This window comes from Nocardia xishanensis NBRC 101358 (genome assembly GCF_001613365.1).
GTDB classification, from domain to species: Bacteria; Actinomycetota; Actinomycetes; order Mycobacteriales; family Mycobacteriaceae; genus Nocardia; species Nocardia xishanensis.
On the sequence record NZ_BDCF01000021.1, the window covers coordinates 1 to 57,671 of the forward strand.

The window sequence follows — 57,671 nt, forward strand, 5'->3', positions numbered from 1 at the left end:
GAACGGCCCCGCCACCGGTGAGCGCCGCGCCCAGTCCGGCCAGCCGCCTTCGGGTCCACCGCCGCGCCGCGACGGCGGCGGTGACGGTGGTTCCGGCGGCGCGGGCAAGCGGCCCGGTGCGAAGAGGGTGCCTTGGAAGATGATCCGCAGGACGCTCTACGTGCTCATCGCCCTCGCCATCGTGGTGCCGAGCGCCGTCTTCCTGGTCGCCTACTCCACGGTGTCGGTGCCGCAGCCGGGCGACCTGAAGAGCAATCAGGTCGCGATGATCTACGCCGCCGACGGCAGCACGGTGCTGAGCAAAGTGGTCCCGCCGCAGGGCAATCGCACCGACGTGACGATCGAGCAGATCCCGCCGCACGTGCGCAACGCCGTGATCGCGGCCGAGGACCGGGATTTCTACACCAACCCCGGCTTCTCCATCTCCGGCTTCGTGCGCGCGGCCCGGGACAACGTGCTCGGCAAGGAGAGCGCGGGTGGTGGCTCGACGATCACCCAGCAGTACGTGAAGAACGCGCTGGTCGGTGACGAACGCTCGCTCACCCGAAAGATGCACGAGCTGGTCATCTCCGCGAAGATGGCGCGGCAGTGGAGCAAGGACGAGATCCTCGCCGCCTATCTGAACACCATCTACTTCGGTCGCGGCGCCTACGGTATCGACGCGGCGTCCAAGGCCTACTTCAGCAAGCCGGTGCAGGATCTGACCGTCGCCGAGGGCGCGGTGCTGGCCGCCACCATCCAGTTGCCCTCGCTGCTGGATCCGGAGAAGAACCCGGAGGGCGCCAAGACGCGCTGGAACTACGTGCTCGACGGCATGGTCGACGGCGGCAACCTGAAGTCCACCGACCGGCAGGGCATGCAGTACCCGAAGGTGACCCCGCTCGCGCAGACCCAGGACAAGACGCTGGACTCCGGACCGGAGGGCCTGATCAAGAGCCAGGTGCTCGAGGAGCTCGCCTCGGCGGGCATCAGCGAACAGCAGCTCAACACCGCGGGCCTGCAGATCACCACGACCATCGATCCGAAGGCCCAGCAGGCCGCGGTCGACGCCGCGACGAGCAAGATGCAGGGCGAGCCCGAGCAGCTGCGGACCGCGGTCGTGTCGATCGATCCGCGCACCGGCGCGGTGAAGGCCTACTACGGCGGCAACGACGGTCAGGGCTACGACTTCGCCAACGCGCCGCTGCAGACCGGCTCCTCGTTCAAGGTGGTCGGCTTGGCCGCCAACCTCGAACAGGGCATTCCGCTGTCGCAGATGTACGACAGCTCGCCGCTGACGGTGAACGGCATCAAGATCACCAACGTCGAGGGCGAGTCCTGCGGCATGTGCACCATCGCCGAGTCGCTCAAGCGTTCGCTGAACACCAGCTTCTACCGTATGCAGCTGGACATGGGCAACGGTCCGCAGAAGATCGCGGACATGGGCCACAAGCTCGGCATTCCCGAGGAGCTGCCCGGGGTCGGCAAGACGCTGTCCGAGTCGGACGGCTCCGGCCCGAACAACGGCATCGTGCTCGGCCAGTACCAGGCCCGCGCGATCGATATGGCCTCCGCCTACGCCACGCTGGCGGCCTCCGGCATGTACCACGCGCCGCACTTCGTGCAGCGGGTGGTGACCGGCGACGGCCAGGTGCTGCTCGACCGCGGCGACGTCGCGGGCGAACAGCGCGTCTCGGCGGCCGTCGCCGACAACGTGACCGCGGCGATGAAGCCGATCGCGGGCTACTCGCGCAACCACAACCTGGCAGGTGGTCGCGAATCGGCGGCCAAGACGGGCACCGCCCAGCTCGGCGACACCGGCGAGAACAAGGACACCTGGATGGTCGGTTACACGCCGTCGCTGTCCACCGCCGTGTGGGTCGGCAGCGTGGACAACTCGCCGCTGCGCAACTACGCCGGCGGCATGATCTACGGTTCCGGCCTGGCGTCGGACATCTGGAAGGCGACCATGGACGGCGCGCTGCAAGGCACCCCGACCGAGACCTTCCCGAAGCCCGCGCCGATCAAGGGCCAGGCGGGCGTTCCCGAGTGGACCGCGCCCTACACCCCGCCGTCGACGGTCGACGCCCCCGCGCCGCCGGTCGTCATCGCGCCGACCCAGGTGGAGATCCTGCCCGGTATCACCATCCCGGTCCCCGGCGTGCAGCCCAACCCACGCCCGCAGCAGCAGCAACGTGAGCAGGATCCGGGCCCGCTGCCCGGCCAGCCGGTCGCGCCGACCGGCGGCGGCTCGCCGACCCAAACGGGTTCGCCGCGTCCTGGCGGAACCGGAAACGGCGGCGGCAACGGAAACAGCGGCCAGGACGAGGGCTCGAACAGCACACAGCCGACGCGCAGCCGCTAGTCCGCGCAGCGGTCGACGTTCGTCGCGTAGTCCACATCCCGCCCCGGGTGGTGCGAACCGCCCGGGGCGGGCCTGTGTTCGGGGGCCGTTCGGCCGAACCTATTAGGCTCGGGTTCCGTGACCGATCAGCAAGTGGTGGACGTGCGGACTGGCCAGGCCGTGCGCTCCGGCGGGGGCTCGGGCGGCGGGACACACTACGCGGCGCCCGCGCCGTTGGCGCCCGACCTCCGCTCGGCCGACGCGCGGGATCGCCCGAGCCGCAACGATTCCCTCGCCGCGCAGCTGAGCACCGTCGTCGGCGGGCCGGTCGGCGATCACGCGCTGATCGGCAGGGTCGGCTTCTGGACGCCGCTGCGGGTGATCCTCGCCTTCACCGTGGTGTTCCTCGCGCTGGGCTGGGCTACCAAGGCGGGCTGCATCCAGCAGACCGAAGCGGGCAACGGCTCGCTGACGCTGGACTGGAACAACGGCCGCCAGTACGTCGCGATGTGCTACTCGGACACGGTGCCGCTGTACGGCGCCGAACGCCTCGACGAAGGCGCGTTCCCGTACAAAAAGGCCTGGGTCGAGCAGACCCCGGACGGCGGTCGCGAGACCAGGTACATGGAATACCCGGTGCTTTCCGGCCTGTACCAGTACGTGTCCATGCAGCTCGCCAAGACGTGGGACGCGCTGCCGCTGCCCGGCGCGCTCCAGGTGGTCATCTACTTCAATGTCGTCGCGTTCGGTCTCGCCATGGCCTGGCTGGTGACCGTGTGGGCCTCGGCGCTGCTCGCGGGGCGCCGGATCTGGGACGCGGCGCTCGTCGCGTGCTCGCCGCTGGTGATCGTGCACGCGTTCACCAATTTCGACGCGCTGGCGACCGCTCTCGCCGCCACCGGACTGCTCGCCTGGGCGCGGCGCAAGCCGGTGCTGGCCGGCGTGCTGCTCGGGCTCGGCGGCGCGGCGAAACTCTATCCGCTACTGCTGCTCGGCCCGATCGTGGTGCTGTGCCTGCGGGTCGATCCGATGCACCGGGTGCCGAGCACGCGGATCGGGCTGCGCATCCGCGATATCGACAGCGGCCGCGCTGCGCTGACCTGGCTGCGCGAAACGCCTTACCGCATTCAGTTCTTCGGCTTCCGTCCGCTTGGCGCGGCCGTCATCGCGGTGGTGGCCGCGGCGGGCACCTGGCTGACGGTGAACCTGCCGATCGCGCTGCTGTACCCGAACGGCTGGCAGGAGTTCTTCCGGCTCAACACCACCAGGCACGCCGACCCGGATTCCATCTACAACGTGATCACCTCGTTCACCGGCTGGCCCGGTTTCGACGGCGAACTGAACCACGGTGAGCCGCCGTCCATTCTGAACGCGGTCTCGCTGCTGCTGTTCGTATTGGCCTGCGCCGCGATCGCCTACATCGCGCTGACCGCGCCGCGCCGCCCGCGTCTCGCCCAGCTGTGCTTCCTGGTCGTCGCGGCGTTCCTGCTCACCAACAAGGTGTGGAGCCCGCAGTATTCGCTGTGGCTGGTGCCGCTGGCGGTGCTCGCGCTGCCTCACCGCCGAATCCTGTTGGCGTGGATGACGATCGACGCACTGGTCTGGGTGCCGCGCATGTTCTACTACCTCGGCATCGACCGCAAAGGCTTGCCCGAGCAGTGGTTCACGGGCACCGTCGTACTGCGCGACCTCGCGGTGATCGGACTGTGCGCGCTGATCGTGCGCCAGATCTACCGACCGGGCGAAGACCTGGTGCGCCGCGATTTCGTGGACGACCCCGCGGGCGGCGTATTCGACCGCACCGCCGACCCGCTGCTGCCCTGGCTACCGGAACCATTGCGCCCCAAGGCGACTCTGGCCCGCACCAGCTGACGCGTTATCGCAGCGGCTCGGCCACGTGCCGCGAGCGCGCACACGCCGCGAGCGGACGCGAAACGCGACCGGCGAACGCGACTACGGCGCGCAACTACTCCGACCGCAACAGCTTCGCCGCCCGCTGCGGATCCCGCGGCAGCAGATCGAGTTCCAGCTGCCAGGCGCTGCCGGTCCACGGATCGAACAGCGGCGTGTCCTCGACGGTCGGCAGATGACGGCAGGCCTGCGAGAGCGCCGCCACGGTCCCGTCCGGAGATTCGGATTCGTCGCTGCCGACGATCACGATGGACAGTCCGATCAGGTCGCCGCGCAGGGTCAGCGCGGAAATGCGTTGGGCGTCGGAGGCCTGGTACCCGTGCGGGAAGTCGGCGGCCAGCAGCACCCGGTGCTCGGTCGGCGGGGTGAAAGCACCGCTGGAGTAAGCCATTTCGGCCAGCTCCGCGGCGTCTACCAGGGCTTGCAGGCGCGGTGAGATGTCGCCGTGCTCGGTGATCGGCGGACCGTCCAGCACCGGCCCGAGCGGCGCGAGCAGTCCGCTGAACGCGCCGGTCAGGTCGATGACATCGATGCGGGTGCGCCTGCCTGGATCGGACGCGAGCAACCGGGCCAGTAGCGCGCCGACCACCGGAGCCACCGCCGCCGACCGCTCGGTGTCGATCCACAGCGGCCTGGTCAGCGGCACCGGAACACAGTACGGAATCCGCAGCGGACCGCGTTCGATCGCGTACAGCTCGCCGAGGCGGATGCCGTCACTGGCCTTCGCACGGCCCTCCCATGCCGGTGACGACCAGGAGGCCAGCGCGGGCGGCAGCAACCGGTCGGCCTCGGCGAGCTCGCGCATCAGATGCTCGCTGTCGCGCCGGTGATTGCCTTCGGCGACGGCGACGAGTTCGTCGCTGCGCTGTTGCGCCTCCCTGCGTTTCGCCTCGGCGACCGGCGTGTTCCTCGTCGCCGGGTCCGAGACCGCGGCCGAGAGCTCCTCGTCCAGCCGTTTGGCGGCGTAGTCGCGTGCCGAGACCAGCGCGGCGGCCGAGCGCGCCGCGTCCTCGAAGATCATCCACAGCCGTTCCAGCCCGTGCGAGACCTCGAGAACGGGAGCATCGGCCGGAGGGTGAGGACCGGCGATGCCCGCGCGGTCGGCCTGCGGATGCGATGCGGGCGCGCTCGTGTCGGCTCCGCCGGACACCTCCACGCCGTGCGCTGGCAACAACACCGGCAGCCCGCCCGCGTAGCCCTGACCGACGGCGCGGACCTTCCACGCGTCGCCGCGCCGATAGACCTCCAGACAGATCAGGGCCACCTCGCCCGCGGCGGGCATGATCGCGAATTCGGTGGTGATCGTGCCGTTCTCGGCCAGCGACGTGGTCACGGGACCGAGCTCGCCGGCGCCGGGCGCGGCGGCATCGGCGCTGACCACCAGCAGCACCGCCTTGGCGTCGGCGCGCACCTCGGCCAGGGTGATGGTCACCTCGTCACCGGTCAGCGCGACGCCGCCGGTGCTCGGCTGGTTGTAGAAGACGAAGTCCGCCGCGTCGAGAACACGCAGGTTCTCTGCCACCACCAGCGCGGAAACATCGAGCGCCGCATCGGCTTCGACGCCGAACCGGAGCACATCGCCGGAGAGCGGGATGTTCTGTCCTGCCTTCAGCTGAATCACGTTGTCTACCATGCTCTTCGCGCGTTCCCCCGACGAACCTTCCTCAGAGGAAACGGCCCAGCTGGGGAATCGCCTCGCCGGGATGCTTGGCTTGGAAGCCCTCGCCGAGCGCCTGCATCTTCCAGTCGCCGCCGACCCGGAACACCTTGGCCATCGCCATCGCGGTGAACCGCATGCCGCCCGCCATGGTGTACCTGGCGAGCTCGGCGTTGTTGGAACCGTCGACCAGACGGCAGAACGCGTTGCGCACCTGCTCGAAAGTGTGGCCCTTGTAGGAGGTCACGATGAACAGCAACGAGCTGATGTGCGCCGGAATCCTGGTCAGATCCACCAGGATGACCTCGTCGTCGCCCTCGCCCTCGCCGGTGAGATTGTCACCCTGGTGCCGCACCGAGCCGTCCTTGGAGGACAGCTGGCCGTAATAGGCGTAGTCGGCCGGGTTGGCGTCGGCGAACATGATCACCGAGGCGTCGAGATCGATGTCGACCGTGCGGTTGCCGAACATCCCGCGGCTCTGCACCGGATCCCAGCCGAGACCCATCTTCACGAAGGTGAGCGCCTGCCCGCCCTCCTTGCGCAGCGTGACGCGCTGACCCTTCTGCAAGCTGACCGGGCGGTCCTTGCTCAGGCTCACCTCGCCGGTGGGCTGCGCGGCCTGCTGCGGCGCCGCACTTTGCTGCGTGGCCGGTCCCGGCGGCGGGTAGCCACCACCGGGCGGGGGCGCGTACCCGGTGCCGGGCGGCGGCGGGTAGGAGCCGGTGGCCGCGTACTGCGGCGACTGCTGAGTCTGGGAGGTCGGCGGCGGGTAGTGCGTCGGCTGCGCGGCCTGGGTCGGCTGCGGCGGCGCCGCGGGCGCCTCGTCGACGGTGACGCCGTGGTCGGTGACGAGCGCGGCGAAACCGCCCGCGTAGCCCTGACCGACCGCGCGCACCTTCCAGGCGCCCTGGCGGCGGTACAGCTCGAGGGCGATCACGATGGACTCGGAGTCGAGCCCCTCGATCCGGTACTCGTACAACTGATTACCGCTGGAATCCGAGACGACGGCGATCGGCGGCGCGGACCTGCCGAAGTTGCTGGAGGCGTCGTCGAGGGTGATCACCGCGCGAATCTGGTCGATGTCGGCGGGCACCGCGTTCAGCGACACGGCCAGCGAGGCGGGCTGGCCCGCGGGCGCGGGCTGCAGGTTCACACCGGGGCCGGACGGCTGGTTGAAGAAGACGAAGTCCGCGTCCGAGCGGACCTTGCCACGCTCGGTCACCAGTAGCGCGGACAGATCCGCCGGTGCCGACAACTGGACGGAGATCACCACGTCGTTGGTGGCCAGTGGACCGTTCTGGCCCTTGGCGAGTGTTGCGGACAAGGTCGACCCTTCGCTTGTCGGTGCGTACGTTTGCCACTCTACGAGAAACGGCCCGGCCACCGCCGGAGTAAACGCCGCGCACGGCGTTGCGAACCGTGTGTGTCCGTTACAGTGACCGCTGGCAGCGGAACGTGACGACGACCCATGTTCCCGAACGAGACAGCAGGGCAAACCCCAAGATGGCACAACTTTTCGAACAGTCGAAGAAGGTGGTCGAGGCTCATCTCGCCGGAACGAGTGTCCGCGCGATAGCCGGTTCGATGATCGCCTACGAGGGAAACGTGCAGTTCAAGGCCGCCGGATTCGGCGGAGGCGACGGCGTGCTCGCCGGCCTCAAGCGGCGCGCCACCGGCGAGAAGCTGTCGCTGATGGAATGCGGCGGGCACGGCAGGGTCTTCTTCGCGGTGAACGGCCAGCACGTGTCGGTGGTGAACCTGAACGGTGAAACGCTACAGGTCGAATCGCAGCAGTTGCTCGCCTTCGCCGGGAACCTGCGCACCGACGTGCGTTTCGCGGGTTTGCGCGGCGCCTCGACCGGCGCCGGATTGTTCACCACCACAGTCACCGGGCAGGGGCAGGTCGCGTTGCTCTCGGCGGGCGGACCGCTGATCCACCTGGAGGTGTCGCCGCAGTACCCGCTGGTGGTCGATCCGGACGCGTTCGTCGCGGCGCAGGGCAACCTGAACCAGTCCTTCGTCACCGACGTCTCCTGGCGGACCATGATCGGTCAGGATGCGGGCGAGGCTTTCTCGCTGCGCTGGGAAGGCCAGGGCGTCGTGTTGATCCAGCCCGCGGAACGGTAAGGGGCAGGGGATGTTCGAGAAAGTCAACGGCAAGGTCGTCAAGGTCGACGTCGGCATGGCGGGCGGCGTGGTCGCCCGCAGCGGCGCGATGCTCTTCTACTCCGGCGACATTTCTTTTGCGCCGCATCAGATTCCGGGCGCACAGGGCATGGGCGGCGGCGGCCTGATGGGAATGGCGGGCCGGATGATGGCGGGCGAGCACGAGCGCACCATGCTCGCGCAAGGCAACGGCCAAGTGCACTACGGCTTCGCGGGGCTGGAGGTGCACGTCGTGCAGATGCAGCCCGGCGCGTCGCTGCGGGTGGAAGCCTCACGGCTGCTTGCCAATACGGCAGGACTGCAAAGCTCGATCGTCTCCGTCGCGAGCTCCGGCGGCGGCGGTGGCGGCGGTCTGATGGGCGCGCTGCGTGGCGCGGCCTCCGGTGCGCTGACCGGCCAGGGCATGTTCACCACGCAGCTGTCCGGGCACGGCGCGGCAGTGCTGCTCGCGCACGGCGGATTCCTCGAACTCCAAGTGGGCGGGCCGAATCCGGTCGTGGTCGACCCGCAGGCTTTCGTCGCCGCGTACGGCAATGTGCAGACCGAATTGAAGACCGCGCTGAGCTGGCGTGACGCGGTCGGGCGCGGCTCCGGCGAGGCGATGCAACTGCATTGCGTCGGACAGGGAGTCGTCTACGTGCAGGCCTCAGAAGAGAAGTTGTGACCATGGCCCAGATCCACAACCCGATGACGCTCGGCGAGAGCGACAACATCCCGGGAAACAGCTACGCCTACTGCATCGACCTGAACAAGCCGTGGTTCATGCGCAAGGGCGCGATGATCGCCTACTACGGCCAGATGAACTTCCAGCTGCTCACCCACGGCCTGCACGGCGGGCTGATGCACATGGTGTCGCAGCAGTTCTCGGCGCCACTGTTCACCAACGACTACGTGGTGGCCGAGGGCCACGGCAAGCTGATCATCGGCGACCGCGGCTACGACATCAATTCCTTCGATCTCGACGACGGCAACCTCACCATCCGCGCGGCCAACCTGCTCGCCTTCGAGCCGGGTCTCGCGCTGAAGCAGTCGATCGTGCCCGGCTTCCTGACGCTGATCGGCACCGGCAAGTTCCTCGCCTCCTCCAACGGTCCGGTGATATTCGCCGAGCCGCCGCTGCGGGTCGACCCGGAGTCGCTGGTCGGCTGGGCCGACTGCCCCTCCCCCAGTCACCACTACGACCACCAATGGGTCTCCAGCTTCCTGGCGGCGGGCGCCGCGCGCTTCGGCGTGAACTCCGGCGAAGAGCGGCAGTTCGACTTCACCGGCGCGGGAACGGTGCTCATCCAGTCCAGCGAGAAGGTCATGAGCGACTCGGTGCTGGTGCGCACGATCGAGGGCCAGCTCCAGAGCGGCGTCACCGTCGGCGGCCTGCAACGCCTCCAGGCCGTCATCGCCCAGCAGCTCGCGGGTCAGCAGCAGCACTACTGAGAACCGAAGACCGGCGCGACGCCCGCGCCGCGCCGGTCGAGTCCTTCGGTGGATCCCTCGGACCTGAATTGGCTGACGAAACGACCCACGATCGCCGCGGCCGTCATAAGCGCTACTTCTGACCCTCGCCCGATCGAACAGCGGCAGAGGGCAACCCGCGGACTTGTCAGCCTGTGGCCGACAGGTAGTCCCGCGTCGAAGGTTTACGCTGGGGATTGCTTGCGTGGCCGTTCTACTGACGGGGCCGGATGATGATCGCCGCGCGCCTGTACCAGAAACTGGCGGTGTTTCCTTCATTGCCCGTGTAACCCTCGATTTCCGACGCGAACGGCTCCAGCGTGGATTCCGATGCGCCCTTACACAATTCCTCATCCAGGACCGCGCGCACAGCGGGCTCACCGGCCGCCCCCGATCGGTCGATCAGCCACGTCAATGTGATGGTCGACCAGCGCAGCTCGCCGACATCTTCCGATCCCGGGACCAAAGGAAGGCTGGAGAGCACCGGAAGGCTCGCGGGGTCAGCGGGCTCGGGCTCCACCATTTCCCCATCTTCATCGAACTCCATGTCAGCGCTTTCGACGCATTTCCACTCGTCCGCGACGCGCTCCCAACGCTGACGATAGATCATCATCCACGAGGTGTAGTCCTCGTCGTAGGAGTCCACGACCTCCGCGAGCGCCAGCGAAATGTCGTATCCCGCGGTGTCGGCCGCCGCGAGCATCAGCCCAGCACGGGCAGCATCGCCACCCTTGAGCTGATCCCACCCCAGTCCGTGCTGGGAATACTGATGATCCAGCAGGTAGACGAGTTGATGAGGTGGGCGTTTCGCCGGCTGGCCGTGGGAAGACCACGCCGACGATTCCGTTGGTGTGGTGAAATGCGCGCGTAACTGCTCGGCCAGTAACGCGACCGCCGGATGCATCGCGAAAACGGCGGCCTCCGGGCCGGTACGCCCCTTCGCCATCAAGTTGTAGGTCAGCGTGATCCGGTAACCGTTGGTGACCGGCAGCACCTCGTGCTGGCAGTCGCCATAGAACGCGACGAAGGACAGCTCCTCCGGCGAACCCTGGTCGGTGACCTTCGTCCCCTGCTGCTCGATCACAAGCTCGCCACCGGTGAACGCCGAAGGCAGCGTCACCACCAACGTGCCGATCATGCCGTCGGCCTTCTCCGAATCCTGATGGCGGTGAAAGAATTGTCCCGGCTCGTACACCAGCATCGAATGCAGCTGCGCCGACAACTCGCAGTCCGGCCCCAGACCTAGCTCGGCCCGCAATATGTCCAGCATCGGCAGCAGCGTCTCGCGCCACTGCCGCTCATCGACCGTTACCCGGTCCCGCGGAACTTCCCATGTGTCACGCACATTCGCGTCCAAAAGGGTCTGCTCGCGCAGACCATACCGCGCCGGCCGCGCGATCTCGCACAGTCGCCGCGCCTGAGCCGGCGTCACCGGAAACCGGATTGGCCCCACCCCGTCTACCTCGATCACCAGGTTCTCCGCCGAGCCCGTCCGACGCGCAGCGAATGAACCCGCCAGCGGCACCGAACCCATGAGCTCGCCGATCACCCGTAAAGTCTTGTCCGTCATGCGCTTCTCCCGCGTTCGACAACGTTCGCGGGCATCCTCGCAGGGCCCACCGACGATCCAGCCCCGATGCCGAACCTTCGGAACATCGGGGACTGTGAGTCGGCCGGGCCCCTGGCCGGTCCAGCCACTACCGCACTACAAAGGGCAAACGTCGGATCCCGCCCCGCACGCCCGGGGATCGAAGCCGCAGCTACGACTGATCGGCAGCGGGCGCCGATTTGATGAACCAGTTGATGATTTCCTCGCCCGCGAGAATGCCACTGGCGCGGGTGATGGTGAGGTTCGGGCTGGTCCAGTTGAGTTGTTCGAGCTCGCCGTGCCGAGGCCGGATGGCGGAGTCGGCGGCGCGCAGCATTTCGGCGTCCAGCGCGCCGTCGCCCGCGGCGAAGGTCTTCGCCGCGTCGGCGAGCTCGCCGGATTCCATCAGTCGTCGGCGCACCTCGGCCACCGCGATGCTCTTGCACACCGTCTGCGGCATCGTGTAGATCTTGCGGCCCTGCTGGGAGGCCGACCAGCCGCGCTCGCGGCACCAGTCGTCCCATTCGGCGAGGAACCCGTCGGGCACCGCCTTGGATTTGACCACCAGATAGCAGAAGAGATGGTCGGCGACGCGGAACTTGGTGACCCAGGAATCATCGATCCTGGCGCGTAGTTCCGCGCTCACCTCGGAGAGGGTGGCGCCGCTCTGGCGGACCTTCACGTCGATGTCGATGCGCCAGCGCATGTCGGGGACGCCGTCGACCAGGATGTTGCCGCCGTTGCTCGTGATGGCGTAGCGCCACGGCGCGCCGGGCAGCTGAATCCGGTTGAACTGCTTGATGGTCCGCGTTGTCGTCGGGATGACGGCCGCGGGTTCGGTGAGCGTCTGCATGCGCAGCGCCGCCGCCGTCGTCATGAACGACAGCGGCGCGCCCTCCAGATGCTCGACGCACACGGTCGGCACCTCAGCGGCGGTGCTGAAAGCGTTGCGCGAGTAGATCATCGTGCGGTCGAGATCGGTGGCGACTAGCGCTTGTCTTCGCGGTCTTACCAAGAGCATCTACTTCGGTACTTCCTTGATCAGTCCCATGCACGAGTACGCCAGATCGGGGACGACCTCGACGGGTACACCGCGCGCGGCGGCGAGCATCCGGATGTGCGCGTGCTCGGGGGCGTCGGCCTCGCGGACCAGCACCCGCCACGGCACGCGCCGCAGCAGCACCCGGGTGGTCTCGCCGACCCCCGGCTTCACGAAATTCACACTGGTGATGCCGTATTCGGCACGCACCTGCTCCACCGAGGACCAGCCGGTCCAGGTGGGCGTCCGGTCGGAGCCGAGCACCGCGGCCAGCTCGGTGGGCACCAGGGGACGCACGACGTCGAAAGCTCCTTCGACGGCGTCGAGCAGCCGGTTCGAGACGTCGTCGCCCGCGAGTTCGCGGTAGAACTTCGCACCGTGGAAGTCGCCTGGCCCGATGAGCGTGTCGTTCAGCACGGTCCGCGAAATGAGGCCCGACACAGTGGAATTCAGGCACGCTGAGGCGATGAGGAAATCGTCGCGAGTGCCGTAGGTCCGCACGCAGTGACCCGGGTCGGCGAGCACGGCCAGCCGGTCGTCGAACCGCGCGCCGCCCGCCGCGTGGTAGGCGTCGAGCGCCTCGGTCAGCTCCTTGGCGATCGCTCCCTTACCCGTCCAGCCGTCGACGAACACGATGGAGGACGGATCGTGGTGCTCCGCGAGGTAATCGAGCGCGACGGCGTCGATGCCGCGGTCGCGCACGATGGACACCGCGTAGTGCGGCACGTCCAGACTCGGCAGATGCGCGCCGCGACCCGAGCGCAACCAGCGCTTCATCAGGATCCCGACCGGCGTGCCAGCACGCGCGAGCGACACGAGCACGATGTCCTCGCCGCGCTCGGCGACCACCAGCTCGGAGACGGTGGCCACGGCGAGCGCCAGCCGTTCGGCGCTCTCGGCGAGCACCTGGTCGAAGAGACTGCGATAAGCGGCGTCGGGCTGGTACTCGATCGGCAGCGATTCCGCGTAGTGCGCGACGCCCGCTTGGATGCGGCGCTCCCGCTCGGCCACGTCGGCCTCGAGATCGGCGTCGGACAGATCCTTGAGCAGCCAGCGGACCTCGTCGGCCGCGTACGACCCGAACTCCGGGCCGTACAGGGGGGCGGGGAACGGCCCGGAGAGCCGGTCCCATGTCGCTTCCGTCATCGTCTCCAATCCCACGACGCTGTTCGTCTCGACCTCCCTGCCGACGGCGGCGACCTGCGCTTTCGCACGTCGCTCGACGTCCAACTTACGCGGATCGGCCCCCGGCACGAGCGCGACGAGCACATCCGCACCCGAAGCGGTGAGCACGTCGACCAGGCCGCCCTCGGCGATCAGCTCCGGCGTGTCGGCGGGCGGGTCGAGCACCACGATCAGGATCGGCTCGGGGGAGCGACCCGCCGAAGCGCGCTCCTCGTCGCCATCGAACGAGCCATCGACCGCATTCTCGGAGGTGAGCTCGCGCAGCTCCGCGTCGAGATCCTCCGGCCAGCAGGCGTTGTAGAGGTAGCGGGGCGCCTCGGCGTCGGGTTCCGGTGCGATGAAACGGAATCCGCGCCGCAGCGGGTACCCGGGCTCGTCCAGCACGTAGGCGGGCGAACGGGTGGTGGTCTGGAACCGGGTCGCTATGCCCGACTCGGACAGCGCCGCCGCCAACCGCAGCGGCAGATACATCAGCTCCTCGTGGCCGAGCACGATGACCGGCCGGTCCGGCGCGTCGATCGCCAGGCGCGCGGTCAGCACGGCGGCCGCCGCGGCGACGGCCGATTCGAAGGCCGCCGTCTCCGCGTGCAGGATGCCGTGCCGCCCGCCCTCCGGCACCGAATCGGGCCAGGGCAATTCGATCCGCCCGAACGAACCGCGCTGCGCCGCTACGAGATTCAACGCCGGATCGGGCATGGAGGTGACGGCTTCGACCAGGCCGTCGGGCAGCTTGGTCAAACCCGAAGCCAAGCAGACCGTGTCGATGCGGGCGCCGAGCTCGGCCGCCGCGTACTCGAATCGGGCGCGGTCCTCGTCGGTGCGCATGTCCACCAGCGAGGCGAGCACGTAGTGCGAGCGCGGGGAGAAGTCGTGCAGCGCGCGCACGGCGTCGATCGCCGTCGCGCCGGTGGAGATCTCGTCGTCGACCAGGACCAGCGGCAGCTCGTTGCGGAAGATCTCGGCGGGCGCGGGTTGCAGCAGGTGCGAGGTGGCGTGCGAGTGCCCCTCCTCGAAACCGGCCAGTGTGTCGGCCTCCGGCACGTCGCGGCGCGTCGAATGCAGATAGCAGTTCGCGCCGATCCGCGCCGCCACCGTATGGCCGAGACCCGTTGCGGTCTCGGCGAATCCGAGCACGACGGCGTCGGTCCGCGCCCCATCGGCGCGCTCGTCGAGGACGGCGCGCACCAGATCACCGAGCCGGTTGCCCGCGTCGAGCACCACCCTCGGGTCGGTGGGCAGGTGCTTGCCGAGCACCGTCGAGACCAGCAGGTGCGCCCGGCGCGGATTGCGCCGCAGGCCGGGCTCGATCAGCATCTCGATCGACAGCTCCGCGGGCAGCACGCCATCGGAACTCGTGCCGTGGCAGGACAGGTGATGCAGTTCGATGCCGAGTGTTCGGGTAGCCCAGGGTCCACTCATACCTTCACCAACGCCGTGAGCAGATCCACGAACGACACTCCCTTGTTCGCCACGCCGAACACCCTGGCCCGCAACAGCGTCTGGCGGGCCCAACTGCGGTGCGGGCGCATTTCGTTCATCTTGTTGCGGTAGCCCGAGGCGGCGACGCCGCCCACGTCGACCTGGAGGATGTCCAGCGCGTCGGAGTACTCCTCGTGCGTCACCACCGACAGCGCGTGCACCGCCGCGACGTGCGAGGGGTGGATCACCGTCTTGCCCTGGATGCCGTTGGCGCGGTCGAGGGTGATCTCACGGAGCAGGCCGTCCAGGTCCCGGCTGACCAGGTACTGCCGGAACGGCACCGCGTCGGACTCCTCGAACGGCGCCGTGCGCAGCAGCGGCCGGAACATCCGCTCGTGATCGGCGAAGTACTCCCACACCGGCCCGGTGATGACGAATCCGGTTCCGTCGGCGCGGCCGAGATAGTTCACGATGTCGGCGATGACGTCGGCGACCACGCGCACGTCGTAGATGGTCAGGTCGCGGTCGCGGCGGATGCCGAAGGTCGAGCACATGTCGGTGGCGCCGACCCGCACCGCGAGCACCCGCTCCCGGTGTTCGGCCAGCATCGCCGCGATGTGCGTCAGCTCCTGATCGCGGGTCTGGCGGTGCACCAGCGCCGCCGACTCCAGCACCGGCATGCCGTAGAGCGGCCGCCCCAAGCGTTCGACCGCGGACTCGAGCGCCTCGAGGTAGGCCAGTCCGGTACGGCTGTCGAACTTCGGGAAGACGAACCCGGTGAGCGCGGGCGCGCCCGCCCCGAGCCGATCGACGATCTCACCGATCGCACCGGCCTCGCGCACGCGAATGAACAGCAGCGGGTTGGGTTCCTGACTCGCCGCCAGTTCCGCCAGCGCGGCCACCGCCTGGCTCTTGGCCAATTCCACCTCGTGATCGGCGACGGCGTCTTCCAGATCGATCACCATCGAGCAGACGCCGCGCTCGGCGCGGCGTCTGATGGTTTCGGCGAGGTCGGGTCTGGTGGCGGGCGCGTACAGGGTGGCGCCCAGCCCGTACGCGAGCAGATCCCGGTCGGTGTTGTCACCGAACGGCTCGGGCTGCCGGTGGAAGAGATGTCTGGCGTCGGGGCCTTGCAGCTGCCGAAAGTGGCGCAGCGGCAGTCGCTTCCGCAGGGATACTTCCTGCTGGATGGCGACGGGAGCGGTCATCGGTGCTCCGTCCTCATTCTCGTCGTGGTCCTGCTTGCTTTCTCATTCGATCCACTACCCCGGCTATGAATTCGGTGACGGCATCGAGTTCCGCCACATAGGCCCAGTAATCGGGGTGCCGCCCCGACAGTGTTTCGGTGATTCTTTCGATTCGCTCGGCCTGTGCGTCCAGCACAGACCCCCATTCGCCCGCGAGCCCCCGGCTCACCGCGAGCATCTGTGCGTCCCGCAATCTGAATCGTACGGCTTTGGCCTTGTCTTGCGGGTCCTCGCGAACCGAGCGCAACAGCTCGAGCCGCTTGGTGACGGCGTCGATCAGTTGCTCGGCCCTGGCGAGGTTCCCCCGCGCGGTAGCGGTCAATTCAAGGGCTGACTCCGGGTTGTTCGCGACCGATGCGGCGCGCGCGCCGGCGAGAGCGTCGGCGGCGGCATCGATGGCTTGCTGGCATTCCCGCCCATTGTTGGCCAGATCCGCCGAACTCGCAGCATTGAATTCCCGCAGCAACGCCGAGTAGGCGGGTCCGACCCCCTCGGCCCGGTTACGCACGGCGGACAATCTGGTATCCACCGAGGTGAGCGCCGTATTCGCCGCTCCGAGCCGAGATGGGGCCTGCGCCAAGGCTTCTGCCAATTCCTTGGTCGCCGCGTCCAACCGATTCGCCGCGGCGCGCACCGCGCCGGACCCGGATCCGGCGCCGCTGCCTGCCGATTCCAATGTGACCAGCGCCTCATCCACGGCGGCCGCGCGAAGGCGCACCGAGGGGTAGTCGGCGTACTCGGAGTCGGCGGCCTGGCCGCGCACCGCGGCGGCCGCGACCTTGACCTGCTGCGCCAGCTGCGGCACCGACCGCACGATCGCGACGGCGTGCTCGAGCCCAGCCTGATCGGCGCGATAGAACTCGTCCACCGCGCGGGCCGCGTCGACCAGCTGCCTGGTGACCGTATCGGTCCGCCGCTGACCGTCGGCGATATCGGTGCCGTCGCGCTGCGCCGCCTCGAGCTCCTCCGTCAGCGCGAGGTACGCGCCCGCCGCGTCGTAGCAGCGCGCGCGCACCGGTTCCCACACGGCCGGCAACCCGCGCTCGGGGAAGACTTCCCCCGACGCGTGCACCGCCGCCTCCGCCGCGCTCTGGCGCCGGTCCATGTCGAGGAACGCGTCCGCGAGTCCAGCCCGCGCGCGCTCGATCCATTCGCTGTTCCCGGAGGACCGGAACCAGCTCCGCCTGCGCCCTGCCACGCCCCGATGGTAGGAGATCTTCCTGTTCGCCGGGGGTTCCCCCAGTTCCTACGCAAGTTCGCCGAAACCTACTACTGTCGTAGGTCGTACCCGGCGATTCGGACATGCTGGGAACCACAGACGGACTAATGAAAGGGATCCCGCATGGGTGTCAGTTTGTCCAAGGGCGGCAACGTCTCGCTGACCAAGGAGGCGCCTAACCTGACTGCTGTTTCCGTCGGCCTGGGGTGGGATATTCGGACCACTACCGGTACCGACTTCGACTTGGACGCCAGCGCGATCGCGACCGGTGGCGACAAGAAGGTGCTGAGCGACCAGCACTTCGTGTTCTTCAACAACCTCCGTTCGCCCGAAGGTGCCATCGAGCACGCGGGCGACAACCGCACCGGTGAGGGCGAGGGCGACGACGAGGTCATCAACGTCGACCTGGCCAACACCCCGCCGACCATCGAGAGCATCTTCTTCCCGGTCTCGATCTACGACGCCGACACCCGTCAGCAGTCGTTCGGTCAGGTGCGCAACGCCTACATCCGCGTCGTCGACCGCAGCAACGGCACCGAGCTGGCCCGCTACGACCTGAGCGAGGACGCCTCGACCGAGACCGCCATGGTCTTCGGTGAGCTCTACCGCAACGGCGCCGAGTGGAAGTTCCGCGCCATCGGCCAGGGCTACGCCTCCGGCCTCGCCGGTATCGCCCGCGACTACGGCGTGAACGTCTAAAGAAGACACGCGCAACACGAGGGGGCTCGGCGGACGAGCCCCCTCGTCGTGCGCCCGGGGCAGCTATCGCGCCGGGCGCATTCGTTGGACATCCGGCGGTTCAACGGCCACGCTGGTATCAATCTCGCCGTTTCAGTTCCCAGTCACGAAAGGTCCACGCGTGGTCCTGCGCATCTTCGGCCTGTCAGGCCTCGTCACCGTGGTGTCCCTGGTGGTGGCGTTCTTGTACGGTGGCCCCACTGCCCTGGCGCTCTGTGCGATCCTCGGCATCCTCGAGGTCTCCCTATCGTTCGACAACGCTGTCATCAACGCGACTGTCCTGCAACGGATGAGCGATTTCTGGCAGCGCATCTTCCTCACCGTCGGCGTGCTGATCGCGGTCTTCGGCATGCGCCTGGTTTTCCCGCTGGCGATCGTGTGGATCACCGCGGGCCTCGACCCGGTGCGCGCGCTCGACCTGGCGCTCAACCCGCCCGAAGGCGACGCGCCCTACTTCCCCGACGGCAGCCCGAGCTATGAGACGTTGCTCACCGACGCGCATCCGCAGATCGCGGCGTTCGGCGGCATGTTCCTGGCGCTGCTGTTCCTGAACTTCATCTTCGAGGAGCGCGAGATCACCTGGCTCGGCTGGCTGGAACGGCCGCTGGCGCAGGCGGGCAAGCTGGACATGCTCTCGGTCGTCGTCGCAGGCATCGGCCTGGTGCTGACCGCGGAGTTCGTCGCCCCCGACGACAAGCGCGCCACCGTGATGGTCGCGGGCGTTCTCGGCATGATCGTCTACATCGCGGTGGACGGGCTCGGCTCGATGTTCCACACCGAGGAACACGAGGGCGGACCGTCGGAGCTGGTCAAGGCCACCGGTAAGGCGGGCTTCTTCTTGTTCCTCTACCTGGAAGTGCTGGACGCCTCGTTCTCCTTCGACGGCGTGATCGGCGCGTTCGCCATCACCTCCGACCCGATCGTCATCGCGCTCGGCCTCGGCCTGATCGGCGCCATGTTCGTCCGGTCCATCACGGTGTACCTGGTGCGCAAGGGCACCCTCTCGGAGTACGTGTACCTGGAGCACGGCGCGCACTGGGCGATCGGCGCGCTCGCGGCGATCCTGCTCGTCTCGATCGGCGTGCACATCAACGAGCTCTTCACCGGCCTGGTCGGCGTGGCCTTCATCGGCGCGGCGTTCATCAGCAGCGTGATTCGCAACAAGCGCGAAGGTGGCGACGAGGAAGAACTCGAGAGCGAGCGAGCGGTCACCCCGGTAGGCTGATTTCCGGCAGGCAGCCGACGAACTCGAAGCGGCAGCGGCCCCTCCCCGCGGAGGAAAGCCGTTGCCGCTTCTCTTTTTCGAGGGGGATCGCATGGCGTCCGAGCAGCAGTCCGGCGGTGTGAATCTGCCGAAGGTGACGTTGTCCAAGGCCACTCCGAGCATCAACCTCACCAAACCCGGTGAGCAGCAAGGGGTGTTGCGGGTCAATCTGAACTGGTCGCGCGGCGCCAAGGGATTCTTCCGCAGATCCAAGCCGGTCGATCTCGACCTCGGTTGCCTCTACGAACTGGCCAACGGCGCCAAGGGCGTCGTGCAGGCGGTGGGCGAGAACTTCGGATCCCTGCGGGGCGAGCCGTATATCCAGCTCGACGGCGACGATCGCAGCGGCGCCATCGCGGCGGGCGAGAACATGCACATCGATCTCGCGCGGCCCGAATTGTTCAAGCGCATCCTGATTTTCGCCTTCATCTACGAGGGCGTGCCGAACTGGGCCGCCGCCGACGGCGTTGTCAGCCTCTTCCCCAGCAACGGACCGCAGGTGGAGGTGCGCCTCGATTCCCCGGTGAGCGGCGCCCGTTCCTGCGCCGTCGCGCTGCTCCAGAACAACGGCCGCGGTATCACGGTGCACCGAGAAGTGCAGTACATCAACGGAACCCAGCGCCATATCGACGAGGCGTATCGCTGGGGCATGCAATGGAACAGCGCGAGCAAATGATCCGTCGCGTGGTCATCGGACGGCCACGGGCTGCGGGTGCCGCGGCGCGGCGGCCGGCCTGCGAGAGGCGAACACCAGGCCGATGAGGCCGATCGCGAGTCCGGCGACTGTCAACGGGCGCAACGGTTCACCGATCAACGCCCAGGCCAGCAACGCCGTCACCGCGGGCGTCGCGAAGAACAGCCTGCCGACCCTGGTGGCGTCCCAGCGGCGCAGCATCGCGTTCAACAGCAGGAACGCCGCCATCGAATTCACCAGCACCATCCAGGTGAGCGAACCGGCGAACCGGACCGGGTCCGAGACGGTCAGCTGACCGCCCGCCACCGCGAGCAGCCCGGCCACCGGCGCACTGGCCGTCACGTGCACGGCGGTCGCCGCGCGCGAATCCACCTGCGGCACGAAGCGTTTCTGGTAGACGGTGCCGATGCTGAGGCCGAGCAACCCGACGATGCACAGGATCAGGCCGACGAGCGAGAAGTGCGACTGGTCGATCACCGCCACGGCCACGCCGACGCCGCCGATGCCGAAACCGAACCACTGCCTGGCCGAGACCGTCTCGCCGATGAAACCGGCGCAGAGCGCGATCACCACCGGATTGAGTCCCTGCACCAGCGCGATCACGGCGGCCGAGACATGCTCGCTCATCGCCGTATAGAACGCGCCGAACTGGACGATCTGCATCAGCAGACCGGCGACGACCACGTGCCACAGCTGCGCGCCGCGTGGCCACTCGGCGCCGACGGCGCGCGCGTACAGCGCGAGCAGCAGTCCCGCGATGGTGAAGCGCGCGAAGAGCACGAGCAGCGGCGGCGCGGCCCCGACGCCGATGATCCCGGCGATGAAGGCGCTGCTCCACATCAGCACGAACAGCGGCTGGGCGGCGAGCAGCATGCGGTCCGTCACGATTCCTCCCGAACTAACCATCCAAGGTGGTTATTACCGTGACATCCGGCGAAACAACCTGTCAAGGCGGTTACTATCGAGCACATGTTCGCCTTCGTGAGCGGAAACCTCGCACTCGACTTCGTCGGGACGGTCAAGGCGCGCAGGGCCGACCGCGTCGACCTGCTCGAATCGCCCGCCGCCCTCGGCGAGTGGGCGGTCGCCGCCGACCTGCTCGACACCGCGCCCGGCTGCGACGCCGACGACCTCGCCCACGCGATCCGGTTGCGCGAGGCCGTCTACCGGCTGGTCATCGCGGCCGTCGAAGGCGAGCCGCCCGGCGACGCCGACCGCAGGTTCGTCAACTCGCGGGCGCGCGGCGAATTGCCCCGCGTCGCATTGCGATCCGATGGAACCATCGCGCGCGACGGCGGCGCCGACGCCGCGCTGACAGCCGTCGCGCGCTCGGCCGTCGAACTGCTCGGCGGCGCCGAACGCGCACTGGTCAAGGAATGCGGCCGAGCCGAGTGCACCCGGCTGTACGTCGACACCTCCCGCGGCGGGTCACGGCGCTGGTGCGATATGACGCTGTGCGGAAATCGCGCGAAGAGCGCGGCCTTTCGCGCGCGGCACGCGTCGAACTGATCCCGGCCTGCGGAAAGCGCGGGCCTACAGCATCCGGTACGGCCTGCTCATCGCCTTTGCCCGGCGCACGGCGACGCGCGACCACACGGCCTGCTGGAGCGCCAGGGTCGCCCATCCCGCGAGCGCCATACCCGACAGATTCAGCGCGAGCTGCAAGGTGCTCCCCCAGATCGCATCGCCGACACCGAAAGCCACACCGAGCGCGATGTTCCCGGCGGCGGGCACCGTGGTCACCGAGATGAAGACACCGGCGAGCCCGGCCGCCTTCGCCGAGGTCAGCGCGAGCACGCCCGCGGCGGCCGCGATCACCGCGACGATGAACGACCACTTGTCCGGCGTGTAGATGAACGCCGTGCTCGGTCGCGGTCCCGTCACGTCGTCAAGGGTGATCCAGCCGAGCCCGCGTCCGACCAGTACCAGCAGGAACGTCACGACGATGGCCGCCGCGAAACCGAGCAGCAGAGTGCGCGCCGCGTGGCCGAGCAGCACGAAACGGCGGCGCACCAAGGCGACGCCGAGCGCGGCGATGGCGCCGAACTCAGGGCCGAGCACCATCGCGCCGATGACCAAGATCTGCGAATCGAGCACGATCGCGATGGCGGCGATCATCGTCGCCATCGTCATGAAACTCAGGTAGGTCCAGTTCAGCTCGGTTTCCTCGTAGGAGCGCTGCGCGACCTCGGCCCACACCACCGCGTCCGCGCTGCTGCCCGGCGTGCGCAGTTCGGCGTCGAAACCACTGCGCGACATCCAGGTTCGCACCTGATCGAGTTCGATGCTGCCTTCCCGGTGCACGCCGAGCGCGCGCAGCTTGTCGATGACGTCGTTGGCCGCTTCTCGGGCGACGTCCGCGAGCACCAGATCGCCGCGCGGCTTCAGCGAGGAACCGCGCACCACGGCCAGTCCGCTCACCCCGGTATCCCGGTCGAGGATCTCGATCACGTCGTCGGTCATCGCCGCGGGAGACAGGATCCGCATGTGCAGCATGGGCCAAGTGTGCCCTGCGCCAAGGCTTCCAGCGCGGCGACCAGCCCGATCAGGCGGCCACCAGGTTCCCTCGGTCGGTGGTCGTCGGTTCCGCCCGCACGCCCGACCCGCGCAGATCGGCTCTGATGAACAAGAAGAACAACGCGACGAGCAAGATCGCGCGACCCCACACGCCGAACTGCACGATGGCCTCCTGCACCTCGAACGGCGCACCCGAACCCATGGCGTAGAAGTAGCGGAACACGCCGATCCCGATCGCCGCGTCGGCGAGCAGATACGCGCCGATCACCTGCCACGGCACCGCGAGCAACACCAGGAACGGGATCAGCCACAGGGTGTACTGGGGCGAATGCACCTTGTGGAAAACCAGGAATCCACACAGCATCGCTCCGCTCACGCCGATCCACGGGAAGACCCCGGTCGCGCGATAGCGCTTCCACCCCAACCAGACCGCCAGCGCGAAGGCCAGCAGAATCAGCGTCGGCGACGCGATGGCGACACCCCCGTGCCAGGTGGCGCTGGTCTCGGCCGCCCGCCCGTACAGCAGGTGATGTCCCCAGTACCAGATGGAGTTCGTGGTGATGTCGGCCTGACGCAGCTGCTGGAAGGTGATCGACGCCCGCCAGCCCTCGTAACCGGCCAGCGCGAACGGCAGGTTCACCGCGACGACCGTGCCGATGGCCGCGCCCGCGGTCAGCAGGGCGCCGCGCGCGTCGAGGCCGCGCGCGTCGTCCGGATCGCGCTCGGCCCCGCCGGTGAGCACGTAGATCATCAGCGGCAGCACGAAGATGCCCGGGTACAGCTTCAAACAGAAACCGAGGCCGAGCAGCACGGCGGCCAGCACGCCGCGGGTCCGCAAGGAATACCGCGTCGGCACGGTCATCACATAGATCGCCGCCACCGCCGCGCAGACCACCGGCAGTTCCCAGTTGTGGAAGGCATAGAGCACCAGCGGAGGACCGATCGCCCACAGCAGCGCCGCACGACCGGCGAGCCGGGCCAGGAACCAAGCCGTGAGCAGCGCGAAGGGCGCGAGCAGCAGCGCGGAGAGGCGCAGGAAGTCGGCGTCGGTGTGCGCGCCGATCGCGCCGACCCAGATGAGGGTGCCGCTGAGCACCGGGTATTCGACCGCGCCGCCGGTCAGCATGCCGTCGTCGGTGATACCGCCGTCCACGTAGGGGAAGACGTGCCGATCGATGTCGCGGCCGATCCAGAGGAACTGGATGTCGGAGTAGCAGACGTCCGAATCCTTGATCACGTCGAAGACCACGCTGCGGCCGTCCTCGTAGAACGGCGCACCCGCGCAGCGCGCCTTGTTCGCATATGCGAGCGCCAACGTCAGTCCGCACAGCAGTACGACCACCACGGCAACCGCTGTGTGGCGGGACACGCGCCGCGCCTGCACCGCGCTGGCGGCGGGTACGGTCGACATGAAGACCACCTTATGTGCCGCGGCGGCCACAGTGCGCAGCCGTCGGAAAATACGGGCGACACGGGGTGGCGGGGGTGGATTTCGCAGGTCAGCAGGCGCTCATGTAGCCTTACCGGGTTGCTGACGCAACGAACCCTCCTGCCACGGACCGTCCGTGGCCGTTTCCTAGTCCACAGGAGGTGATTGGTCCGTGCGTCATTACGAAGTGATGGTCATCCTCGACCCGAGCCTGGACGAGCGCATTGTCGGTCCGTCGCTGGACAACATGCTCAGCGTCGTGAAGACCGAAGGCGGCAAGATCGACAAGGTCGACATCTGGGGCCGTCGTCGTCTCGCCTACGAGATCCGCAAGCAGGCCGAGGGCATCTACGCGGTGGTCGATCTGACCGCAACCCCGGCCACCGTGAGCGAGCTCGACCGCCAGCTGGGGCTCAACGAGTCGGTGCTGCGCACCAAGGTTCTGCGCCACGACAAGTAGTTCCACCGCACTCGTCAGCGTCGGTGCCTGTCTCTAGGCTCTAGCGCAACAGCGAGTGCGCTGCGCATCGCGGCCGAGCGGCACGCCGGAAGGTGGTGGCCCATGCGGCCACGCAGGGCTCGCGAGAACGCAGAATTGGCACTGCACACCGAGCAGGAGGAACCCATGGCAGCAGGCGACACGGTCATCACCGTCATCGGAAACTTGACGGCTGACCCCGAACTGCGATTCACGCCCGCGGGGCAGGCGGTTGCGAACTTCACCGTCGCGTCCACCCCCCGCGTGTTCGACCGTAATACCAATGAATGGAAAGACGGCGAAGCGCTCTTCTTGCGCTGCAACATCTGGCGCGAAGCCGCGGAAAATGTCGCCGAAAGCCTGACCCGAGGCGCTCGCGTCATCGTGAGCGGACGGCTCAAGCAGCGCTCCTACGAAACCCGCGAGGGTGAGAAGCGCACGGTCGTCGAGCTCGAGGTCGACGAGGTCGGCCCCTCGCTCCGCTACGCAACCGCGAAGGTCAACAAGGCCAGCCGCGGCGGCGGTGGGGGCGGCGGCTTCGGTGGTGGCGGTGGCGGCTACGCCTCCTCCGGTGCGTCAAGTGGTGGTGGCGGCGGTCGTTCCGGCGGCGCCGAGGACGACCCATGGGGCAGCGCGCCCGCGGCAGGCTCCTTCGGGGGCGGCAGCCGCATGGATGACGAACCGCCGTTCTGATACGGCTTCATAGGCCCGGATCACTTGGGCCACAATAAATTTGGAGTAAAAGACCATGCCTAAGGCGCCCGCGCGCGAAAAGGTGCTGAAGAAGAAGGCTTGCGCCTTCTGCAAGGAAGCCAAGTCCGGCACCGTTTCGATCGATTACAAGGACACGACGCTGCTGCGCAAGTACGTCAGCGACCGCGGCAAGATCCGCGCCCGCCGGGTGACCGGCAACTGCGTGCAGCACCAGCGCGACATCGCCGTTGCCGTGAAGAACTCGCGTGAGGTGGCCCTGCTGCCCTACGTGTCGACGGCTCGCTGAGTAAGGGAGGCACGCAAATGAAGTTGATTCTGACCGCTGATGTGGACAACCTCGGTGCCCCTGGTGACACCGTCGAGGTGAAGGACGGCTACGGCCGCAACTACCTGCTGCCGCGCGGCCTGGCCATCGTCGCCAGCCGTGGTGCGCAGAAGCAGGTCGAGGGCATCCGCCGGGCGCAGGACGCCCGCCGGGTCCGCGACCTCGATCACGCCAACGAGCTGAAGCAGGCCATCGAGGGCCTGGAGTCGGTCTCGCTGAGCGTGAAGACCGCAGGCACCGGCAAGCTGTTCGGCTCGGTGACCCAGGCGGACGTCGCCGCGGCCGTCAAGACCGCCGGTGGCCCCGTGGTCGACAAGCGCAGCATCGAGCTGCCGAAGGCGCACATCAAGTCGACCGGCAAGCACGGCATCGTGGTGCACCTGCACCCGGACGTGGCCGCCAAGTTCGACCTGCAGGTCGTCGCCGCGAGCTGAGTCCGCGCCGCCCCGAGGCGGTTCGGATCACGCGCACGTTCGAAGACCACCCCCGTGATCGCACGGGGGTGGTCTTCGGCCTGCCCTGTCGTGCTACACCAACGCATTAGCTAGGCATTCGCCATTCCGAGATGCGGTGAGCTGGAACACCATGGGTCGCGTCGGCTATGGCGTCCCACCTCCGGTTATTCAACCTGTGGATTACTGCCCAAACCGACCGACCGCCATGTGACGCAGCTCATAGCGGGTGTGCACACTGTTTACCCAACACGCCCGGCCGTTCATCTTGGGCGACACGCCGAGACCAGATCTATCCACACGTGCACAGATGCGGAAACACGCATCCATCAGCGCATTTGGGCGATGTGATCTGGGTTTTCCCCAAGTTGTACACAGGGGGTGCACACGGTTTGGTAAACAGTCCCCAACTTATCCACAGTTGTGCGCACAGCTCGGTTTGGCGACGCCCCATCGGGTCGCCTAGGTTCGTCGCATTGTCCGGAACGGGCCGCCCGTACGGACGCGATCCAGCGCTGCCGCGATGGTTGCTGCAACCGGTCGCAACGGGCGAGGCGAACGTGTTCGTTGCTGTGTCGAAACGTGTCACAGCCCCGGAGTAGAACGAGTCATCGATACGGTGAGAATCCGGTCGTGGGGTAGAGAGGACGGTCGAGTCTGGTGACAACCACCGATGACCGCGGGCACACGGACTTTCCGCCCGAACCTCCCGGCGAAGACTTCGGACGCCAACCGCCGCACGACATGGCGGCCGAGCAGTCCGTCCTCGGCGGCATGCTGCTGAGCAAGGACGCCATCGCCGACGTCGTCGAGGTCATCCGGCCGGGCGACTTCTATCGACCTGCGCACCAAGCGATCTACGACACCGTGCTCGACCTGTACGGCCGCGGCGAACCCGCCGACCCCGTCACCGTCGCCGCGGGCCTCGACCGCCGCGGCGAGCTCAAGCGCATCGGCGGCGCCCCCTATCTGGTCACGCTCACTCAAACCGTCCCCACCGCGGCGAACGCAGGCTACTACGCCGAAATCGTCGCGGAGAAGGCCATTTTGCGCCGCCTCGTCGAGGCGGGCACCCGCATTGTCCAATACGGCTACGCTGGCGCCGACGGCCAGGACATCGCCGAGGTCGTCGACCGCGCCCAAGCCGAGGTCTACGAGGTCACCGAACGCCGCACCACCGAAGACTTCCTCCCCCTCGAGGAACTCCTCCAGCCAACGATGGACGAAATCGACTCCATCGCCTCCCGCGGCGGCATCTCCCTCGGCGTCCCCACGGGATTCACCGAACTCGACGAAATCACCAACGGCCTGCACCCGGGTCAGATGATCATCGTCGCCGCCCGCCCAGGCGTCGGCAAGGCGCTCGCCCTTGACACCCCCCTGCCGACCCCCACCGGCTGGACCACCATGGGCGAAGTCCAGGTCGGCGACGAACTCATCGACGCCGCCGGCCGCCCAACCCGCGTCCTCGCCGCCACCGAAGTCCTCACCGACCGCCCCTGCTACGAGGTAGAATTCTCGGACGGGACCGTTCTCCTGGCGGATGAGCTGCATCAGTGGCTTACTGAGACAAGGGCATCCCGACGCTCGGCGCAGCAGGCAGCCGCTGGTCTCAACCGGTATCGCAACCAGCGCACCTTCGCGGCGGTCCGCACCACCGCCGAGATCGCGGAGACGCTCCGCTGCGCGACGGCCGACCGCAGGCTAAATCACTCGGTGACCAACGCGCGGCCACTGCAGTTGCCCGACCGCGAGCTGCTTGTTCCTCCGTACACACTGGGTGCTTGGCTTGGCGACGGCACCGCGGCCGCGGCGCAGATCACCACGGCGGACCCAGAGATCATCGCCCGCATCGAAGGCGAAGGAATCGTCGCGGTTCCGTCACGCTCCGCCTCACTTCGCTATCAACTGCGGCTGCCCGATGCCGAACCTGTTGTGGTCCGCGAATGTGTCGTGTGCGGAGCGGGATTCGTCCCGCAAACCAGCGAAGTACGCACTTGTGGTCGGTCCTGCGGCGGAAAGGCCCGCTTCGTTTCGGCGCCGGTCGCCCCACCCACCTGTGCACACTGCGGCGGCCCGTCGATCGGGCTGCGGCTGTGTCAGACCTGCCGCAACAGCGTCGGCAGCGTTCAGGCGCGACTGCGGACAATCGGCGTGCTGGGAGACAAGCACGTTCCGACCGAATACCTGCGATCGTCGGAAGCGCAGCGCCGAGCGCTCCTCGCCGGCCTGCTCGACACCGACGGCACAGTGACTCACGGTGGCTCCGTGCAGTTCTCGGTCACCAACGAGAGACTGTTCCGGGATGTACAAGAACTGATAGTGAGCCTCGGCTACCGCTGCGGCGTGTCGACGAAGGGCGTGCCCGGCCGCTCAGCGGAGTCGTCGATCGCGTACACCGTGACGTTCTCCACTGACGATGAGGTGTTCGGTTTGCACCGGAAGGCGCTGGTGCACAAAGAGCGTCGCGCAAGTCGCAACACCGCGCGGTCCGGTTCGCGGTACATCGTAGACGTCCGCCGAACAGAGAGCGTCCCGGTTCGCTGCGTCGAGGTCGACAACGCCGACCACCTGTATCTCGCCGGGCGCTCGATGATCCCGACGCACAATTCCACGCTCGGCATGGATTTCATGCGGAGTTGCTCGATCAAGCACGGTCTGGCCAGTGTCATCTTCTCGCTCGAGATGAGCCGGACCGAGATCGTCATGCGTCTGCTCTCCGCGGAGGCGAAGATCAAGCTCGGCGACATGCGGTCGGGTCGGATGAGCGACGACGACTGGACCAAGCTGGCTCGGCGCATGAGCGAGATCAGCGAGGCACCGCTGTTCGTCGACGACTCACCCAACCTCACCATGATGGAAATTCGCGCGAAGGCGCGTCGTCTCAAGCAGCGCCACGATCTCAAACTCGTTGTGGTCGACTACCTTCAGCTGATGACCTCCGGCAAGAAGGTCGAATCCCGCCAGCAGGAAGTCTCGGACTTCTCCCGAAACCTGAAGCTGCTGGCCAAGGAACTCGAAGTCCCGGTGGTCGCGATCAGTCAGCTGAACCGCGGTCCGGAACAGCGAACCGACAAGCGCCCCATGGTGTCCGATTTGCGCGAATCGGGCTCGCTCGAACAGGACGCCGATATGGTCATCCTGCTGCACCGCCCCGACGCGTTCGAACGCGACGACCCGCGCGGCGGCGAGGCAGACCTGATCCTCGGCAAGCACCGTAACGGCCCCACCGCCACCATCACCGTCGCCCACCAGCTGCACCTGAGCCGGTTCGTGGACATGGCCCGCGGCTGATCGAACGGCGATACCAGTACCGCGTCGGCCCGGCCAACAACCACGTGACTGCACCGGTTGCCGGAATAGGTGGCGGCACAGAGCATTACCGTTCGTGCGGTGGCAGCTTCACTTGCCGGTGACGGACCGTCTCTTCGATCCCGAGTTCTTCGGCGAAGGCGGCCAAACCGGTGGCGAGCGTCGCGATACCGGGCTCACCGAGCCGTTCGGCAAGGGCCGTCTGCCATTCCGCGCGTGCCCGGCGCGCGGCCGTGACGCAGGCGGTTCCGCGTTCGGTGAGGAGGACGCGCCGAACCCTGTGGTCGGCGGGGTCGCTGTTGCGGCTGACGTAGCCGAGTGATTCCAGTTCGACTACGAGTTTCGATGCTCCCTGCTGTGTCATGCCCAGTTGCTCGGCGAGCTGACCGACGGTGGGACTGCGGTCGATCAGGTGCTGGAAGACGTACCCGTGCGCCGGGCGGATATCCGCGAAACCCGCAGCCTGCATCTGCTCGGTCACCCGGGCGCGCACCGCCTCGCCGGTGAGCATGACCAAGGTCGGGATATCGAGATCTTCCAGTGCCACATCGCCCATTTACACAACTATAGTTGAACAACTACCGTTGTTCATATGACTTGCTTCACCGACAAAGCCCGTGACCTGCTGACAGCTCTGGAAAGCGGGGTCACCGGTGATCAACTGCGTCGGTTCTTTCATCCCGGGGCAGTCCAAGTCGAACACCCCAGCCGGGTGCTACCGACTGGGCGGACCCGCGCCCTGAACGCGATGCTCGAGGCATCCATCGCCGGAGCGCGTGCGTTCGAATCACAGCGCTACGACATCCAGAACACGCTCGCCGTGGAAAACCGCGTCGCCGTGCAACTTCGGTGGTCGGGCGTACTGGCGCAACGGCTGGGTGACCTCGAGGCAGGCGATGTCATGCAGGCCGATGTGGCCATGTTCCTCACCTACGACGACGCGGGCCGCATTCTGCGGCAGGAGAGCTACGACTGCTATCCGGCCTGATCAGCCTGCCGAGCTCGACGCAACCCTGGACCTCAACGAGACGAAGCCCGCTGGGAGACCCCGACAGTTGCTATAGGGTCAGCGGGCTCTCGCCTGCTCAAAGGGTTTCAGGTGGTGATGGTGGCGACGGGTTCGAGGCCGTAGGTTCGGGCATAGCCGTTGTCGGTGCCGACGAGGAGGTCGATGACCTCGAAATAGCGGTCCCAGAATGGGGTTTCGCGGAGTGCGTCGATGAGGAGTTGGTAGGCGTGGTGGTCTGCCGCTTCCCATACCCAGACGTCGGTGATGCGTGCGGAGTAGAACTCGGTGTCGTAGAAGCGTGACCGTACGCCGGTGGTCTTGGCCTCGATGGCGGGCAGGACCTGGGTGGTGAAGGCGTCCATGCGTTCCTGCACGGTCAGAGCGAGCCACTCGGGTGTGGTCTTGACGAGCATGAACGCCGTGATGGGTGGTTGGGTCTTTTCGGCGGGCATCAGGATGTCTCCAAAGGTGTAGGTGGTCTGGGCGCCATGGGTTCCGGACGCCGGGGGGTGGGCTTCAGGAGCGGACAGCAGGCGCGAGGGTCTGGGCGCACCACTGTTCGAAGGTGGTGGGGGAAGCGGTATCCGGGGTGCGGGCGACTCCGGCGTCGAGGCCCTGGTCCTTGGCCCGCTTCATGTCGACGACACCCTGGACGAACTCCTCGTCGAGGCCATAGCCGACGAGGGTGGTGTGCAGCTCGTCGAGCGGCTGGCGTTCGTAGCGGATGGGTCGGCCGAGCTGTTCGGTCATGATGCGGGCCAGGTCGTTGGGGGACAGATCCTGCGGCCCGAGGACTGGGACGCTGTCGGTGCCGGTCCACGAGCGGTCCAGCAGCAGGCCTGCGGCGACGGCCGCGATGTCGGCGACAGCGACGAGGGGGGCTTTGCGGTCGGCGTCGACGACGTCGGTGAACACGCCCTTGTCGCGAATCGAGTCGGCCTCCTCCAAGAGGTTCTCGAAGAAGGACGGGTTGGCCAGGGCCCGGTAGGCGACGCCACTGCTTGCGATGAGGTCGTCCATGACGAGGGAGGCGGTGACCAGGCCGGCGCTGTCGGCGACCGGAGTGCCGCGGCCGAGCGCGGAGACCCCGACGACATGGCCGACGCCGTGGGCGGCGAGCGCCTGCACGGCGGGGCGGGTGAAGCCGCTGTAGCCGTCGTGCGGCGGCCGCGAGGCGTCCGGCGGGACGAGCCAGAAGACGGCGTCGGCGCCCTCGAAGGCCCGGTCGAGGACCTTGGCGTCAGCGTGCGAGCCGGTGATCACCTCGACACGTCCGCGCGCCGCGTCCGGGAGCCGTGCGGGATCCCGCGCGATCACCCGCAGTTCCTCGCCCGCCGCGGGGGCGGATTCCAGGAGCTGGGCAAGCAGGGGACGGCCGATGTTCCCGGTAGGAGCAGTAATAACGATCATGAAAGCCTCGCGGGTCGTGTGGATCGGTACACCCGTCATCCTGCGAAGGAGAAAGCGTTGCCACAATGGGAACTTCAGCACTTAATTATTGACTGAAATGGAATAACGCTGGTGAACAGCCCGGATCCGGTCATCGACGCCAATCTCGCCATCGCGCTGGACGCCCTGCTGGCCGAGCACAGCGTCACCCGCGCCGCCGCCCGCCTGCACACGTCGCCCGCCGCCATGAGCCGCACCCTCGCCCGCCTGCGCCGCATCCTCCAAGACCCCCTCCTGGTCCGGGCCGGACAGACCATGGTCCCCACCCCTCGTGCCGAGGCCCTGCGAGACGAAGCCGCCGCGGTGGTACGCAGCCTCGGAGCCCTGCTCAGTCCGGGCATGGGTGTCGACCCCGCCAGCCTCAGCAGCACCTTCACCCTCCAGGCCGCCGATCTGGTCGGCGCGGCGCTGGCCCCCCGACTGCTGCACCTGGCCCAGCAGGAGGCGCCGGGAGTCTCGTTCCGGTTCCGGGCCGAAGAGCTGGAGGCCGGATCCGCACTCCGCGACGGCCGGATCGACCTGGAGATCGGATCCATCGACCACGTAGACCCCGAAACCCAGGTCGAAGAACTGGTCAGGCTGCGCCTGGTGGCGGCCGTCCGGCGCGGCCACCATCTCACCGAAGAACCCTTGACTCCGGCCCGCCTCGCTGCCGCGCAACATGTCGCGGTCAGCCGTCGTGGCCGGTTCACCGGCCCCCTCGACACCGCGCTGGCCGAGCAGAAGCTTCAAAGGCGGGTCAGCGTCGTCCTGCCCAGCCACCTGGCCGCAATGACTCTCGCCGCGCGCAGCGACGTCGTCTGCCTCGTGCCCGCCGCACTCCCCGGCGCCGACCCGTCGCCCCTCACCGACGACGCGACCGCCCTCGGACTGCACCTACTCGACATCCCCCTGGCATTGCCGCCACTGACCATCGGCATGGCCTGGCACCCCCGGCACACAGCCGACGGAGCCCACCGCTGGCTCCGCGATGCCGTCCGCCGGACCCTTCGCACGCCCAAGAGCCCAACCACATCGTCTGACACGCGAAAGCCCTGACCCTGCTCGCGAATCCGATCCAGTGCCTGGACCGCAAGGCCCGCGAGGGAGCCGTCGGGTGATGGCTCTCCAGTCCACGCCACCCCGGATGTGGCGCTGGTGGTTCCGACCATCATGGTGCAGTTCGTCGCCATGCTCGGCCGAGCCGGTCAAGCTGCCCGAAGGGGTGCGGCGTCACGCGGTGAGGGCGCGGTTCGGCTCGGCTGTGGTGATGTGGCGGCGGCTGGACGGGAGCATCGATGTCGGGTGCGAGATACTCCAGGCCGCGCTCTTGCAGATGAACTCCTTGAGTCGCGCGGCCGCTCGGCCGGTGAGAGCGGAGGGCTTGGGCTGATCGTCGGGGGTGACCCACTGGACGACGGCGTCGCGGCGGCCGAGGCTGATGCACTGGGCGGTGTAGCCGATCGAGTTGCCGGGGATTTTTCGGCCGGTCAGGCGCGCGGCGATGGCGTCGGCAGCCTGGTAGGCCGTCGGGACTCCCGAGGCGCAGGACATACGCAGCGGATCGCCGTTAGCTCCGGGGGCGAGCGCGGCGTCGCCGACGGCGTAGACGTCGGGATGCGAGACCGACCGCATTGTCTCGTCGACGACGATCCGCCCGGTCTCCGACACCCGCAGGGTGGTGGCAGCGGCGATGGGGTGGACGTCGAAACCCGCTGTCCACACGGTTATTTGGGCCGGAATCGTGCGCCCCTCGGCGGTAACGGCACCGGCCCGCTGGACGCGGGCGATGTCGGTGTGCTCGCGCACGGTGATGCCGAGCCGGTCGAACGCTTTGCGCAGATGTTGCTGGGCCTTCTCGCTCAGCCAGTCCCCGAGGCCGCCGCGAGCAGCGAGGGTGACCTCGAGATCCGGTCGGGCTTCGGCGATTTCGGTGGCGGCTTCGATACCGGTGAGGCCGCCACCGACGACCAATACGGTCGCCCCCGCGCCCAGGCTCGCCAGACGCTCGCGCAGCCGCAGCGCCGACTGCTTACCGGCGATGTCGTAGGCGTGCTCGGCCACACCGGGCACACCGCAGTCGGCGGCGGCGCTGCCGAGGGCGTAAACCAGAGTGTCGTAAGCGATCTCGCGTGTGCCATCGGCGGCGACGATGTCGACCGTCTTGCGGTCGGCATCGACCGCGATCACCCGCGCCAGCTGCACCCGCACGCCCGTGTTCGCGAAGACGTCGGTCAGCGCCCGGCTCTTCAGCTCCTGTCCTGTCGCCAGCTGGTGCATGCGCACCCGCTCGACGAATTCGGGATCGGCGTTGACGAGGGTGATTTCGACATCGGCGGGGTGCAGCCGCTTGGCGAGGCGACCGGCGGCGTTGGCTCCGGCGTATCCGGCGCCGAGAACGACGATGCGGTGGGTCATGGTCTCACTCCTGTCTGGGTGGTGTTCGCTTCCTGAACCGGACAGCGGCGGGAAACCTGACAGGAGTGCACTGTGAGCTAAGTCACCATCCCTCGAAAAGGGGTTCTGCCTGCTCGGATGCGGGCCAGTGGCGTGCGGCGCGTTCGAGCTTGCTCGGGTTGGCTTGGGTGTGGACGGCCGCGATGCCGTCGGTGGTCACCTCCAAGGCGATGACGCCGACGACCCGATCGCCGACCGTAATCACCAGTGCGGGCATCCCGTTGACCACCGCGGCGAACAGGTCGGCACGGCCGCCGATCGTCGCCCACTTGTCCGCGGTGGGCTCGAACAGGCGGCGGAGGAATCTCGCCACCCGGAGCGCGCCGGTGATCGGCTCCGGCAAAGAGAAGACCACGCCGCCGCCGTCACCCGCGCTGATCACATCGTCGGTCAGCAGCCGCACCAGCGAGTCGGTCTTGCCGCTGAGCGCGGCGGCGAGGAACTCTTCGACGATCTTGCGGGCACTTGCCTCATCGACTTCCACGCGGGCGCGGTCACTGGCCATGTGTTGTTTGGCGCGCCGGTAGATCTGATAGCAGTTGGACTCGGTGAGATCGAGTATTTCGGCGATCTCGCTGTGCGCGTAGCCGAATGCCTCGCGTAGCACGTACACGACGCGTTCCTTGGCCGACAGCCGTTCCATCAGAGTGAGCATTGCGATCGACACCGATTCGCGCTGCTCGACGGTGTCGGCCGGGCCGAACATACGGTCCCCGGCCAGGATCGGCTCGGGCAGCCACTGGCCCACATATGACTCTCGCCGTGCCCGTGCCGATGTGAGCTGGTTGAGGCAGATATTGGTGAGCACCTTCGTCAGCCACGCCTCGGGCGTCTCGACGAATTCATGATCGGCGGTGTGCCAGCGCAGGAACGTATCCTGCACCGCGTCCTCGGCATCGCTCGCCGAACCCAACAGGCGATACGCGATCGCCTCCAATCGCGCCCTCGAGTTCTCGAATATCTCGAGCTCACGCGCACCAACCGACATGGCTCGAAGTTAACCGCTACCGGCCACTGTCGCGAACCATTATGCCGCCGTTGGTCGATGTTCGGGCTCGAACCCAGAGGCACGTGCCGACCGGTGTCGCGGTCTTCCCGACACCACCGCAGCGACCTATCGGCTCGCGGCGCCGGTGGTTGCTGTCGATGGGCTACTTCCCGATCGCCTTGTCGCGGCCGGAGCCACGCGGATGCGCGGCCGTCGCCGAATGAACAGGCCCTCGGAGAAGCGGCGAAAAAGATTCGTCGGCGGATGTCGAGAACGGCGTGACAGCTCCGTCCCAGGGGTGAGCGACCGACTAGGGTCGCAAGCCGAAGGGAGAATGTCATGGCCAAGTACCTGCTGCTCAAGCACTATCGAGGCGCGCCCGCGGCCGTCAACGACGTGCCGATGGATCAGTGGACGCCCGCCGAGATCGAGGCGCACCTGCGGTACATGAACGACTTCGCGGCCCGCTTGGAAGAGAGCGGCGAGTACGTCGACGGCCAGGCCCTGGCCCCGGAGGGCGCGTGGGTCCGCTACGACGGCGAGGGCAAGCCTCCGGTGACCGACGGCCCGTTCGCGGAGACCAAGGACCTGATCGCGGGCTGGATGATCATCGACGTCGACTCGTACGAGCGCGCGGTCGAGTTGGCGGGCGAGTTGTCCGCGGCGCCCGGCGCGGGCGGTAAGCCGATTCACGAGTGGCTCGAGGTTCGGCCGTTCCTGACCGCTGCGCCGACCGTCACCGAATGATGACCGCCGACGCGGTGGACGAGGCACGGCTGCGGGACCTGATTCCCGGTGTCCTGGCGGCCCTCGTCCACCGCGGGGCGGATTTCGCGACCGCCGAGGACGCAGTCCAGGAGGCTCTGGTCCGTGCCGTCGAGACGTGGCCGAAGCAGCGCCCCGGCGATCCCAAGGGCTGGCTGATCACCACGGCCTGGCGTTGTTTCGTGGATCTCGCCCGATCCGATGTCGCGCGACGCCGCCGCGAGCTGCGGGTCTCCGACGAACCGCCGCCGGGCCCGACCGCCTCCGTGGACGAAACGCTCGAGCTCTACTTCCTGTGCGCGCATCCGAGCCTGACTCCCGCGTCGGCCGTCGCACTGACGCTGCGGGCCGTCGGCGGTCTCACCACGCGCCAGATCGCGCAGGCGTATCTGGTGCCCGAAGCGACGATGGCACAACGCATCAGCCGGGCCAAACGCACGGTGAGTGAGGTGCGGCTGGATCGGCACGGAGACCTGCGCACGGTTCTTCGGGTGCTGTATCTGGTGTTCAACGAGGGCTACAGCGGCGACGTCGATCTCGCCGCCGAGGCGATCCGGCTGGCCAGGCAGCTGGCCGCGACCACCGACGACCCGGAGGTCGCCGGACTTCTCGCACTGTTCCTGCTGCACCACGCGAGACGCCCGGCCCGCACGCGCGCCGACGGGAGCCTCGTGCCGTTGGCCGAACAGGACCGCGGCCTCTGGCGGCGCGACATGATCGCCGAGGGCGTGGCCGTGCTCCAAGCCGCGCTGGCCCGCGACCGGCTCGGCGAATACCAGGCACAGGCCGCGATCGCGGCCCTGCACGCCGACGCGCAGAAAGCCGACGAGACCGACTGGGTGCAGATCGTGGAGTGGTACGACGAGCTGGTCCGTCTCACCGACAGCCCGGTCGTACGGCTCAACCGCGCCGTCGCCGTCGGCGAGGCGGACGGGCCGCGGGCGGGGCTCGCCGCGCTCGCCGAACTCGACCCGAAGCTCCCGCGATTCACCGCTTCGGCCGCCTACCTCCACGAGCGGGCGGGCGATGTCGCCACGGCGGCGCGGCTCTACGTGGAGGCGGCCGCGCAGGCGCAGAACCTCGCCGAGCGCAACCACCTCACGCTTCGGGCGGCCATCCTGCGCCAACGGCTCTCGGGCGAAGGTTGAGCGTCTGGGGATTCCCGGGCTCGAACCGGCGGCGTCACCGGGTGCGAGCGGTCGTGCACTACCGCCGCTGCCGTGGCTGGCTGCGATCACCGCAGTCGGTCGCGGCCGGCATCGGGCCGACCCTGCGCGATCCGTGAACGGGCCGCGGTCTATCGGGAGAGCAGCCTGCCCGACTTCGCGGGCGGACTACGGTAGCCGCGCGGCGGTCACCGATGTCAGCTGAAGCCCCGCCGGCCGACACCGTGATGATCAGCCCGCCCCTATTGGAATGGGTACCCTTCAGGTAGAGCTGGTGCCGAGCCCGATCCCGCATCGAAGGAACGCCCCGAGGTGCGAATCGCGAGTATTCGTTGGTGCTTTCGTGTGGGGAGTGCAGTTGATCGACCGCGTCATTTCTCGAAATCAGCTGGGGGCCATGCTCCTCGCGCTGCTGCTGGCTTCTGGTCCGGCCGTGCTCGGTAGTGCGCGCGCTTCCGCGGCCGGAATCACCGAGCGCAGCTACACCAACGCGGCGGGCACCCGCAGCTACTACCTGCACGTGCCGCCGGGTGACATGGCGGGCAAACCCCTGATGATCTACCTGCACGGCTGCACCGACCCCGAAGCGCAACTGGCCGACAACGGCTTCTCGCTGACCAGGATCGCCGACGAGCTGGGTTTCGTTCTCGCGTACCCGATCCAGACCAGGGACGCCAACGAGCGCTGGTGCTGGAACTGGTTCGACCCCGCCAACCAGGAGCGCGACACCGGTGAGCCCTCGATCATCGCTGGCATCACCGAAACCCTGATCGAGGAGTTCGGGATCGACCGCGCCCGCGTCTACGTCGGCGGCTATTCCGCGGGCGGCGGTATGAGCACCGTCATGGCGGCCACGTATCCGGATCTGTACGCCGCGATAGCCCCAATGGCGGGTGGACCGCACCGCATGAGCCTGCAGCCCCTCGGAGCGGATCTCACCGGTGCCACCATCGTCGCGTCGATGGGCCCGCGGGCCCGCCCGGTCCCGGCCTTCTTCCTCCAGGACCTCGCCGATCAGACCAGCCTCTACCCGATCGGCCGCGCCAACATCCTGCAGTGGCTCGGCGCCGATCGGCAGGCGGGCGACCTCACCCTCGCCGACACGCCGACCGCGGTCAGCACCACCGCGGATCCGGTGCCCGCGACCATCGAGCACTACACCGAAACCGGCTGCGAGCTAGCGCAATTCGTCACGCCCATCGGACCGGACCACATCGGCGGCGGGCTGCTCATGCAGTCACCGGCGGGACTCACGTTGCAGCGCCGGATGATGGATTTCCTTCTGACACACAGACTCACCGGTCCGCGGCAAGTCTGCTGAGAGCTATTCGACGAATGCCTTGATGCGGTGCAGGGTTTCGCGCATACCCTCGCGATTCGTCTTTCCACGCAGCCGACCGGCAATCAGCCAATACAGCCGGAGGGGCAGGATCCTGGCCAGCTCGAACGATTCGGTGACGTCGGTGCCTCCCTCGACGGGCTCCAGCCGGTAGCGCCACGTGTTGACGTCCATCCCGCCGGGACCGAGCACGGTGAAGGCGAATTCGCGGCCCGGCTCACTGGCGATGACCCGGCAGACCGTCCAATACTTCAGACCCCAGCCGTTGCGGTTGACGTGCCCGCGGAACTTCGCGCCGACCGCGGGTCCGGTCGCTCCACCGATCCATTCGGCATCGAAGGTTTCGGGGCTGAACCGCCCGGTATTGGTGACGTCGCTGACAAGTTCCCAGATCTTCTCGGCGGGCGCGGCCATCCGAACTGTCACACTGTCCTGCATACCGGCACGCTAGCAGGCGGACGCCGCCCACTATTCTCGACGGCTTCCAGATTGGGGCATGACATCCGGGGCCACGCCCGAGATCGCGACGTGTCCGAATGTACAGATTCGAGGTCCACTGTCGGGACCACAACCTCTTGGTGCCGACCGCACCGTTGGCCTCATTGGATCGGGAAGGCGGGAGAGCTCTTGTCGTGGTATGGCACCACGACATCGGAGTTCGCCACCCAGCTCTATATCAGCGTGAAACCGCTGTTCCCCGAGGAAGCGCGGCGCGATGACCCAATCCTGACCGACTACGTCCAGGACTCGAGCACTCGTTCAGATGAAGGCTCCCGGCGTGCGGGGCTTGATCGAACCTCTGCTCCACGACCGAGCTCCCGCGGTGCGCAAACAGACGCAGCGCGCCTTGGAGAAGCTGCCGTCGTGACGGGTATCGCACGCACATCGCTCCCGCGAGGTTCACCCCGTCGATCTACCGAAGCGACCGGCGGGGTATATAACCGGTAGGCCGTTAGGGCGCAATGACTTTCGGTTCGTTGCGGCCGAGCGTCACTCGAAAGGTACGTCGGCGGAGATTGCCCCCTCATCGATACATGAGACGCGGATAACACCACGACCGGAACCGAGCTGCCGCCCGATCGGGTGGACGTGTGCGTGGTCCGGGTGGAGATGCGGACGAATCGATCACAGTAACGCCCGCCGCTTCGGCGCCGACGTCCTTGGTGACATCTGGCCCGTCGGGGGGCCTGTCCACCTGTCGGTAAGGAATGGGATCGGGACATGGCTTTTCGCGAGTTCTTCGCGCGGCATCGTATAGCCTCGGCCGTCGCTGCACCAGCGGCGTTGGGGGTGGCGGCGATCGTCGCTGCCTCGTTCGCAGTGACGTCGTCACCGCATACCGCGGACACGCAGCTCAAAGCGTCCGTCACGGAATGCCACGACATGGTCACCATCTCGGTGGCCGGTCGCGGCGACACGCCCCAAGCGGGGACCACGAAACTGCTGGTCGACGCCGACGGGAACGAGTTGCCCGCAGCGTTGGCGGGTGACCACAACAGTCGCTGGGTCGACCCGGTCGTGAACGCTCCGGCCGACGACGTCGACCCCGGCTCGTACGCCGCGGTCTACATCGCGTACCCGGCGAACATGTCCACCTACGAGGACGCCGTCAACGCGGGCGTCGAGAACACCCAGCAGGTGATGCGGGAGATCTCGGAGGCCTGCCCCGACACCAAGTTCTCGATCGTCGGATACAGCGAGGGCGCCGACGTCGTCCGCCGCGTCGCGATGAACATCGGGCATCAGCCGGAGGGCGATCACGGGATCGTCGATCCGGACGACGTGCTCGGCGTCGTCATCCTCGCCGACTCGGGCCGCTCGGCCGGCGACGGACCGTTCCCCGGTTCCGAGGATCCCTTCCGCAACCCCGACGGCTTCGACCAGCAGTATCAGGACGGCAGGAAGCCCGTCTCGGGTCAGGGTGCGGTGGCTGGCACCAGCGGTGACTTCGGTGCGCTGAACGGCAAGATCGCCTCGTTCTGCTCCGAGGGCGACCTCACCTGCGCGGCGCCGGAGAACATCTCGCTGTTGCAGCTGGTGGTGAATGTCGGCAGGCAGTTGAACGTCGACCAGCTCGAGCGCGAAGGGCTCAATCCGACGACCGGCATGGACGTCGCCGTGACCCTCGGCCGCATCGCGATGGCGGCGTTCGCCGACATCCAGTCACAGCCGAACTGGATGGCCAGCGACGAGACCTTCCTCGAGGTCCTGCTGCGCGTCTCCGATCCGGCGTACAAGCCGGGCGACAAGCCGAAGGAGCCCGCGAAGGCGGACTCGATCTCGACCGAGCAGATGTCGCCGCTGGCGTACCTGCCGCAGAAGGTGCTGAACGAGATCATCGGCCTGATCGTGACCAACCAGAACACCATCCCGGTGGTCATGAGCGACCCGTACAAGCTGACCCTCGGTCCGGACCACACCGGTCACCACTTCGACTACTGGCGTGACGCCGACGAGGGCAGGCCGCTGTCCTCCGCCGAGTACGCGGCCGCCTGGCTCACCCACCTGGCGAAGCAGGCGCAGGCCGGCGAGACGGTCGACAAGTCCTCGCGGCCGGAGGCGGCGGACTTCGCGGCCGCGAACGAGGCGGTGGCGTCGGCCACGGCGAAGCCGAAGGCCGCCGCGACCACGACCTCGGCCGCGCCGACCACCACGGCCGCGCCGACGAAGACCGGCGCCCCGGTCGCATCGACGACCGCGACTCCGACCACCACGACTCCGACCACCACGGCACCGACCACCACCGCACCGACCACCACGCCTCAGGCCGAAACCCCCAGCGCGACAACCGCGCCGGAGACGACGAACCCGCAGGCACGGACTTCGGTCGCCGCACCCGCCGGCACCATGGCCCCCGCTGAGCCGGTGGCACCGACCACCACTCAGCCGACCACGACCCAACCGGCCCCCACCACAACGCAATCCCCGGCGCCCACCACCACCGGCGCGAGGTGAGCTAGTCGGCAGTACCCACAGCGCCTTCACGATCAACCCGACCGTGAAGGCGCTGTGCGTTATAGGTGCATCCCCACTCGTGGGTGAATCCGCGTGGGCCGACGGCGATCGCTCCCGTTGCGAGGCAGACGGATACGGCGAATGACCACCAGGTGATCGGTTCGAGCGGTGTGCGCCCGACCATTCCAGTGGGCACAGCTGCCACAGCCATTCTGGTCGCGCCACCTTCAGAACATAGGTGTGTACTGATGGCACACGCTTTAGGTGCGCATGCCTAGGACCTAGCATGAGTCCATGCCGCTTCCCCGCTTCACCCGGCTTCCCGCCGACGAACAGCGCCGCATCCTCGAGGTCGCGCAGCGCGTATTCGCGGAAGACGGCGTCGACAGCGCCTCCTATAACCAGATCATCGCGGCGGCCGGCATCTCGAAATCCTCGGCGTACAACTACTTCGACGGCCGCGAGGACCTGCTGCACACCGCGCTGGACGACGTCGCCGCCCGCCTCGCCGAGGTGTTGGGCACCTGGCAGCGCGTCGCAGACGACGACGCGTTCTGGACGCAGCTGACGACCGTCGAGCAGCGGCTGCGCACCCACGTCGAGACCCATCCCGACGACCTCGCCCTGATCGATCCGGCTTTTCTGCTGCGCGAGCAGGGCGCGTTCCAGTCGTGGATCGCCGACTTCGTGGACAACGGCGTCGCCATCGGGATCATCACCGTCGCGGCCGACCGGAGCTTGCTGGTCGCCGCGACCGCCGCCGTGCTGCGCGCCGTCGACGGCTGGGGCGCGGCCGAGCTGAAGGCGGGCCGGGTACCCGATCCGGAACAACCGTGGATCCTGCTGCGCAACCTGTGGGGAACACCTCGCAGGTGACCAGCACGGCGAACCGCGCTCACGTGATTGGATTCGGGGGTGGGTGATACGAGTGGAGTGCGCGCGTTGTTGTTCGACGTGCAGGGAACCGCGACGGATTTCCATTCCACGGTGCTCGGCGCGTTGCGCGAGACGAGCGCGGGGCGACACCCGCACGTGGACTGGGCGGAGTTCGTCGATCGTTGGCGCGCCGAGTATTTCGAGGTGCTGCGGGACTCGAAGACGAGCAGGGACCAGTGGACCACGGTGCACTCGGTGTACCGCGACGCGCTGGATCGGCTGCTCCCCGAATACGGCGTGACGGATCTCGGCGAGGACGAGCGGGAGTCGCTTGCGCGGGCCTGGCAGCGAATCGTGCCGTGGCCGGACGCCGTCGCGGGCCTTGCCCGGCTGAAGACCCGGTTCACGCTGGCGACCTTGTCGAACGCGGATGTCGCTGCGGTGGTGAACATTTCGAAGCTGGGCGGGCTGCCGTGGGACGCTATTTTCACCGCGGAGATGGCGGGCGCGTTCAAGCCGGACCCGGCGACGTATCGGATGGCCGCGACTTATCTCGGGCTGGCTCCCGAGCAGATCATGATGGTCGCCTGCCACAAGTACGACATCAGGGCTGCGGGCGCGCTCGGCTTCCGCACGGCGTTCGTGGCGCGGCCGCTGGAGTTCGGCGCGGGCGGCGCCGTAGACGTCCGATACGAAGACGAATTCGACTTCAACGCAAGGGATTTCCTCGATCTGGCGGACCAGCTCGGCTGCTGACCCGTGTGCCCTTGCCGCACACCGAAAAGTTCTGTCGGATCATGGGATCACCCGCTACGCTCCTTCTGAATCGAAAGCGAGCGAGAGCATGAGAACTGCGATGCGGGCTCGGAGGACGGCGCGATGACCAGCCGCGGTTGGCTGCTGTTCCTGACCATGGGTGTGATCTGGGGCGTGCCGTACGCGATGATCGCGGTCGCGGTCGAGGACTTCGATCCGGTGTTCGTCGCATTCTGCCGCACACTCATCGGCGGCCTGCTGCTGTTGCCTGTCGCCCTGTACACCGACGCGCTGCGGCCGGTGCTGCGACGCTGGCGGCCGCTGCTGCTCTACACGCTGGTGGAGATCTCCGGCCCGTGGTTGCTCATCGGGTACGCCGAGACCACACTCAACAGTTCGACCGTCGGATTGCTGATCGCGGCGGTGCCGCTGATCGCGATACTGATCGTGACCCGCCTCGGGCACGAAACCATCGACGCGCGAAGAATGCTGGGCCTGATCGTGGGCTTCGCGGGCGTGGCGGCCCTGGTCGGTCTCGACGTGGATCTGTCCAACCCCGCCGCGATCGGCGCCATCGGACTGACGACGATCGGCTACGCCCTCGGCCCCATCGTCATCAACCGCGCGCTGGCGGATCTGCCACCGATGGGCGTGGTCACCGCGTCGCTACTGCTGGCGACGGTGCTCTACCTGCCGTTCGCCGCGCTGCGCACGCCAACGCATTTCGCCGCGGACGCCGCGCTCTCGGTGCTCGGCCTCGCGATCGTCTGCACCGCGGCGGCGTTCCTGCTGTTCTTCGCGCTGATCAGCGAAATAGGCCCGGCGCGCGCCACGGTGATCACCTATATCAATCCGGCGGTGGCTATCGTGCTCGGGGTGACGCTGCTCGACGAGCCGCTGACGGCGGGCATGGCGATCGGCTTCCCGCTGGTCGTGCTCGGATCGTTCCTCGGGACCAGGCAGTCTCGCGCCGCCGCTCCGCAGGACGATCCAGCACTGTCCGCGACGCCATGAGAGGTACGAATACCGTTTCGCGCAAAGGAGTTCCGGTCTTGACCCATGCCGATGTCGACGCCACCCGCACCGCCTACGACGACATGGCCGAGCTCTACACCGACTTCGCCCGCGGCCACCTGGCGACCGCGACGTTCGACCGCGCCGTTCTCGGCGCATTCGCGGAGCTGTTGCGGGCCAACGAGTCCGGGCCGGTCGCCGACATCGGCTGCGGTCCGGGAAGGATCGCCGCGCACCTGGTGTCACTCGGCGTACCGGCCTTCGGCATGGATCTCTCGCCACGCATGATCGAACTGGCCCGCGAGGAGTATCCGGGCCTGCGGTTCGAGGTGGGATCGATGGAGGAACTGGCCATCGAGGACGGCGCGTTGGCGGGACTCGTGGCCTGGTATTCGATCATCCACCTGCCGCCGGAACGGGTGCCGCACGTGTTGCGCGAGTTCCATCGGGTACTCCGTCCCGGAGGGCACGCACTGCTGGCGTTCCAGGCGGCGGAGGCCGCCGACGAAGTGATCGCGTTCGACCACAAGGTGACCCGCGCCTACCGTTGGTCACCCGACCGGCTCGCCGAACTGTCGCGCGAAGCGGGTTTCACGGTGATCACCCGGATGGTCTGCGCGCCGCAGCCCGACGAACGATTCGATCAGGGATACCTGATGGTCGCCAAGGTCGCCGAGCCGGTGCGCTGATTATCCGCACGTCCCCGGACGTAGCCGGGTAACTTTGGCACGGGTGCACAGGTTCCTGTGGTGTGTCCCACCCGACAGCGTGGTCGATTGTTCATCGCACAAGATCTCCACCGTCGTCAGGGGGCGACACACATATGGAACTCATTGCACCGGTCGATGCCGTGTTCTTACTGGCCGAATCCCGCGAGCACCCGATGCACGTCGGCTCGCTACAACTGTTCGAACCGCCGGAGGGAGCCGGTCCGGAGTTCGCCGCGCAGACGCACCAGAAGCTGTTGTCCTGCCGCGAGATCCATCCCACCTTTCGCAGGCGCCCGGCCAAACTGCTCGGCTCGCCGCAGCTGGCCTGGACGCTGGACGACGAGGTGGAGCTGGACTACCACGTTCGCCGCATCGCGCTGCCCGCCCCCGGCAGCCAGGAGCAACTGATCGAACTGGCCTCCGGGCTGCACAGCGCCCTGCTCGACCGGCACCGTCCGCTGTGGGAGATCCATCTGATCGAAGGTCTGCAAGACGGCCGATTCGCGATCTATTCGAAGATGCACCACGGGCTGATCGACGGCGTTTCCGCCCAGCGGCTGCTCCAGCGCACCCTGACCGACGACCCGCTTTCGATCGAGACCCGCGTGCCGTGGAACCTGCCGAGCTCGCGGCGCAAGAAGGAGCCGCAGCGATCCGGATTGCTCGGCGCGGCAAAGAACCTCGTCGCGGCCGCCGCTGCCGGCCCGCCGCTGCTGCGCGCCGCGCTCGCCGCGTTGCGCGAGCAGCAGGTGACCCTGCCGTTCGAGGCGCCGAAGACCATGTTCAACGTGCCGATCGGCGGCGCCCGCCGCTCCGTCGTGCGGTCGTGGCCGCTGGAGCGGATCAAGCAGGTGCGCAAGGCAACCGGGACGACGATGAACGACGTCGTGCTCGCGATGTCGGCGGGAGCGCTGCGCGCCTACCTCGCCGAGCGCGGCGCGCTGCCGGACAAGCCGCTGATCGCCATGGTGCCGATGTCACTGCGCTCGGCGGACGACACCGAGACCAACGGCGTGAAGGTCGGCGCGCTACTGTGCAATCTCGGCACCCATCTGGCCGATCCGATCGCCAGGTTGCGGACGGTGAGCGAGTCGATGCAGAAGAGCAAAGAGGTCTACAGCGAACTCTCGCCGGTGCAGTCGATGGCGCTCTCGGCGCTGATGGTCAGCCCGATCGCGCTCAACTTGGTGCCCGCGCTCCTTCCGTTGACCTCGCCGCCGTTCAACATCGTCATCTCCAACGTGCCGGGCCCGCGCGAGCCGATGTACTGGAACGGCGCGCGGCTGGACGCCATCTATCCGCTGTCCATCCCGTTCGACGGGCAGGCCGTGAACATCACGCTCACCTCCAATGCCGAGAACCTGGACTTCGGCTTGGTCGGCTGCCGGCGAAGCGTGCCCCAGCTGCACCGCATGCTCGACCACCTGGAGGACGCGCTCGCGGAGCTGGAGAACGCGATCTGAGACGGGCCGCGGAACCCGTCGAGGAAGGGGTACCGCGACAAAACTAGAACGTGTTACTGTCGATCTATGGTGCCCCCATCGGTCGATGACGACGCCGCCGCGGCATGGCGATACCTGCGGTGTGCGGTGGATTCGGCCGGTCGGGGCGTCCGTCCGCCGCGCGCGAGGCGAACCCGGCGCGGCCACTATGTAACCCGTTCTAGAACGTCTGCGGCCGCCGCGATCCGGTCGCGGCGTAGGTAAGGGAGACCAGCACCCGATGCGTACCGAAATCTGCGACCGGCTGGGGATCGAGTTCCCCATCTTCGCCTTCACCCACTGCCGCGACGTGGCGGCCGCGGTCAGCAATGCCGGTGGGCTCGGCGTCCTCGGCGCGGTGGGCTTCACCGCCGAACAGCTCGAGGTCGAGCTCGCCTGGCTGGACGAGCACGTCAACGGCGTGTACGGCGTCGACCTGGTCATTCCCTCCAAGTACGAGGGCAAGGGCATCGACGACCTGACGCCCGAACAGCTGGAGGCCAAGCTCGGCGAGCTGGTGCCGCAGGGCCACCGGGACTTCGCGGAGAAGATCCTGGCCGACCACGGCGTGCCGCAGCTGCCCGCCGAGGAGCATCACAACCAGCTGCTCGGCTGGACCGCGACCACGGTGGCCCCGCAGATCGAGGTGATCCTGAAGCACCCCAAGGCCAAGCTGGTCGCTAACGCGCTCGGCACGCCGCCCACGGACGTGATCGAGCAGATCCAGGGATCGGGCAGGCTGATCGGCGCGCTGTGCGGCTCGGTCAAGCACGCGCTCAACCACAAGGCCGCCGGTCTCGACTTCGTGGTCTGCCAGGGCACCGAAGGTGGCGGGCACTGCGGCGAGATCTCGTCGATCGTGCTGTGGCCGCAGGTCATCGACGCCGTCGGCGATCTGCCCGTGCTCGCGGCGGGCGGCATCGGCGACGGCCGCCAGGTCGCCGCGGCCATGGCGATGGGCGCGGCGGGCGCGTGGACCGGCTCGCTGTGGCTGACCGTCGAGGAGGCCAATGTGCCGCCCGCGCAGATGCAGACCTACATCGACGCGAGCAGCCACGACACCGTGCGCTCGCGCTCGTGGACCGGCAAGCCGTGCCGCATGCTGCGCAACGACTGGACCGATGCATGGGAGTCGGCCGAGACCCCCGACCCGCTGCCGATGCCGCTGCAGATGATGGTGGCGCTGGACGGCGTCAAGCGCGGCCACCGGTATCCGGAGGCCGCGAAGGACGTCAACTTCAACCCGGTCGGTCAGGTGGTCGGCATGATGACGAAGGTGGAGCGCTCCGCCGACGTGGTCGCGCGGCTGATCAACGAGTACGTCGAGGCGTGCGATCGCCTGAACAAGCTCAACGGCTGATCACGCCGGCCATTCCGGCCAGCGCGCCGTCTTGCGCTCCAGCACCGGATCGGTGATGCCGCCCCAGCAGGCCAGCTGGTCGGCATCCCATCCGGCGAGCTCGGCGCCGTTGGCGTAGACGGACTGGAAGAACTCGAGCGCGGCGCCCACCGGGTCGGCGGTGCGGCGCGCGTCCGCGTAGGCGTAATACGCCGCGTGGCCCGAGCCGGAAGTCACCCACCGCGCGCCCGCGGGCTTCAGCGTGCGGTCGGCCAGCCCGTCCGGTTCCGGCGCGACGTAGGAGTAGAAGGTCGGCTCGGGCACTTTGTCGTCGCCGAACCAGAAACCGGCGCTGATCACCTCGCGCGAATAGGCCTCGCGGGTTACGGAATCGACGGACGACGGCAGGTCGATCCGGCGCGGTGAGAACCGCTGCACCGCGAGATCGAAAGTGTGCCAGAACAATTGGACGGGGCTGATCTTGCCGGAGTAGGTGGCGCTGAACTCCTCCAGTATCCGGCCGACCCGGCTGTGCACGTGAAACGCCTTGCGCGCCTTGTCCGGATCGTAGGCGGCGTGGTCGGTGTCGTCTTCGAACGGACGGTCGGCGTCGGGCAGATCGAAGGGGTGCGGGTGCGGCATGACGACCTCGATGCCGAGGTCGCCGAGCCCGCCCATGACATCGGTGTAGAAGGTGGCGACGGACTGCTGGAGCAGGTCGATCTCCACCTCGATGCCCTGATCGGTCGCGATGCGCAGCACGTGGTCGAAGAAATCGAACGAGCAGGTGAACACCGGCCCCGTGCGGGCGGTGCCGAGCGGGACGGTGGTCCAGCCGCGGGCGGTGAGCCGGAAAGTCATGTGCCACCAGTGGTTGCGACGGATGCCTTTGGCCAAGGCGACCTTGCCGACCACCTGGGCGAAACGGTGCAGCGTCTCCTTGGTCGGACGCCAGGATTCCAGCGGTATGTCGGGCAGCGAATCTGCTGACTCGGTCATGACGGAAACGGTACGACCGACTCGGGCAATTCGTCAGCGAATCGCGCATGCGGCCTGCCCGCCCCGTCACCGACACCCGGCCAGTCCGATGACGGGACGGCCCGGCGCCGTGAGCGTCGGCGCCGGGTCTGCGGGTCGCCCTCCGCGCTCGAAGGCCCGGCCACACCGATCACCCTTCCCCGTCCCCGTGATCGTCCGCGGCAGCGGGAGCCTCGAGTGCACCGGGGCGACGCCGTCCAGCCAGCTTCAGAATACCTGTCTCAGACGCGATGATCGACTATTTGTAATGAACAAGTGACCAACTCACTTGGTGGGCAGCGTGGGGAAACGGCCCGAACCCAACGGACTCAGACAGTCCGTTTCGCGAGGTTTGCCGGATCAGGCGGTGGCCGCGTGCGCGTCCTCGACGTCGGCTTCCCCGCCGCCTAGTAGCTCCTCGAACCGGGCGATGACCTTGTCGTGATACATCCCGAAGAGGTCCTCGAACAGCGCGAGCTGCGCCTCCGACGGGCCGGAACCGGATTCCCACACCGCGACGAGCGCCCGCCACACCAGTACGTGCAGGTCGGCGGCGCCCGCGAAGTACGCCTCGATCGCCTCCGGCACCTCGAGCACCATCTCGCCGATCGTGTTCATGATGGCGCGCTGCATGCTCAGCCCGAGCGCGGTCAGCAAACGCCGGACCAGGGTGACCTCGATGGCCAGGATCTGGCGGTAGTCCGGAACCTCCAGCCGGGCAAGGGCTTCCAGTTCGTCGATGGCCGCCTTCAGCTCGGCCGGGTCGATCTCCTGTTCGCTGCTGGTGTACGCGAGCAGCGTCTCCATGACGATGCCACGCTGCACGTCGACGATGTCGTGGAACATCTCGATCGCGACATCGGGCATCGGTATCGAGAACCGGAACAGGTGGCGGTACACGTCGAGGCCGCCCGCCTCACGCACATCGCGAATGGTGAAGCCTTTACCGCGACGCGCCTCGACGAATCCATACGATTCCAGCCTGCCCAAGGTCAACTGCGCGGTCGCGCGATTCATATCGAATTCTTCGGCGACCTGGCGGACCGACGGCATCAAATCCCCCGGCTGATATTCCCCCGCGGCAACCCGGCGCGCCAGCTCGTCGGCAACGTCGGCGACTACCGTTTGGGATCCCATCGGATGCCACCTTTCCACTGTGTTCCCAATACGTCCCAGACAGTCTAAGCGCTGCTGTGCGAGACTGCACCTGTGTAACACTGATCCGCCCACAGTGTGAGGTGATTCATGACCATTCGACGTGGGCCCGCTTCCTCGGGTGACGAATCGCGAGGCAGACGCCTGTTCGCGGTGTCGTCGAATGGCGCGCCGGATCGCGCTGAGCCGGCCCCACGACGCCGCGCCCGCCATGCTGCCCGGCGCGGTGGGACATCGCGATGACGGCGAGGCAGGCTCGGCGTGGTCGAATTTCGGCGCGTGCGCGATCTGGCCGCCGGAGGGATTCGACGAGATGGCGCAGGAGTGCGTCCGCGTGTTCCGCGCCGGGCCGCCCGAACTGGAGGCGGTGACGCGCCGGTACGGTTTCGCCGAGTCCGGCCGCGCGTTCGATGCCGAGGCGCTGACCATCCGCGCCGTGTACCGAGCCGTTCGAGCACGACACTTATCGGCTCAGCACTCGCTGGTTGCGCGAACACGTTCTGCGGCTGACCAATCCGCGGCTGTCGAACGTCCTCCGGCAACTGTCCCTGCCCGGCTGCATCACCCCGTTCGCACGCTCGATGCTCACGCTGATCGCCGCGCTGTGCCGGCTGGGCACCGAGGGGCCGTACCGGGCCGAGATCGCCCGGCGGTTCCCGGAATTGGACGAGATCGCGCACGGTCCCGCCGACGAACAACCGGTAGCCAGCGCCGTGACACCGCTGTTCCGCGACCAGGAGACGGTTTCAGCGCCCGTGGGCTGACCTGAGCGAATACCGAATTGCCGCGCTGAATTTTCGTCTGAGACAGCCGAGTGCCGGTTGTTCGCGGAGGGCCACCTCGTGTCGTCGCGCGCAGTCCCGAGAAGCTCAGCGGGACAACCACTCCCGCCACGCGGGCAGGATCAGCGCGGCGATCGCGTCGTAACCGTCCGCGCCGGGGTGCGCGCCGTCGCCCGCACGCACCTCTCGCATCCACACCTCGTTCGCGCGTAACTCGTGATGCACGCGAACGTACGGCGTTCCCGCCACGGCGCAGATCTCGGCGAAGCGTTCGTCGAGGCGCGCGGTGCGGGCGTTGTGCGCGTCGTCATCGATCGGCGGCGGCGCGACGACCAGCGCGGGCCAGCCGCGCTCGGCGGCCAGAGTCAGCACCGCGGTCATATTGGCCGCCGACGCGCCGGGTTCCACACGCGGCGAACCGTTCTCGTGCGTGGCGTCGTTGACGCCGAACGAGAAGACCACTCGCGCCTCGGTCCCCTCGGGCAGCCGCGGCGCGCACTCGGCCTGCCAGCGCGCGGCGATGTCCGCCGAAGTCTGGCGCCGGACGCCGAGGTTGTATCCGGTGAAGGGCACGTCGTCGGCATGCGCGGCGGCACCGAGCCGCCCCGCCCATCCGTAGAACAACGGATCGCCGACGCCCGCGACGAACGAGTCACCGACGAAACAGATGCGAAGATCACGAGCCACCGATCGATCCTCTCGCGTCCGGTCCGGCGCTGCGATCCCCGCCGCTCGAAATTCGGACGGGGAAGGCAATAAGATCGGCGTGTTCGTCCGGGAGGGAGTGACGTTGTCAGGGGAATCGGTGAGTCAGGCGCCCGCGCCGCCCGCGTGGTTCACGGAATTGTTCGCCCATCGGCGCTGGATCCGCCGGTCGGGACCGTTTCCGCACGTATATGTGCGCGATGTCTTCGTCGCCGACTTCTACGAACGGCTCGCGGGCGAATACGAACGCGTGCGCGCCGCGCGGGCGGGCTCGTTCGAGAGGGTGGCCGACAACTACAGCGCCGACGCGATTCCGCTTACCGACCTGCGCAACGGACCGCTGGCGTTGTTCACCTCGAGGGAATGGCACGACCTCATCGCATCGGTGGCGGGCGTGGAAGTGACGGGCGACGTCGAGGGCTCGATACATCACCACGCGCCGGACAGCCCGGCGGGCTGGCCGCACAACGACCTGAACCCGGCGTGGTTCTCGGGCCCGGCTCCCGGGCCGGGTGAGGTGCGATTGCCGGATTCGAGCGTGAACACCAAGACCGGGACGAAATCCGACGGCGTCACCGCGCGGGAGACCGTGCGCGCCGTCGCGGTGCTGTTCTATCTGGGCAATCCGGGATGGCAGCCGGGCGACGGCGGAGAGACCGGGTTGTACGCCAACATCGCCGATCCAGCGCCGACGCTGGCGGTGCCGCCGCTGGACAACTCGATGGTGCTGTTCGAATGCACGCCGCGGTCATGGCACACCTACCTCGGCTACAACCGGGCGCCGCGCAGCAGCATCGTGATGTGGCTGCACCGGCCGAAGGAGGACGCGATCCAGCGTTGGGGAGGAGACCGCATTGTCTACTGGTGAACCGGCCCGCGGCGACCGCCGGGTCTGCCTGCTCACCGGCGCGGGCGGCACGTTGGGCGACGCCTTCTGCCGCGCCCTCTACACCACCTACGACATCGTCGCCGTCTGCGGCGCACGCATACCAGCGACGCCCTCGCAGCACGAGTGGTTCGTCGACCCCTTCGATCCGCAGGCCGACGTGCCGGAGAACGAATCCCGGGTCTTCCTGATCCGTTCCGACCTGACCGCGCCGGGCGAGGTCGAGCGGGTCATCGATCTGGCGCTGGCCAGGTTCGGCGGCGTCGACCTGCTTGTCAACAATGCCGCGAGCCTGCGGCTGCATCCGCAGGGGCTCGTCGACGGGGACAGCGCGATCGATGACTTCGAAGCCCAGTTCGCGCTGAACGTCGGTGTTCCGCTGCGGCTTTCGGCCCGGCTTGCGCAGCGCGGCTGGATGCACGACATCGACGGCAACCGCGCGCGCAACCGAAACATCGTCAACGTCTCCAGTCTCTCCGGCTCCAAGGTGTATCCGGGCGGCCAGGCGGTGTACGCCGCGTCGAAGGCGGCGCTGAACCATCTGACCCGCCACCTCGCGGCGGAGTTCGAGGAATTCGGCGTCCGCGCCAACGCGGTGGCTCCGGACAGCTTCCCCGCTCGGGTTCCGACGGAGAAGGTGCTTCAGGCGATCGTGGAACTGGACGCGGGCGCGATGAACGGAGGCGTGTACAGCGTCGTCGCGAACTGAGCCCGCCGGGCCCGCGCGACGCCGTCTCTGGCAGTGTGAGCAGGGGCCGAAGCGGCACCGCGCGACGCCGCACCGCCGCGGCGTGTTGGTGCCGATCGCCCACGGTGACCTGCTGCATACTCACGGAAAAGTGAGCCAGGGGGTCGCCGAGCCAGCGCCAATTCGATCCGAAAGTGCCGATACGACATGCGAGTCGACGGGCGGGAGATCCCGGTAACGGGCAGTCTCCTGCAACCGCTGATCCGGCGGACCACGGACATCGTCCGGGTCATGCTCGCGGCGCTGTGGCTCGGCGTGGTGATCGCTGCCTCGGTGATCACCAGACCGGAATGGCTGGCGCTGGAGAGTTCGGTGTCCAACATCGTCGGCTTCCTCACCCCGGACCAGTCCAACCTGGTCTATCTGCTCTACGGCATCGCGATCCTCATCCTGCCCTTCGCGATCCTCATCGAACTGATCATCGGCAGGCAGTGGAAACTGCTCGCGGGCTACGCCGCCGCCGGACTCGTCGCCGTTCTGCTGCTCTCCATCACCGGCACCGGCCTGTCCGCACCGCAGTGGCATCTGCAGGTGCCCGACCGGCTCGACACCTTTCTCTCCCAATTCCTCGATGACCCGCGCTGGATCGCGATGCTCGCCGCGGTGCTCACCGTCTCCAGTCCCTGGCTGCCGACCAAGCCGCGGCGCTGGTTGTGGTTCCTGCTGCTGGCCTTCGCGCCGATCCACCTCGTGGTCAGCACCGTGGTGCCTGCGCGGGCGATGTTCGGTCTCGCGGTGGGCTGGCTGGTCGGCGCCGTGATCGTCTGGGTGGTCGGCACCCCGGCGCTCGAGGTGCCGTTGGAGGCAGCGGTGCGGGTGCTCGCCAAGCGCGGGCACACCGTCACCGGATTCACCGTGGTGCGGCCAGCCGGTTCGGGTCCGCTGGTGCTCGCGGCCGCCGTGACCGGTCCCGAGCGCGTGCTGACCGTCGAGATGTACGGCAAGAACCAGCGCAGCCACGGCGCGCTGCGCATGCTGTGGCGCTGGCTGACCTTTCGCAGCAGTGAGACCGGGGCGCTGCACGGGTCGATGCATCGCGCCGTCGAGCACCGCGCGCTGATGACGATCGCCGCGGGGGATCTCGATCTCGCCGGTCAGCAAGTGATCGCGGTGGCGGCGCTGGATCGCGGCTGGATGCTCTACGCGCACACGGACTCGGGCGGCGTCCCGATCGCCGAGACGCCGATCGAGCGGCTGCCGACGGTGTGGAAGGCGCTCGACGCGCTGCACGGCGGCCGGATCGCGCACGGGGACCTGCGCCCTGACGACATCCGCGTCACCGAGGACGCGGTGCTGTTCAGCGGTTTCGGCAGCGCCGAGTTCGGCGCCTCGGACACCCAGGTGCAATCCGACATCGCGCAGCTGCTGGTCACCACGGCCGCGATTTACGGCAAGGAATCCGCGGTGCGCGCGGCCATCGACGCGCTCGGCGAGCAGACCGTGCTCACCGCGACCCGCCGCCTCATCAAATCGGCCACGCCTTCCGGTATCAGGATGTCGATTCCCGAGTGGAAGTCGATCGTGTCCGAAACCCGCGATGAGGTGCGCAAGCAGACCGGCAAGGACCGGATCGAGGCCGATCAGATCACCCGGTTCTCCCGCAACCAGATCATTCAGCTGGTCCTGCTGATCGGGCTGGTCTACGTGGCGTATCCGTTCATCAGCCAGGTCCCGACCTTCTTCACTCAGCTGAAGACGGCCAACTGGTGGTGGGCGCTGCTCGGGCTCGCCGTCTCGAGCCTCACCTACGTCGGCGCCGCCGCCGCGCTGTGGGCATGCGCCTCCGGCATGGCGAGCTTCCGCAACCTGGTCATCATGCAGATCGCCAACACCTTCGCGGCGACGACCACGCCTGCCCGCGTCGGCGGTCTGGCCTTGAGCGTGCGGTTCCTGCAGAAGAGCGGGCTCGGCGCGGTGCGCGCCACCGCGGCCGTCGCGCTGCAACAGGCGGTGCAGGTGATCACCCACATCAGCCTGTTGATCCTGTTCAGCGTGGTTGCCGGGACCTCGGCGGACCTCTCGCACATCGTGCCGGATCCGACGATCATCTACCTGGCCGCCGGCGTCGGCGTCGGCATCATCGGCACGTTCATGTTCGTGCCGAAACTGCGGCGCTGGCTGAACAATTCGGTCCGGCCCCAGCTCCAGGAGGTACTCGGCGAACTCGGCCAGCTGGCCAGGGACCCGAAGCGATTCGCCATCATCGTGGGGGGCTGCGCCGCCATCACCCTCGGCATGGCAGGGGCGCTGTGGGCCAGCGTCGAGGCGTTCGGCGGCGGCACCACCTTCGTCACCGTCACGATCGTCACCATGATCGGCGGCACCCTGGCCTCGGCCGCCCCGACACCCGGCGGCGTCGGCGCCGTCGAGGCGGCCCTCATCGGCGGTCTCGCCGCCTTCGGCCTCCCCGCGAACATCGCGGTGCCCGCGGTCCTGCTCTACCGCGTCCTCACCTGCTGGCTGCCGGTGTTCTGCGGCTGGTTCACCATGCGCTGGATGACCGCGAAGAACATGATCTAGTCCTTCGTCGCGAGGAGGATTCCGGCGATCGGCGGGACGGTTGCGAACTCGATCGATCGGAAACCCGCTGCTGACAAGGGTTCTCGATAGCGGCGGATGTCGATGGCGGTCAGTGGGTCGTCGTGGTGTCCTGCCGCGCTGTCGTGCGTGCGGCGGGCCGCGAACCGGGACATCACCCGGATCGCGCCGGAGAGCACCCGGCCGGTGGGGTGGGTGTCGGCGAGCAGCAGTCTGCCGCCGGGGCGGAGCACGCGGTACATGTGGGCGAGCGCGGCTTCGCGTTGCGCCTCGGGGATGTGGTGCATGACGAAGGTGCAGGTCACAACGTCGAAGGAGGAGTCGGCTCGGTCGAGCGTCTGCGCGGGGCCGAGCTCGAAGTGACAGTTCGGCTCTTTCGTGCGTGCGGCGGCGTAGGCGACCATCTGCGGCGACGGATCGCGGCCGACGACCTCGCCCGCGGGACCGACACGGGCGGCGAGCGCACGGGCGAGATCACCAGGACCGCAGCCGATGTCGAGCACGCGGTCGCCAGACGCGGCGCCGCTGCGGGCGACGAGCTCGGCATCGAGCGCGCGCCCGCGGCCGAGCGCGAACGCGGAGCGCAAGACCCGATAGCCACGCGGGCGGGTGATGAGGGCGCCGATCTCGGCGGGTCGGTTGTTTGTGGACTGTTGTGTGTTTCCGGACATATGTTCATGATCGAAGGTAGCCGCCGCGGCGACCAGAAGCAGAAGTACGAATCCGTCCGCTTCGGGACGTCGCGGCCCGATCCGTCCGGAAACACAGGAATTGACGATGCACGAGACCACCGACCGCAGAGTGCGGCGCACAAGGGCGGCATTGCACCGGGCGCTGATCGAACTACTCCTCGAACGCTCCTACGAGCGAATCACGGTGCGCGACATCCTCGATCGCGCCGATGTCGGACGCTCGACCTTCTACGCGCACTTCCGCGACAAGGACGACCTGCTGATGGTGAGCAGCACCGAGTACCTGCGCGCGGCAATCACCGCCGCCCGCCCGGACGACCCGGCCGCGCCGGCGCCTTCGGTGCCGCTGGCGCCGGTCTACACGCTGTTCCGGTTGGCCTCGGAGAATCCCGAGGTGTATCGCGCGCTGCTCGGACGCAAGGCGGGCGGCCAGCTGCTGCGCGCCACCCGCGGCATGGTCGGCCGGGTGCTGACCGAACAGCTGTCCGGCCGCTTCGCCATGGGCGACGAGGAATTCGCCGCGATGGTGAACTTCCTGTCCTGGGGCGTGGTCGGCACGCTCGGCGCTATCGCCGACGCGAACCCGCCGATCCGGGCGGACGTCGCCTACCGCTGGTTGGAGACGCTGCTCGGGCCGGGCATCGCAAAGCAGGCCCGAGCGGATTGAACCCGCCCTACCGACTACTCACCCGGCGCGGCGGTCGGGCCGGGCCCGGTATTCGCTCGGGAGCGGTGTGGACTCGGCCGCGAACGAGACCGAGGGCATCCGCGGCGGGCCTCGGTGCGGTATTCATTTGGGCGCGTTGCCGACTCAGTTGCGGACTAGATCAATGGCTTCGGTCGCGGTCAGGCAGCCCGCGGTGACGAGTTCGAGATTGGCGAGCGCCGCCTCGTGGGCGGCGGGATCGGCGGCGGTCACGCAGTCGGCGACGGGATGGACCGTGAAACCGAGATCCGTCGCGTGGCGGGCGGTCTGCTCGACGGTCAGGTTGGTGGCCACGCCGGTGAGGAGCAATGTGTCGAGGCCGCGCTCGGTCAGCCAGTCGGCGAGGGCATTGCCCGCCAGCCCGGAGAGCTTCTGATTGTCGTAGGTCGCGCTCGGCTGACCCGCCATCTCCGTGATGAGCTGGGAGCCGGGCGATTCCGGGCGGAACTCGGTCTGGGCCGCGCCCACCGACCGCATGAAACCGGTATTGCGCACCAGCGCTCCCTCACCGACGGGAATGGTGAAGCGCGTGAAGATCACCGGGAGTTCGGCCGCGGCGGCCGCGGTGTGGAAGTCCACCGCGCGCGGCACGACACCGCTGGCCGCGACCGGCCCGGCGAGCATCGGACCGAAGAATCCCTCCGGCCGGATGACATTGACCTGCCAGTGCAGGGCCAGCACGGCGGCGCGGATGCGTGGAATCGCCATGCGCCGATCCTGACGCATCCGCGCCGCGCGCGTGGCCGGTTTCCACGACCCAGTTCACGGAAACCGACGCGCAGGCAAGGTACTAGGACGAATAGTCCTTGCGCAGCTGAACTTTCACGACCTTGCCGCTTGCGTTGCGCGGCAGCTCCGGCACGATCACCAGCTCCTTGGGGTGCTTGTACCTGGCCAGGTTCTCGTTGAGGTACGGCTCCAGCTCGTCCAGCGCCAGCTCGGCGTCGGGGTCGATCAGGGCCACCACGGCGACGGGCACCTCGCCCCACTTCTCGTGCGTGCGCCCGACCACGGCGGCCTCGCGAATCTTGGG

53 protein-coding genes (1 of these 53 running past the window's edge) are annotated in these 57,671 nt (G+C 68.0%); 31 read left to right on the forward strand and 22 right to left on the reverse strand.

All coding sequences use genetic code 11. The annotated features are described in order from the left end of the window. Both NX1_RS18155 and NX1_RS18160 read left to right on the forward strand, forming a co-directional pair. The coding region (locus NX1_RS18155) for a transglycosylase domain-containing protein (RefSeq protein ID WP_373864885.1) at positions 1-2,344 on the forward strand (2,344 nt) is incomplete at its 5' end. 141 nt (positions 2,345-2,485) lie between these two features. After that, positions 2,486-4,195, forward strand: a complete 1,710-nt coding sequence (locus tag NX1_RS18160) for a glycosyltransferase family 87 protein (protein ID WP_373864886.1) — start codon at positions 2,486-2,488, stop codon at positions 4,193-4,195. Between the two features lie 94 nt (positions 4,196-4,289). Here NX1_RS18160 and NX1_RS18165 read toward each other — a convergent pair whose 3' ends face one another. Both NX1_RS18165 and NX1_RS18170 read right to left on the reverse strand, forming a co-directional pair. Beyond that, positions 4,290-5,855: a TerD family protein gene (locus NX1_RS18165; RefSeq protein ID WP_084501548.1), complete on the reverse strand. Its 1,566-nt coding sequence runs from the start codon at positions 5,853-5,855 to the stop codon at positions 4,290-4,292. Between the two features lie 43 nt (positions 5,856-5,898). Next, complete coding sequence (locus NX1_RS18170; RefSeq protein ID WP_068060498.1) at positions 5,899-7,215, reverse strand: TerD family protein; 1,317 nt, start codon at positions 7,213-7,215, stop codon at positions 5,899-5,901. A 179-nt stretch (positions 7,216-7,394) separates the two neighbouring features. Between NX1_RS18170 and NX1_RS18175 the strand changes: the two genes are divergently transcribed. Genes NX1_RS18175 through NX1_RS18185 form a run of 3 tightly spaced genes read left to right on the forward strand, consistent with a single transcriptional unit; the run spans position 7,395 to position 9,488 of the window. Beyond that, a complete protein-coding gene (locus NX1_RS18175) occupies positions 7,395-8,018 on the forward strand; it encodes an AIM24 family protein (RefSeq protein ID WP_068060501.1) in 624 nt (207 codons plus the stop codon). 10 nt (positions 8,019-8,028) lie between these two features. Beyond that, positions 8,029-8,721 (forward strand): AIM24 family protein, encoded by a 693-nt coding sequence (locus NX1_RS18180; RefSeq protein WP_068060504.1) that lies wholly within the window; start codon positions 8,029-8,031, stop codon positions 8,719-8,721. A 2-nt stretch (positions 8,722-8,723) separates the two neighbouring features. Then, positions 8,724-9,488 (forward strand): AIM24 family protein, encoded by a 765-nt coding sequence (locus NX1_RS18185; RefSeq protein ID WP_068060507.1) that lies wholly within the window; start codon positions 8,724-8,726, stop codon positions 9,486-9,488. A gap of 232 nt (positions 9,489-9,720) precedes the next feature. Here NX1_RS18185 and NX1_RS18190 read toward each other — a convergent pair whose 3' ends face one another. The 5 genes from NX1_RS18190 to NX1_RS18210 form a co-directional block, all read right to left on the reverse strand. Then, positions 9,721-11,076: a 2OG-Fe(II) oxygenase gene (locus NX1_RS18190; protein WP_068060510.1), complete on the reverse strand. Its 1,356-nt coding sequence runs from the start codon at positions 11,074-11,076 to the stop codon at positions 9,721-9,723. Positions 11,077-11,266: 190 nt separating this feature from the next. Next, the gene (locus NX1_RS18195; RefSeq protein ID WP_068060513.1) at positions 11,267-12,115 is read right to left on the reverse strand and encodes an HAD family hydrolase; all 849 of its coding nucleotides are present in this window, start codon (positions 12,113-12,115) and stop codon (positions 11,267-11,269) included. Further along, positions 12,116-14,737: a phosphoribosyltransferase gene (locus NX1_RS18200; RefSeq protein ID WP_084501533.1), complete on the reverse strand. Its 2,622-nt coding sequence runs from the start codon at positions 14,735-14,737 to the stop codon at positions 12,116-12,118. Then, positions 14,734-15,945 carry an HpcH/HpaI aldolase/citrate lyase family protein gene (locus NX1_RS18205; RefSeq protein ID WP_174555492.1) on the reverse strand — a complete coding sequence of 404 codons (1,212 nt, stop codon included), beginning with the start codon at positions 15,943-15,945 and terminating at the stop codon, positions 14,734-14,736. Before NX1_RS18205 ends, NX1_RS18200 begins: the two co-directional genes overlap by 4 nt. 13 nt (positions 15,946-15,958) lie before the next feature. Continuing rightward, entirely contained in the window at positions 15,959-17,182 is a 1,224-nt protein-coding gene (locus NX1_RS18210) for a hypothetical protein (RefSeq protein WP_084501534.1), read from the reverse strand. Positions 17,183-17,326: 144 nt separating this feature from the next. Here NX1_RS18210 and NX1_RS18215 point away from each other — a divergent pair, with 144 nt between their 5' ends. From NX1_RS18215 to NX1_RS18225, 3 genes are all read left to right on the forward strand, one after another. Next, positions 17,327-17,902: a TerD family protein gene (locus NX1_RS18215; RefSeq protein WP_067786815.1), complete on the forward strand. Its 576-nt coding sequence runs from the start codon at positions 17,327-17,329 to the stop codon at positions 17,900-17,902. 160 nt (positions 17,903-18,062) lie between these two features. Then, complete coding sequence (locus NX1_RS18220) at positions 18,063-19,166, forward strand: DUF475 domain-containing protein (protein ID WP_068060518.1); 1,104 nt, start codon at positions 18,063-18,065, stop codon at positions 19,164-19,166. 91 nt (positions 19,167-19,257) lie between these two features. Then, a complete protein-coding gene (locus NX1_RS18225) occupies positions 19,258-19,881 on the forward strand; it encodes a TerD family protein (protein ID WP_068060521.1) in 624 nt (207 codons plus the stop codon). A 12-nt stretch (positions 19,882-19,893) separates the two neighbouring features. Here NX1_RS18225 and NX1_RS18230 read toward each other — a convergent pair whose 3' ends face one another. Next, on the reverse strand, positions 19,894-20,784 hold the full coding sequence (locus NX1_RS18230; RefSeq protein ID WP_245668561.1) for a DMT family transporter: 891 nt from the start codon (positions 20,782-20,784) through the stop codon (positions 19,894-19,896). An 84-nt stretch (positions 20,785-20,868) separates the two neighbouring features. Between NX1_RS18230 and NX1_RS18235 the strand changes: the two genes are divergently transcribed. After that, positions 20,869-21,408, forward strand: a complete 540-nt coding sequence (locus tag NX1_RS18235) for a CGNR zinc finger domain-containing protein (RefSeq protein ID WP_084501535.1) — start codon at positions 20,869-20,871, stop codon at positions 21,406-21,408. 24 nt (positions 21,409-21,432) lie between these two features. On the opposite strand, the gene NX1_RS18240 is transcribed toward NX1_RS18235, so the two are convergent. Together NX1_RS18240 and NX1_RS18245 are read right to left on the reverse strand one after the other, a co-directional pair. Further along, positions 21,433-22,395, reverse strand: a complete 963-nt coding sequence (locus NX1_RS18240) for a DUF389 domain-containing protein (RefSeq protein ID WP_068060529.1) — start codon at positions 22,393-22,395, stop codon at positions 21,433-21,435. 49 nt (positions 22,396-22,444) lie between these two features. Continuing rightward, positions 22,445-23,827 carry a glycosyltransferase family 87 protein gene (locus tag NX1_RS18245; protein ID WP_068060802.1) on the reverse strand — a complete coding sequence of 461 codons (1,383 nt, stop codon included), beginning with the start codon at positions 23,825-23,827 and terminating at the stop codon, positions 22,445-22,447. A gap of 190 nt (positions 23,828-24,017) precedes the next feature. On the opposite strand from NX1_RS18245, the gene rpsF reads away from it, so the two are divergent. From rpsF to dnaB, 5 genes are all read left to right on the forward strand, one after another. Further along, positions 24,018-24,305: a 30S ribosomal protein S6 gene (gene rpsF / locus NX1_RS18250; RefSeq protein WP_068060532.1), complete on the forward strand. Its 288-nt coding sequence runs from the start codon at positions 24,018-24,020 to the stop codon at positions 24,303-24,305. Between the two features lie 165 nt (positions 24,306-24,470). Further along, on the forward strand, positions 24,471-25,016 hold the full coding sequence (locus NX1_RS18255) for a single-stranded DNA-binding protein (protein ID WP_068060809.1): 546 nt from the start codon (positions 24,471-24,473) through the stop codon (positions 25,014-25,016). Positions 25,017-25,071: 55 nt separating this feature from the next. After that, complete coding sequence (rpsR, locus tag NX1_RS18260; RefSeq protein ID WP_067786801.1) at positions 25,072-25,323, forward strand: 30S ribosomal protein S18; 252 nt, start codon at positions 25,072-25,074, stop codon at positions 25,321-25,323. 17 nt (positions 25,324-25,340) lie between these two features. After that, on the forward strand, positions 25,341-25,796 hold the full coding sequence (gene rplI / locus NX1_RS18265; protein WP_068060535.1) for a 50S ribosomal protein L9: 456 nt from the start codon (positions 25,341-25,343) through the stop codon (positions 25,794-25,796). Between the two features lie 678 nt (positions 25,797-26,474). Continuing rightward, on the forward strand, positions 26,475-29,108 hold the full coding sequence (gene dnaB, locus NX1_RS18270) for a replicative DNA helicase (protein WP_068060538.1): 2,634 nt from the start codon (positions 26,475-26,477) through the stop codon (positions 29,106-29,108). Between the two features lie 85 nt (positions 29,109-29,193). Here the strand turns inward: dnaB and NX1_RS18275 are convergent, their stop codons facing one another. Next, positions 29,194-29,682 (reverse strand): MarR family winged helix-turn-helix transcriptional regulator, encoded by a 489-nt coding sequence (locus tag NX1_RS18275; RefSeq protein WP_068060540.1) that lies wholly within the window; start codon positions 29,680-29,682, stop codon positions 29,194-29,196. A gap of 36 nt (positions 29,683-29,718) precedes the next feature. Here NX1_RS18275 and NX1_RS36405 point away from each other — a divergent pair, with 36 nt between their 5' ends. Next, complete coding sequence (locus tag NX1_RS36405) at positions 29,719-30,114, forward strand: nuclear transport factor 2 family protein (protein WP_068060543.1); 396 nt, start codon at positions 29,719-29,721, stop codon at positions 30,112-30,114. Positions 30,115-30,221: 107 nt separating this feature from the next. On the opposite strand, the gene NX1_RS18285 is transcribed toward NX1_RS36405, so the two are convergent. Then, positions 30,222-30,587 carry a darcynin family protein gene (locus NX1_RS18285; protein ID WP_068060546.1) on the reverse strand — a complete coding sequence of 122 codons (366 nt, stop codon included), beginning with the start codon at positions 30,585-30,587 and terminating at the stop codon, positions 30,222-30,224. A gap of 64 nt (positions 30,588-30,651) precedes the next feature. Continuing rightward, positions 30,652-31,584 (reverse strand): NAD(P)H-binding protein, encoded by a 933-nt coding sequence (locus NX1_RS18290; protein WP_218024144.1) that lies wholly within the window; start codon positions 31,582-31,584, stop codon positions 30,652-30,654. Between the two features lie 72 nt (positions 31,585-31,656). On the opposite strand from NX1_RS18290, the gene NX1_RS18295 reads away from it, so the two are divergent. Further along, entirely contained in the window at positions 31,657-32,622 is a 966-nt protein-coding gene (locus NX1_RS18295; RefSeq protein ID WP_157119836.1) for a LysR family transcriptional regulator, read from the forward strand. A gap of 174 nt (positions 32,623-32,796) precedes the next feature. Here the strand turns inward: NX1_RS18295 and NX1_RS18300 are convergent, their stop codons facing one another. Further along, entirely contained in the window at positions 32,797-33,981 is a 1,185-nt protein-coding gene (locus tag NX1_RS18300) for an NAD(P)/FAD-dependent oxidoreductase (RefSeq protein ID WP_068060553.1), read from the reverse strand. An 82-nt stretch (positions 33,982-34,063) separates the two neighbouring features. Continuing rightward, a complete protein-coding gene (gene sigJ / locus NX1_RS18305; RefSeq protein ID WP_068060557.1) occupies positions 34,064-35,008 on the reverse strand; it encodes an RNA polymerase sigma factor SigJ in 945 nt (314 codons plus the stop codon). 339 nt (positions 35,009-35,347) lie between these two features. Here sigJ and NX1_RS18310 point away from each other — a divergent pair, with 339 nt between their 5' ends. The 3 genes from NX1_RS18310 (at position 35,348) to NX1_RS18320 (ending at position 38,260) form a co-directional block, all read left to right on the forward strand. Further along, positions 35,348-35,755 carry a YciI family protein gene (locus tag NX1_RS18310; RefSeq protein ID WP_068060560.1) on the forward strand — a complete coding sequence of 136 codons (408 nt, stop codon included), beginning with the start codon at positions 35,348-35,350 and terminating at the stop codon, positions 35,753-35,755. Then, on the forward strand, positions 35,755-36,921 hold the full coding sequence (locus tag NX1_RS18315; RefSeq protein WP_068060563.1) for an RNA polymerase sigma factor: 1,167 nt from the start codon (positions 35,755-35,757) through the stop codon (positions 36,919-36,921). The genes NX1_RS18310 and NX1_RS18315 overlap by 1 nt, the downstream gene beginning before the upstream one ends. Before the next feature lie 376 nt (positions 36,922-37,297). Continuing rightward, positions 37,298-38,260, forward strand: a complete 963-nt coding sequence (locus NX1_RS18320; RefSeq protein ID WP_169812251.1) for an extracellular catalytic domain type 1 short-chain-length polyhydroxyalkanoate depolymerase — start codon at positions 37,298-37,300, stop codon at positions 38,258-38,260. A 3-nt stretch (positions 38,261-38,263) separates the two neighbouring features. On the opposite strand, the gene NX1_RS18325 is transcribed toward NX1_RS18320, so the two are convergent. Next, entirely contained in the window at positions 38,264-38,716 is a 453-nt protein-coding gene (locus tag NX1_RS18325) for an SRPBCC family protein (RefSeq protein ID WP_068060569.1), read from the reverse strand. A 783-nt stretch (positions 38,717-39,499) separates the two neighbouring features. Between NX1_RS18325 and NX1_RS18330 the strand changes: the two genes are divergently transcribed. From NX1_RS18330 to NX1_RS18360, 7 genes are all read left to right on the forward strand, one after another. After that, the gene (locus tag NX1_RS18330) at positions 39,500-41,233 is read left to right on the forward strand and encodes a cutinase family protein (protein ID WP_068060572.1); all 1,734 of its coding nucleotides are present in this window, start codon (positions 39,500-39,502) and stop codon (positions 41,231-41,233) included. A 294-nt stretch (positions 41,234-41,527) separates the two neighbouring features. Then, positions 41,528-42,109, forward strand: coding sequence for a TetR/AcrR family transcriptional regulator (locus tag NX1_RS18335; protein WP_068060575.1), 582 nt, complete (start codon positions 41,528-41,530; stop codon positions 42,107-42,109). Positions 42,110-42,148: 39 nt separating this feature from the next. Further along, positions 42,149-42,865 (forward strand): haloacid dehalogenase type II, encoded by a 717-nt coding sequence (locus NX1_RS18340; RefSeq protein ID WP_068060578.1) that lies wholly within the window; start codon positions 42,149-42,151, stop codon positions 42,863-42,865. Between the two features lie 123 nt (positions 42,866-42,988). Further along, a complete protein-coding gene (locus tag NX1_RS18345) occupies positions 42,989-43,879 on the forward strand; it encodes a DMT family transporter (RefSeq protein WP_068060581.1) in 891 nt (296 codons plus the stop codon). A gap of 38 nt (positions 43,880-43,917) precedes the next feature. Then, positions 43,918-44,568, forward strand: coding sequence for a class I SAM-dependent DNA methyltransferase (locus NX1_RS18350; RefSeq protein WP_245668562.1), 651 nt, complete (start codon positions 43,918-43,920; stop codon positions 44,566-44,568). Positions 44,569-44,702: 134 nt separating this feature from the next. Then, positions 44,703-46,052, forward strand: a complete 1,350-nt coding sequence (locus NX1_RS18355; protein ID WP_068060587.1) for a WS/DGAT/MGAT family O-acyltransferase — start codon at positions 44,703-44,705, stop codon at positions 46,050-46,052. 259 nt (positions 46,053-46,311) lie between these two features. Then, positions 46,312-47,430: an NAD(P)H-dependent flavin oxidoreductase gene (locus tag NX1_RS18360; protein ID WP_068060589.1), complete on the forward strand. Its 1,119-nt coding sequence runs from the start codon at positions 46,312-46,314 to the stop codon at positions 47,428-47,430. Here the strand turns inward: NX1_RS18360 and NX1_RS18365 are convergent, their stop codons facing one another. Continuing rightward, on the reverse strand, positions 47,431-48,408 hold the full coding sequence (locus tag NX1_RS18365; RefSeq protein ID WP_068060592.1) for a DUF5996 family protein: 978 nt from the start codon (positions 48,406-48,408) through the stop codon (positions 47,431-47,433). A gap of 378 nt (positions 48,409-48,786) precedes the next feature. After that, positions 48,787-49,563, reverse strand: coding sequence for a GntR family transcriptional regulator (locus tag NX1_RS18370; RefSeq protein ID WP_068060594.1), 777 nt, complete (start codon positions 49,561-49,563; stop codon positions 48,787-48,789). 503 nt (positions 49,564-50,066) lie between these two features. On the opposite strand from NX1_RS18370, the gene NX1_RS18380 reads away from it, so the two are divergent. Continuing rightward, on the forward strand, positions 50,067-50,345 hold the full coding sequence (locus NX1_RS18380) for a hypothetical protein (protein WP_068060599.1): 279 nt from the start codon (positions 50,067-50,069) through the stop codon (positions 50,343-50,345). A gap of 105 nt (positions 50,346-50,450) precedes the next feature. Here the strand turns inward: NX1_RS18380 and NX1_RS18385 are convergent, their stop codons facing one another. Further along, on the reverse strand, positions 50,451-51,050 hold the full coding sequence (locus NX1_RS18385; RefSeq protein ID WP_068060602.1) for a DUF459 domain-containing protein: 600 nt from the start codon (positions 51,048-51,050) through the stop codon (positions 50,451-50,453). A 118-nt stretch (positions 51,051-51,168) separates the two neighbouring features. Between NX1_RS18385 and NX1_RS18390 the strand changes: the two genes are divergently transcribed. From NX1_RS18390 to NX1_RS18400, 3 genes are all read left to right on the forward strand, one after another. Further along, on the forward strand, positions 51,169-51,936 hold the full coding sequence (locus tag NX1_RS18390) for a 2OG-Fe(II) oxygenase (protein WP_245668563.1): 768 nt from the start codon (positions 51,169-51,171) through the stop codon (positions 51,934-51,936). Then, entirely contained in the window at positions 51,923-52,663 is a 741-nt protein-coding gene (locus NX1_RS18395) for an SDR family oxidoreductase (protein ID WP_245668564.1), read from the forward strand. The genes NX1_RS18390 and NX1_RS18395 overlap by 14 nt, the downstream gene beginning before the upstream one ends. A 186-nt stretch (positions 52,664-52,849) precedes the next feature. Then, on the forward strand, positions 52,850-55,222 hold the full coding sequence (locus NX1_RS18400) for a lysylphosphatidylglycerol synthase transmembrane domain-containing protein (RefSeq protein ID WP_068060605.1): 2,373 nt from the start codon (positions 52,850-52,852) through the stop codon (positions 55,220-55,222). On the opposite strand, the gene NX1_RS18405 is transcribed toward NX1_RS18400, so the two are convergent. Beyond that, a complete protein-coding gene (locus NX1_RS18405; protein WP_068060607.1) occupies positions 55,219-55,911 on the reverse strand; it encodes a class I SAM-dependent methyltransferase in 693 nt (230 codons plus the stop codon). The two genes, NX1_RS18400 and NX1_RS18405, sit on opposite strands and share 4 nt — an antisense overlap. A 106-nt stretch (positions 55,912-56,017) precedes the next feature. Between NX1_RS18405 and NX1_RS18410 the strand changes: the two genes are divergently transcribed. Continuing rightward, positions 56,018-56,599 (forward strand): TetR/AcrR family transcriptional regulator, encoded by a 582-nt coding sequence (locus NX1_RS18410; RefSeq protein ID WP_068060610.1) that lies wholly within the window; start codon positions 56,018-56,020, stop codon positions 56,597-56,599. Positions 56,600-56,743: 144 nt separating this feature from the next. On the opposite strand, the gene NX1_RS18415 is transcribed toward NX1_RS18410, so the two are convergent. Together NX1_RS18415 and fadD5 are read right to left on the reverse strand one after the other, a co-directional pair. Continuing rightward, entirely contained in the window at positions 56,744-57,346 is a 603-nt protein-coding gene (locus NX1_RS18415) for a cysteine hydrolase family protein (protein WP_068060613.1), read from the reverse strand. Positions 57,347-57,428: 82 nt separating this feature from the next. Further along, positions 57,429-57,671, reverse strand: the 3' portion of a protein-coding gene (gene fadD5, locus NX1_RS18420; protein WP_068060616.1) for a fatty-acid--CoA ligase FadD5. 1,329 nt of this gene lie beyond the right edge of the window; only the last 243 of its 1,572 coding nucleotides appear in the window; its start codon lies off the right edge, out of view — the gene reads right to left on this strand; it ends in the stop codon at positions 57,429-57,431.

Bases quoted from the DNA above. Each gene is read 5' to 3' on its own strand.
- NX1_RS18175 (WP_068060501.1), top strand. From the start codon at position 7,395: ATGGCACAACTTTTCGAACAGTCGAAGAAGGTGGTCGAGGCTCATCTC.
- NX1_RS18180 (WP_068060504.1), top strand. From the start codon at position 8,029: ATGTTCGAGAAAGTCAACGGCAAGGTCGTCAAGGTCGACGTCGGCATG.
- NX1_RS18185 (WP_068060507.1), top strand. From the start codon at position 8,724: ATGGCCCAGATCCACAACCCGATGACGCTCGGCGAGAGCGACAACATC.
- NX1_RS18190 (WP_068060510.1), bottom strand. From the start codon at position 11,076: ATGACGGACAAGACTTTACGGGTGATCGGCGAGCTCATGGGTTCGGTG.
- NX1_RS18195 (WP_068060513.1), bottom strand. From the start codon at position 12,115: ATGCTCTTGGTAAGACCGCGAAGACAAGCGCTAGTCGCCACCGATCTC.
- NX1_RS18200 (WP_084501533.1), bottom strand. From the start codon at position 14,737: ATGAGTGGACCCTGGGCTACCCGAACACTCGGCATCGAACTGCATCAC.
- NX1_RS18205 (WP_174555492.1), bottom strand. From the start codon at position 15,945: ATGACCGCTCCCGTCGCCATCCAGCAGGAAGTATCCCTGCGGAAGCGA.
- NX1_RS18215 (WP_067786815.1), top strand. From the start codon at position 17,327: ATGGGTGTCAGTTTGTCCAAGGGCGGCAACGTCTCGCTGACCAAGGAG.
- NX1_RS18225 (WP_068060521.1), top strand. From the start codon at position 19,258: ATGGCGTCCGAGCAGCAGTCCGGCGGTGTGAATCTGCCGAAGGTGACG.
- NX1_RS18235 (WP_084501535.1), top strand. From the start codon at position 20,869: ATGTTCGCCTTCGTGAGCGGAAACCTCGCACTCGACTTCGTCGGGACG.
- NX1_RS18240 (WP_068060529.1), bottom strand. From the start codon at position 22,395: ATGCTGCACATGCGGATCCTGTCTCCCGCGGCGATGACCGACGACGTG.
- NX1_RS18245 (WP_068060802.1), bottom strand. From the start codon at position 23,827: ATGTCGACCGTACCCGCCGCCAGCGCGGTGCAGGCGCGGCGCGTGTCC.
- NX1_RS18255 (WP_068060809.1), top strand. From the start codon at position 24,471: ATGGCAGCAGGCGACACGGTCATCACCGTCATCGGAAACTTGACGGCT.
- rpsR (WP_067786801.1), top strand. From the start codon at position 25,072: ATGCCTAAGGCGCCCGCGCGCGAAAAGGTGCTGAAGAAGAAGGCTTGC.
- rplI (WP_068060535.1), top strand. From the start codon at position 25,341: ATGAAGTTGATTCTGACCGCTGATGTGGACAACCTCGGTGCCCCTGGT.
- NX1_RS18275 (WP_068060540.1), bottom strand. From the start codon at position 29,682: ATGGGCGATGTGGCACTGGAAGATCTCGATATCCCGACCTTGGTCATG.
- NX1_RS36405 (WP_068060543.1), top strand. From the start codon at position 29,719: ATGACTTGCTTCACCGACAAAGCCCGTGACCTGCTGACAGCTCTGGAA.
- NX1_RS18285 (WP_068060546.1), bottom strand. From the start codon at position 30,587: ATGCCCGCCGAAAAGACCCAACCACCCATCACGGCGTTCATGCTCGTC.
- NX1_RS18290 (WP_218024144.1), bottom strand. From the start codon at position 31,584: ATGACGGGTGTACCGATCCACACGACCCGCGAGGCTTTCATGATCGTT.
- NX1_RS18300 (WP_068060553.1), bottom strand. From the start codon at position 33,981: ATGACCCACCGCATCGTCGTTCTCGGCGCCGGATACGCCGGAGCCAAC.
- sigJ (WP_068060557.1), bottom strand. From the start codon at position 35,008: ATGTCGGTTGGTGCGCGTGAGCTCGAGATATTCGAGAACTCGAGGGCG.
- NX1_RS18310 (WP_068060560.1), top strand. From the start codon at position 35,348: ATGGCCAAGTACCTGCTGCTCAAGCACTATCGAGGCGCGCCCGCGGCC.
- NX1_RS18315 (WP_068060563.1), top strand. From the start codon at position 35,755: ATGACCGCCGACGCGGTGGACGAGGCACGGCTGCGGGACCTGATTCCC.
- NX1_RS18325 (WP_068060569.1), bottom strand. From the start codon at position 38,716: ATGCAGGACAGTGTGACAGTTCGGATGGCCGCGCCCGCCGAGAAGATC.
- NX1_RS18330 (WP_068060572.1), top strand. From the start codon at position 39,500: ATGGCTTTTCGCGAGTTCTTCGCGCGGCATCGTATAGCCTCGGCCGTC.
- NX1_RS18335 (WP_068060575.1), top strand. From the start codon at position 41,528: ATGCCGCTTCCCCGCTTCACCCGGCTTCCCGCCGACGAACAGCGCCGC.
- NX1_RS18345 (WP_068060581.1), top strand. From the start codon at position 42,989: ATGACCAGCCGCGGTTGGCTGCTGTTCCTGACCATGGGTGTGATCTGG.
- NX1_RS18355 (WP_068060587.1), top strand. From the start codon at position 44,703: ATGGAACTCATTGCACCGGTCGATGCCGTGTTCTTACTGGCCGAATCC.
- NX1_RS18360 (WP_068060589.1), top strand. From the start codon at position 46,312: ATGCGTACCGAAATCTGCGACCGGCTGGGGATCGAGTTCCCCATCTTC.
- NX1_RS18365 (WP_068060592.1), bottom strand. From the start codon at position 48,408: ATGACCGAGTCAGCAGATTCGCTGCCCGACATACCGCTGGAATCCTGG.
- NX1_RS18370 (WP_068060594.1), bottom strand. From the start codon at position 49,563: ATGGGATCCCAAACGGTAGTCGCCGACGTTGCCGACGAGCTGGCGCGC.
- NX1_RS18400 (WP_068060605.1), top strand. From the start codon at position 52,850: ATGCGAGTCGACGGGCGGGAGATCCCGGTAACGGGCAGTCTCCTGCAA.
- NX1_RS18405 (WP_068060607.1), bottom strand. From the start codon at position 55,911: ATGTCCGGAAACACACAACAGTCCACAAACAACCGACCCGCCGAGATC.
- NX1_RS18410 (WP_068060610.1), top strand. From the start codon at position 56,018: ATGCACGAGACCACCGACCGCAGAGTGCGGCGCACAAGGGCGGCATTG.
- NX1_RS18415 (WP_068060613.1), bottom strand. From the start codon at position 57,346: ATGGCGATTCCACGCATCCGCGCCGCCGTGCTGGCCCTGCACTGGCAG.